The organism is Nannocystis pusilla (genome assembly GCF_026626665.1).
GTDB classification, from domain to species: Bacteria; Myxococcota_A; Polyangia; order Nannocystales; family Nannocystaceae; genus Nannocystis; species Nannocystis pusilla.
This window is the reverse complement of record NZ_JAPNKE010000002.1, coordinates 6174552-6230847: the sequence shown is the minus strand read 5'-3', so window position 1 is coordinate 6230847 and position 56296 is coordinate 6174552. Positions and strand designations below refer to the sequence as shown.

Annotated in this window: 53 protein-coding genes and 1 pseudogene (2 of these 54 only partly in view); 30 read left to right on the top strand and 24 right to left on the bottom strand. The window is 71.3% G+C overall.

What is annotated here, in order from left to right; all coding sequences use genetic code 11:
• The 7 genes from OV079_RS27525 to OV079_RS27500 all read left to right on the top strand — a co-directional run.
• Nucleotides 1-316: the 3' portion of a hypothetical protein gene (locus OV079_RS27525; RefSeq protein ID WP_267771911.1), read on the top strand. 131 nt of this gene lie to the left of the window's left edge; 316 of the gene's 447 nt are visible here — the last part of the coding sequence; its start codon lies beyond the left edge, outside the window; the stop codon is at nucleotides 314-316.
• Between the two features lie 200 nt (nucleotides 317-516).
• Nucleotides 517-1824: a sigma-54-dependent transcriptional regulator gene (locus OV079_RS27520; RefSeq protein ID WP_267771910.1), complete on the top strand. Its 1308-nt coding sequence runs from the start codon at nucleotides 517-519 to the stop codon at nucleotides 1822-1824.
• Entirely contained in the window at nucleotides 1737-1928 is a 192-nt protein-coding gene (locus OV079_RS58645) for a helix-turn-helix domain-containing protein (RefSeq protein ID WP_420829428.1), read from the top strand. The genes OV079_RS27520 and OV079_RS58645 overlap by 88 nt, the downstream gene beginning before the upstream one ends.
• A gap of 43 nt (nucleotides 1929-1971) precedes the next feature.
• A complete protein-coding gene (locus OV079_RS27515) occupies nucleotides 1972-4506 on the top strand; it encodes a cation-translocating P-type ATPase (protein WP_267771909.1) in 2535 nt (844 codons plus the stop codon).
• Between the two features lie 37 nt (nucleotides 4507-4543).
• Entirely contained in the window at nucleotides 4544-6085 is a 1542-nt protein-coding gene (locus tag OV079_RS27510; RefSeq protein WP_267771908.1) for an acetyl-CoA hydrolase/transferase C-terminal domain-containing protein, read from the top strand.
• A gap of 250 nt (nucleotides 6086-6335) precedes the next feature.
• Nucleotides 6336-6767 (top strand): hypothetical protein, encoded by a 432-nt coding sequence (locus tag OV079_RS27505; protein WP_267771907.1) that lies wholly within the window; start codon nucleotides 6336-6338, stop codon nucleotides 6765-6767.
• 9 nt (nucleotides 6768-6776) lie between these two features.
• Complete coding sequence (locus OV079_RS27500; protein ID WP_267771906.1) at nucleotides 6777-7403, top strand: hypothetical protein; 627 nt, start codon at nucleotides 6777-6779, stop codon at nucleotides 7401-7403.
• 41 nt (nucleotides 7404-7444) lie between these two features.
• Here the strand turns inward: OV079_RS27500 and OV079_RS27495 are convergent, their stop codons facing one another.
• Nucleotides 7445-8812: an MgtC/SapB family protein gene (locus tag OV079_RS27495; protein WP_267778651.1), complete on the bottom strand. Its 1368-nt coding sequence runs from the start codon at nucleotides 8810-8812 to the stop codon at nucleotides 7445-7447.
• A 69-nt stretch (nucleotides 8813-8881) separates the two neighbouring features.
• Nucleotides 8882-9295: a CBS domain-containing protein gene (locus OV079_RS27490; protein ID WP_267771905.1), complete on the bottom strand. Its 414-nt coding sequence runs from the start codon at nucleotides 9293-9295 to the stop codon at nucleotides 8882-8884.
• A gap of 180 nt (nucleotides 9296-9475) precedes the next feature.
• On the opposite strand from OV079_RS27490, the gene OV079_RS27485 reads away from it, so the two are divergent.
• Nucleotides 9476-10204 carry a hypothetical protein gene (locus OV079_RS27485; RefSeq protein ID WP_267771904.1) on the top strand — a complete coding sequence of 243 codons (729 nt, stop codon included), beginning with the start codon at nucleotides 9476-9478 and terminating at the stop codon, nucleotides 10202-10204.
• A 21-nt stretch (nucleotides 10205-10225) separates the two neighbouring features.
• Here the strand turns inward: OV079_RS27485 and OV079_RS27480 are convergent, their stop codons facing one another.
• From OV079_RS27480 to OV079_RS27470, 3 genes are all read right to left on the bottom strand, one after another.
• On the bottom strand, nucleotides 10226-11497 hold the full coding sequence (locus tag OV079_RS27480; RefSeq protein WP_267771903.1) for a GAF domain-containing sensor histidine kinase: 1272 nt from the start codon (nucleotides 11495-11497) through the stop codon (nucleotides 10226-10228).
• 23 nt (nucleotides 11498-11520) lie between these two features.
• Nucleotides 11521-11979: a GAF domain-containing protein gene (locus tag OV079_RS27475; RefSeq protein WP_267771902.1), complete on the bottom strand. Its 459-nt coding sequence runs from the start codon at nucleotides 11977-11979 to the stop codon at nucleotides 11521-11523.
• 245 nt (nucleotides 11980-12224) lie between these two features.
• Nucleotides 12225-13298 carry an NAD(P)-dependent alcohol dehydrogenase gene (locus tag OV079_RS27470; protein WP_420829427.1) on the bottom strand — a complete coding sequence of 358 codons (1074 nt, stop codon included), beginning with the start codon at nucleotides 13296-13298 and terminating at the stop codon, nucleotides 12225-12227.
• Between the two features lie 348 nt (nucleotides 13299-13646).
• Between OV079_RS27470 and OV079_RS27465 the strand changes: the two genes are divergently transcribed.
• Together OV079_RS27465 and OV079_RS27460 are read left to right on the top strand one after the other, a co-directional pair.
• Nucleotides 13647-14519: a hypothetical protein gene (locus tag OV079_RS27465; protein WP_267771900.1), complete on the top strand. Its 873-nt coding sequence runs from the start codon at nucleotides 13647-13649 to the stop codon at nucleotides 14517-14519.
• On the top strand, nucleotides 14497-15144 hold the full coding sequence (locus OV079_RS27460) for a hypothetical protein (protein WP_267771899.1): 648 nt from the start codon (nucleotides 14497-14499) through the stop codon (nucleotides 15142-15144). Before OV079_RS27465 ends, OV079_RS27460 begins: the two co-directional genes overlap by 23 nt.
• Nucleotides 15145-15267: 123 nt before the next feature.
• On the opposite strand, the gene OV079_RS27455 is transcribed toward OV079_RS27460, so the two are convergent.
• Nucleotides 15268-15894 (bottom strand): AAA family ATPase, encoded by a 627-nt coding sequence (locus tag OV079_RS27455; RefSeq protein WP_267771897.1) that lies wholly within the window; start codon nucleotides 15892-15894, stop codon nucleotides 15268-15270.
• A 300-nt stretch (nucleotides 15895-16194) separates the two neighbouring features.
• On the opposite strand from OV079_RS27455, the gene OV079_RS27450 reads away from it, so the two are divergent.
• Nucleotides 16195-17574: an MBL fold metallo-hydrolase RNA specificity domain-containing protein gene (locus OV079_RS27450; RefSeq protein ID WP_267771896.1), complete on the top strand. Its 1380-nt coding sequence runs from the start codon at nucleotides 16195-16197 to the stop codon at nucleotides 17572-17574.
• Between the two features lie 19 nt (nucleotides 17575-17593).
• On the opposite strand, the gene OV079_RS27445 is transcribed toward OV079_RS27450, so the two are convergent.
• The 4 genes from OV079_RS27445 to OV079_RS27430 form a co-directional block, all read right to left on the bottom strand.
• On the bottom strand, nucleotides 17594-18916 hold the full coding sequence (locus tag OV079_RS27445) for a peptidoglycan-binding domain-containing protein (protein WP_267771894.1): 1323 nt from the start codon (nucleotides 18914-18916) through the stop codon (nucleotides 17594-17596).
• The gene (locus OV079_RS27440) at nucleotides 18880-19212 is read right to left on the bottom strand and encodes a hypothetical protein (protein WP_267771893.1); all 333 of its coding nucleotides are present in this window, start codon (nucleotides 19210-19212) and stop codon (nucleotides 18880-18882) included. The genes OV079_RS27445 and OV079_RS27440 overlap by 37 nt, the downstream gene beginning before the upstream one ends.
• 6 nt (nucleotides 19213-19218) lie before the next feature.
• Nucleotides 19219-19584, bottom strand: coding sequence for a hypothetical protein (locus OV079_RS27435; protein WP_267771892.1), 366 nt, complete (start codon nucleotides 19582-19584; stop codon nucleotides 19219-19221).
• A gap of 183 nt (nucleotides 19585-19767) precedes the next feature.
• The gene (locus OV079_RS27430; RefSeq protein ID WP_267771891.1) at nucleotides 19768-20988 is read right to left on the bottom strand and encodes an alpha/beta hydrolase; all 1221 of its coding nucleotides are present in this window, start codon (nucleotides 20986-20988) and stop codon (nucleotides 19768-19770) included.
• A 1256-nt stretch (nucleotides 20989-22244) separates the two neighbouring features.
• On the opposite strand from OV079_RS27430, the gene OV079_RS27425 reads away from it, so the two are divergent.
• Together OV079_RS27425 and OV079_RS27420 are read left to right on the top strand one after the other, a co-directional pair.
• On the top strand, nucleotides 22245-22784 hold the full coding sequence (locus tag OV079_RS27425; RefSeq protein ID WP_267771890.1) for a hypothetical protein: 540 nt from the start codon (nucleotides 22245-22247) through the stop codon (nucleotides 22782-22784).
• Between the two features lie 95 nt (nucleotides 22785-22879).
• Entirely contained in the window at nucleotides 22880-23536 is a 657-nt protein-coding gene (locus OV079_RS27420; RefSeq protein WP_267771888.1) for a rhomboid family intramembrane serine protease, read from the top strand.
• Here OV079_RS27420 and OV079_RS27415 read toward each other — a convergent pair.
• Nucleotides 23490-24080 (bottom strand): hypothetical protein, encoded by a 591-nt coding sequence (locus OV079_RS27415; protein WP_267771887.1) that lies wholly within the window; start codon nucleotides 24078-24080, stop codon nucleotides 23490-23492. The two genes, OV079_RS27420 and OV079_RS27415, sit on opposite strands and share 47 nt — an antisense overlap.
• 490 nt (nucleotides 24081-24570) lie before the next feature.
• Nucleotides 24571-24696 (bottom strand): annotated as a pseudogene (locus OV079_RS58640) (flavodoxin); the annotation flags it as partial.
• A gap of 303 nt (nucleotides 24697-24999) precedes the next feature.
• Between OV079_RS58640 and OV079_RS27405 the strand changes: the two are divergent.
• Complete coding sequence (locus OV079_RS27405; RefSeq protein ID WP_267771885.1) at nucleotides 25000-25476, top strand: hypothetical protein; 477 nt, start codon at nucleotides 25000-25002, stop codon at nucleotides 25474-25476.
• 98 nt (nucleotides 25477-25574) lie between these two features.
• On the top strand, nucleotides 25575-26477 hold the full coding sequence (locus OV079_RS27400) for an OmpA/MotB family protein (RefSeq protein ID WP_267771884.1): 903 nt from the start codon (nucleotides 25575-25577) through the stop codon (nucleotides 26475-26477).
• Between the two features lie 174 nt (nucleotides 26478-26651).
• Here the strand turns inward: OV079_RS27400 and OV079_RS27395 are convergent, their stop codons facing one another.
• The 5 genes from OV079_RS27395 to OV079_RS27375 all read right to left on the bottom strand — a co-directional run bounded on the left by OV079_RS27395 (nucleotide 26652) and on the right by OV079_RS27375 (nucleotide 32551).
• Nucleotides 26652-28751 carry a hypothetical protein gene (locus OV079_RS27395; protein WP_267771883.1) on the bottom strand — a complete coding sequence of 700 codons (2100 nt, stop codon included), beginning with the start codon at nucleotides 28749-28751 and terminating at the stop codon, nucleotides 26652-26654.
• Nucleotides 28752-29125: 374 nt separating this feature from the next.
• Nucleotides 29126-29629, bottom strand: a complete 504-nt coding sequence (locus OV079_RS27390) for a hypothetical protein (protein WP_267771882.1) — start codon at nucleotides 29627-29629, stop codon at nucleotides 29126-29128.
• A gap of 279 nt (nucleotides 29630-29908) precedes the next feature.
• The gene (locus OV079_RS27385; protein WP_267771881.1) at nucleotides 29909-30310 is read right to left on the bottom strand and encodes a response regulator; all 402 of its coding nucleotides are present in this window, start codon (nucleotides 30308-30310) and stop codon (nucleotides 29909-29911) included.
• A 682-nt stretch (nucleotides 30311-30992) separates the two neighbouring features.
• Nucleotides 30993-31463: a hypothetical protein gene (locus OV079_RS27380; RefSeq protein ID WP_267771880.1), complete on the bottom strand. Its 471-nt coding sequence runs from the start codon at nucleotides 31461-31463 to the stop codon at nucleotides 30993-30995.
• A gap of 104 nt (nucleotides 31464-31567) precedes the next feature.
• Entirely contained in the window at nucleotides 31568-32551 is a 984-nt protein-coding gene (locus OV079_RS27375; protein WP_267771879.1) for a serine/threonine-protein kinase, read from the bottom strand.
• A gap of 877 nt (nucleotides 32552-33428) precedes the next feature.
• Here OV079_RS27375 and OV079_RS27370 point away from each other — a divergent pair.
• From OV079_RS27370 to OV079_RS27350, 5 genes are all read left to right on the top strand, one after another.
• A complete protein-coding gene (locus tag OV079_RS27370) occupies nucleotides 33429-33674 on the top strand; it encodes a hypothetical protein (protein ID WP_267771878.1) in 246 nt (81 codons plus the stop codon).
• 608 nt (nucleotides 33675-34282) lie between these two features.
• The gene (locus OV079_RS27365; RefSeq protein ID WP_267771876.1) at nucleotides 34283-34468 is read left to right on the top strand and encodes a DUF1918 domain-containing protein; all 186 of its coding nucleotides are present in this window, start codon (nucleotides 34283-34285) and stop codon (nucleotides 34466-34468) included.
• A gap of 345 nt (nucleotides 34469-34813) precedes the next feature.
• Nucleotides 34814-35860 (top strand): serine/threonine-protein kinase, encoded by a 1047-nt coding sequence (locus OV079_RS27360; RefSeq protein ID WP_267771875.1) that lies wholly within the window; start codon nucleotides 34814-34816, stop codon nucleotides 35858-35860.
• 246 nt (nucleotides 35861-36106) lie between these two features.
• Nucleotides 36107-36385, top strand: coding sequence for an integration host factor subunit alpha (locus OV079_RS27355; RefSeq protein ID WP_267771874.1), 279 nt, complete (start codon nucleotides 36107-36109; stop codon nucleotides 36383-36385).
• A 1161-nt stretch (nucleotides 36386-37546) separates the two neighbouring features.
• Nucleotides 37547-37819: a hypothetical protein gene (locus tag OV079_RS27350; RefSeq protein WP_267771873.1), complete on the top strand. Its 273-nt coding sequence runs from the start codon at nucleotides 37547-37549 to the stop codon at nucleotides 37817-37819.
• Between the two features lie 121 nt (nucleotides 37820-37940).
• Here the strand turns inward: OV079_RS27350 and OV079_RS27345 are convergent, their stop codons facing one another.
• From OV079_RS27345 to OV079_RS27330, 4 genes are all read right to left on the bottom strand, one after another.
• Complete coding sequence (locus OV079_RS27345; RefSeq protein WP_267771872.1) at nucleotides 37941-39743, bottom strand: DUF3369 domain-containing protein; 1803 nt, start codon at nucleotides 39741-39743, stop codon at nucleotides 37941-37943.
• 4 nt (nucleotides 39744-39747) lie between these two features.
• The gene (locus OV079_RS27340; protein ID WP_267771871.1) at nucleotides 39748-41034 is read right to left on the bottom strand and encodes a sensor histidine kinase; all 1287 of its coding nucleotides are present in this window, start codon (nucleotides 41032-41034) and stop codon (nucleotides 39748-39750) included.
• Nucleotides 41035-41530: 496 nt separating this feature from the next.
• Nucleotides 41531-42346, bottom strand: coding sequence for an arylamine N-acetyltransferase family protein (locus OV079_RS27335; RefSeq protein ID WP_267771869.1), 816 nt, complete (start codon nucleotides 42344-42346; stop codon nucleotides 41531-41533).
• A 198-nt stretch (nucleotides 42347-42544) separates the two neighbouring features.
• A complete protein-coding gene (locus OV079_RS27330; protein WP_267771868.1) occupies nucleotides 42545-43003 on the bottom strand; it encodes a hypothetical protein in 459 nt (152 codons plus the stop codon).
• Here OV079_RS27330 and OV079_RS27325 point away from each other — a divergent pair.
• The 4 genes from OV079_RS27325 (at nucleotide 42975) to OV079_RS27310 (ending at nucleotide 46530) form a co-directional block, all read left to right on the top strand.
• A complete protein-coding gene (locus tag OV079_RS27325) occupies nucleotides 42975-43643 on the top strand; it encodes a hypothetical protein (RefSeq protein ID WP_267771867.1) in 669 nt (222 codons plus the stop codon). The genes OV079_RS27330 and OV079_RS27325 overlap by 29 nt on opposite strands.
• Nucleotides 43644-44326: 683 nt before the next feature.
• Nucleotides 44327-44668 (top strand): KGG domain-containing protein, encoded by a 342-nt coding sequence (locus OV079_RS27320; protein WP_420829542.1) that lies wholly within the window; start codon nucleotides 44327-44329, stop codon nucleotides 44666-44668.
• Between the two features lie 328 nt (nucleotides 44669-44996).
• Complete coding sequence (locus tag OV079_RS27315) at nucleotides 44997-45404, top strand: GFA family protein (RefSeq protein WP_276602815.1); 408 nt, start codon at nucleotides 44997-44999, stop codon at nucleotides 45402-45404.
• Nucleotides 45405-45900: 496 nt separating this feature from the next.
• A complete protein-coding gene (locus OV079_RS27310; RefSeq protein ID WP_267771864.1) occupies nucleotides 45901-46530 on the top strand; it encodes a hypothetical protein in 630 nt (209 codons plus the stop codon).
• A gap of 116 nt (nucleotides 46531-46646) precedes the next feature.
• On the opposite strand, the gene OV079_RS27305 is transcribed toward OV079_RS27310, so the two are convergent.
• From OV079_RS27305 to OV079_RS27295, 3 genes are all read right to left on the bottom strand, one after another.
• Nucleotides 46647-46868 carry a hypothetical protein gene (locus tag OV079_RS27305; RefSeq protein ID WP_267771863.1) on the bottom strand — a complete coding sequence of 74 codons (222 nt, stop codon included), beginning with the start codon at nucleotides 46866-46868 and terminating at the stop codon, nucleotides 46647-46649.
• A gap of 105 nt (nucleotides 46869-46973) precedes the next feature.
• The gene (locus tag OV079_RS27300; RefSeq protein ID WP_267771862.1) at nucleotides 46974-49856 is read right to left on the bottom strand and encodes a serine/threonine-protein kinase; all 2883 of its coding nucleotides are present in this window, start codon (nucleotides 49854-49856) and stop codon (nucleotides 46974-46976) included.
• 102 nt (nucleotides 49857-49958) lie between these two features.
• Nucleotides 49959-50588 carry an RNA polymerase sigma factor gene (locus tag OV079_RS27295; protein ID WP_267771861.1) on the bottom strand — a complete coding sequence of 210 codons (630 nt, stop codon included), beginning with the start codon at nucleotides 50586-50588 and terminating at the stop codon, nucleotides 49959-49961.
• Between the two features lie 120 nt (nucleotides 50589-50708).
• Between OV079_RS27295 and OV079_RS27290 the strand changes: the two genes are divergently transcribed.
• From OV079_RS27290 to OV079_RS27265, 6 genes are all read left to right on the top strand, one after another.
• Nucleotides 50709-51110 (top strand): DUF6010 family protein, encoded by a 402-nt coding sequence (locus tag OV079_RS27290; RefSeq protein WP_267771860.1) that lies wholly within the window; start codon nucleotides 50709-50711, stop codon nucleotides 51108-51110.
• A 611-nt stretch (nucleotides 51111-51721) separates the two neighbouring features.
• A complete protein-coding gene (gene tssE / locus OV079_RS27285) occupies nucleotides 51722-52141 on the top strand; it encodes a type VI secretion system baseplate subunit TssE (protein ID WP_267771859.1) in 420 nt (139 codons plus the stop codon).
• A gap of 7 nt (nucleotides 52142-52148) precedes the next feature.
• A complete protein-coding gene (tssF, locus tag OV079_RS27280) occupies nucleotides 52149-53879 on the top strand; it encodes a type VI secretion system baseplate subunit TssF (RefSeq protein WP_267771858.1) in 1731 nt (576 codons plus the stop codon).
• Entirely contained in the window at nucleotides 53855-54889 is a 1035-nt protein-coding gene (gene tssG / locus OV079_RS27275) for a type VI secretion system baseplate subunit TssG (RefSeq protein ID WP_267771857.1), read from the top strand. Before tssF ends, tssG begins: the two co-directional genes overlap by 25 nt.
• Nucleotides 54886-56256 (top strand): FHA domain-containing protein, encoded by a 1371-nt coding sequence (locus OV079_RS27270; RefSeq protein WP_267771856.1) that lies wholly within the window; start codon nucleotides 54886-54888, stop codon nucleotides 56254-56256. The genes tssG and OV079_RS27270 overlap by 4 nt, the downstream gene beginning before the upstream one ends.
• On the top strand, nucleotides 56249-56296 hold the start of the coding sequence (locus OV079_RS27265) for a hypothetical protein (protein WP_267771855.1). Its footprint extends 903 nt past the window's final position; 48 of the gene's 951 nt are visible here — the first part of the coding sequence; its start codon is at nucleotides 56249-56251; the stop codon falls past the right edge of the window. The genes OV079_RS27270 and OV079_RS27265 overlap by 8 nt, the downstream gene beginning before the upstream one ends.

Here is a 56296-nt window from a genome sequence, read left to right as displayed (position 1 = left end):
GATCGTCGACCGATACGCCGCGTGCTGCTCCGATTGCCTCGCCGAGCCGACGAGCGCCACCAACAAGGAGACTTGCAAGCTCAATTGCGAGGCGGTCGCCGTCACCGCCGGCGAGCAGCTGCCCGGCGGGCCGGCCGACCCGCGATTCACGAGCCGCCTGCACGACCTCGGCGGCTGCATCCACGCCTGCCACGAGGATCGCCGGCTGTCGCCGACCGATCGGGCGACCTGCGAGCTCACCTGCGAGGGCGCCACCGAGGTGACGGTCACCGCTCCGGCACCGACCGCGCCCCCCGCCCCGGTGGCGCTCCCATGAGGCGCGCGACCACCGGACCGTCCTGAGACGACGATGACCACGACGCGCCGCGAGTGACCTCGTGTGCCGGGGCAGCCGGCGTCATGTGAATTTTTGCGTCTGGACGCAAGCGCTTCGAGCCCCTCTTATCGGAAGCCCCGGGACGACGAGCTTTTGCCATGGCATGCCCCTTGCTGTGCTCGGACCCATGGAGCCTCACCGTGTCCCAGCCCTCGAGCCCCACTCGCATCCTTGTCGTCGACGATGAACCGAGCGCCCGCGCCGGCCTCACCCATCTGCTGCGCGACGAGGGCTACGACGTGCAATCCGCCGGCGACGGCTTCAAGGCGCTCGGCCGCCTCGAGCAGTTCGTACCCGACATCGTCCTGACGGACGTGCGCATGCCGGCGCTGGGCGGCATGGAGCTGCTGGCCAGGCTGCGCGAGCGCTGGCCGCGAATCTCGGTGATCGTGATGTCCGGTTATTGCACGGTCGAGGGCGCGGTCGAGGCGATGCGGCTCGGCGCCGACGATTATTTGCAGAAGCCGCTGGATTTCGTGCAGGTCCTCGCGGTGCTGCAGCGAGTCGTGGAGCGGCGGACGCTCGCGGCCGAGGCCGAGGGTGTGCGCTCGGCGGTGAAGTCGCCGAGCTGCGAACCCGACGACGACCTGATCGGGCACAGCAGGGCGCTTCGTGAGGTGCTCGAGCTCGCCGGGCAGGTGGCCGCCGCGCACCTGCCGGTCCTCATCTCCGGCGAGCGCGGCACCGGCAAGCGCAGCCTGGCCCGCAGGATCCACCAGCAGAGCCGACGCAACGGCTTGCTCATCAGCCTGTGCTGCAGCACCACCGACGAGGTGACGCTCGAGCGCGAGCTGTTCGGCCCCGACAGCCGCTTGCTCGCGGCCGACAAAGGCTCGCTCCTGCTCGCCGACATCGACGCGCTGTCGCTCCCGCTGCAGGGCCTGCTGCTGCGCTTCCTGCAGACCCACCGGATCCCCGCGAGCGACGGCCACAGCACCACGGCCGACGTCCGGCTGCTCGTCTCGACCAGCCGTGACCTGGCGACCGAGGTGAAGCAGGGCCGCTTCCGCCAGGACCTGCTCGACCGCCTCGACGTGATCCGCCTGCGCCTGCCGCCGTTGCGCGAGCGACGGGAGGACATCGCCGCGCTCGCCGCTCATTTCGTCAAGCAACACGCCCGCCGCCTCGGCAAGCGGATCACGGGCTGCACCGAGCGGGTGTTGATGGCGCTGTTCGGCTTCGACTGGCCGGGCAACGTCCGCCAGCTGAGAGCTGCATCGAGCGAGCGATCGTCGTGTCGCGGGGACCGGAGCTCGAGCCGCGCGACCTGCCGCGCGAGGCGATGGCGGGCGGCGGCGAGACCGGCGCCGCTCCGAGCATCCCGGGCGCGTCACTGCGGGAGATCGAGCGCTACGCGATCTTGCAGACGCTCGAGCACACCGGCGGCAGCACCAGCAAGGCCGCGAAGATCCTCGGCATCTCCGCGCGCAAGATCCAGTACCGCCTGAGCGAATACGGCGCCGACCGGGCCCAGGCCGTCGCCGTCACCGCGCGACCGACCCAAGGCGCGCACGCCACGATGGCGCCGAAGCGCGCTCCAGCGGCTTCTTGAGGCCCAAGACTGCGGCGTGTCCGTCCGTTCCGGCGAGTTGATCATGACTATCCCCCAAGCCACAGAGCCGCCGAGCGGGCTCGACGACGCCGAGGCCGCGCGCCGCCTCGCCGCCGACGGGCCCAACATCTTGGCCCGCGAACAGCAGCGCGGCCTGCCGGCGCTCGTCGGCGACGTGCTGCGCGAGCCGATGTTCCTCCTGCTGCTCACGTGCAGCGCGATCTACTTCGTGCTCGGCGATCTGCACGAGGGTCTCATCCTGCTCGGCTGCGTCGCGCTGGTGCTCACCATCACGATCGTCCAGACCCACCGCACGGAGCGCGCGGTGGCGGCGCTGCGGGACATGACGAGCCCGCGCGCGCTCGTGGTGCGCGGCGGCGTGGCCCGGCGGATCGCCGGCGCCGAGGTCGTGCGCGGCGATCTTGCCCTGTTGCACGAAGGCGACCGCGTGCCCGCCGACGGCGACCTGCTGGAGGCGACCTCGCTGGCGATCGACGAGTCGCTCCTCAGCGGCGAATCGGTGCCGGTCGACAAGCGCGCCGGTCCGGAGGGGCGAGGAGCGGACACGCAGGTGTTCGCCGGTTCGCTGGTCGTCAAGGGCCACGGGATGGCCCGGATCCGCGCGACCGGGGCTCGCAGCGAGATCGGCAAGATCGGCGCCTCGCTGGCCGACCTGTCGGGTGGCACCTCGCGCGTGCAGCAGGAGATCGGGCGACTCGTCCGCATCTTCGGCGTGCTCGGCGGCCTGTGCTGCGCGCTCGTCGTGCTGTTCTACGGGCTCGCGCGCGGCGAGTGGCTGTCGGGCCTGCTGGCCGGGATCACCCTCGCCATGTCGCTCCTGCCCGAAGAGTTCCCGCTGGTCTTGACCGTCTTCCTCGCGCTGGGCGCGTGGCGCATGTCGCAGCGCAACGTGCTGACCCGGCGGATCCCCGCGCTCGAGAGCCTCGGCGCGGCCACGGCGCTGTGCGTCGACAAGACCGGGACCCTGACCGTCAATCGCATGACGCTGATCGAGCTCCGCGCCGGCGAGCAGGTCTGGCAGGCCGAGCGAGACCAGCCGCTTCCCGGCCTGCTGCGCCCGCTGGCCGAGTACGCGGCGCTCGCCAGCCAGCGCGAGGCGATCGATCCGATGGACGCCGCTTGCCGGCGCTTCTGCCACGAGCGTGTCGGCGACGACGAGCGACTGCACCCCGGCTGGCAGCTCGAGCGCGAGTACCCGTTGACGCCGGCGCTGCTGGCGGTGGCGCAGGCGTGGCGCACGCCGGACGGGGCGGTGGTGGCCGCCAAGGGCGCGCCGGAGGCGATCGCAGCGCTGTGCCGCCTCGACGAGGCCGCCCGCGCCGCCATGAACGCCGCGGTGACGGCGATGACGGCCACGGGCCAGCGGGTCCTCGCCGTCGCGCGGGCGGACTACGACGGCGAGCCGCGGACGTCGCCGGCCGACTACGCGTTCACCTGGCTCGGCCTGCTCGGCTTGCACGACCCGCCGCGCGCCGAGGTCCCGGCCGCGCTCGCGCGCTGTCGCGAAGCTGGCCTTCGGGTCATCATGATCACCGGCGACGCCCCCGGCACGGCCCAGGCGATCGCCGCGAAGGTCGGTCTCTCGGGCCAGCGAATTGCGACGGGCCGCGAGCTGGACGAGCTCGACGACGCGGCCCTGATCGCGCGGCTGCACGGCGTCGAGGTGTGCGCTCGCGTGCTGCCTGCTCAGAAGCTCCGGATCGTGCGCGCGCTGCAGGCGGCAGGCGAGACGGTGGCGATGACCGGCGACGGGGTCAATGACGCCCCGGCGCTCAAGGCGGCGCAGATCGGCGTAGCGATGGGCGGGCGCGGCACCGACGTCGCCCGCGAGGCGGCGGCGCTCGTCCTGACCCGCGACGACTTCACGGATCTGGTCGCGGCGGTCGCCGAGGGGCGGCGGATCTTCGCCAACCTCCGCAAGGCGCTCGGCTTCATCGTCGCCGTCCATGTGCCGATCGCGGGCCTCGCCCTGGTGCCGCTGCTGTTCGGGTTGCCGATGGTGTTTCACCCGGTGCATGTCGTCTTCCTCGAGCTGATCATCGACCCGTCGTGCTCGGTCGTGTTCGAGGCCGAGCCGGCGGAGCCCGACGCGATGCGGCGACCCCCTCGACCGGCGGATGCGCCGCTGCTCGATCGCCGCATGCTGCTCGCCTCCCTCGCACAAGGCGCGGCGGTCTTCGCGGTCTGCCTCGCGGTGCTCTACCTCGGACAGGTTCGCCTCGGCCTGTCGCTCCCGGCGGCCCAGGGCATGATGTTCGCGACGCTCGTCCTCGCCAACCTCGGCCTCATCTTCACCCATCGCGCTCAGACCTCCTCGTGGCTGGCGAGCCTGCGCAACCCGAACCGCGCGCTCCGGTGGGTCATGGTCGGCACGCTCGTCGTCCTCGCCGCGGCGCTGACGATCCCCGGCGTGCGCGCGCTGTTCCATTTCGAACCGCCGCCGCGCGCGTCGATGTTCGCGTGGGCGCTGGTCGGCCCGCTGTGCGTCCTGCTGGTCGAGGCGGTCAGACGCCTGCGGGCCACCCAGACGGTCATCCTCGGAGGAGCGAAGCAATGATGTTCGCGTCATCATCCCTTGAGCCGAGAGCGTGGACATGACGAGCTCGATCGGTGAACGAGTTCAGTGCGAGGCGCTGCTGCGCAAGCTGGTGCCGGTCGAAGAGGCCGTCCGGCACGTCCGCAGCGGTGATGTGCTCGCCGTCAGCGGGTTCACGAAGGCGGGCGAGCCCAAGGCGTTCTTGCCGGCCCTCGCCCGCCACCTCGCCGGTCTCCCCGACGCGCGCATCAGCGTCTACAGCGGCGCCTCGCTGTCGGAGGAGGTCGAGGCTCCGCTCGCGCCGTTCATCGCCCGCCGCGGGCCGTACATGGCGAGCGCAGCCTCGCGGCGGCTGATCCACGCCGGCAAGATGGACTACGCCGACGCGCACCTGTCTCACTTCGCGCGCGGCCTGATGTACGGGTTCTACGGCGACATCGATCTGGCGGTCGTCGAGGTCTCGCGGATCCGTCCGGACGGCAGCGTCGTGCTGTCGGCGTCGGTCGGCGTTTCGGCGGAGGCGCTGGCGCGCGCCCGGGCCGTCGTCCTCGAGGTCAACACGGCGATCCCGGACTTCACCGGCATGCATGACATCGTGCTGCCGCCGGCGCCGCCCACCATCGGCTGGCCCGTGCCCGTCACCGGCGTGCGCGACCGAATCGGGCTCCCGTACGTGCTCTTCGATCCGTCGAGGGTGGTCGCCGTCGTCGAATCGCGGCAGCCTGACTTCCCGGTGGCCTTCCGGGCCGGTGGGGCGACCTGCGACGCGATCGCCGGGCACGTCCTCGCGTTCCTCGGCGAGTGCCGGGATCGATTCGGCTGGCATCATTGGGTCCCGCCATTGCAATCCGGGGTCGGCAACATCGCCAACGCCGTGATCTCCGGGCTGGCCCGCTCGCCGTTCCAGCGCTTGCACTTCTGGACCGAGGTGTTTCAGGAGGGCCTCCTCGACCTCGTCGCCGACCGCGACCGCTTCGCGGGCGCCTCGGCGTCGGCGATGTCGCTGGCCGACACCGAGCCGACGCGGGTCGAGGCGCTCATCCGCGCGGCCCGGGGCGACCTCGTGCTGCGGCCGATGTGGATGTCCAACAATCCGGAGATCATCACCCGCCTGCACGTCGTCGCCATGAACACGCCGCTCGAGGTCGACATCTACGGTCACGCCAATTCGACGCACGTCGGCGGCTCGCGGGTCGTCAACGGGCTCGGCGGGAGCGGCGACTTCTTCCGCAACGCGTACCTCAGCGTCGCCCACACGCCCTCGATCCGGACCCTCCGCGACGGTCGCACCGTCTCGTGCGTGCTGCCGTACGTGAACCACGTCGACCACACCGAGCACGACATCAAGTGCATCGTCACCGAGCACGGCTACGCCACCAACTTCGGCATCCGCTCGCCTCGGGCCCGCGCGCGCGAGATCATCGATCGCTGCGCCCACCCGCACTTCCGCCCGCTCTTGCACGACTACGTGACGATGGCGGGCGACGGCGACGAGCCGCGGCTGCTGGCGATGGACCGGCTCGAGGGGTGGTGGCGAGATTACGACGCGGCGTGCGCCGCGTTCCCTGGCGAGCCGGGCGGCGCGCCGCACGGTCATTGACGCGGGCCGGGGCGGCGCGGTGACGCGTGCAGCCGGCCGCCGCCCGAACCCACCGGCGGCTCGCGTGGCGCTCGCGGACCGCGGCCGTGCAGCTTCTGCACGAGCACGCACTCGCTGCGTCCGATCCGCCGCTTCCTGCCGCGTGTCGGGCCCCGGCGCCTCGCCTCCGCCGGTGGCACGACGCTTGCTGAGCGGATGAAGCAAGCATGACTTCGCTCGCGCTCTTCGTGCTCACCCTCGGAGCAACCCCATGATCCGCTTCGCGCTCGGCCTCGCGCTCGCCGTGCACGGCCTCATTCACCTCATCGGTTTCGTCGTGCCGTGGCGGCTCGCCGAAGTGCCCGGATTCTCGCCGACGACGGCCGCAGTATGGGGCCGTGTCGAGCTCGGACCGCTGGGCGCGCAGCTGCTCGGGATCGGCTGGTTGCTGGGCGCGCTCGGGTTCCTCGCCGCGGCCGTGGGCGTGTGGCTGGGCGCCGCCTGGGCGCACCCGTGGATGGCGATCAGCGCGGCCGCCTCGATCGTCCTGTGCATCTTCGGCGCGCCGGCGGCCTCGGCCGGCCTCGTCGTCAATCTGGCGCTCCTCGGCGCCCTGGGGGCCGGGCTGTTGATGGACTTCATCGTACGAGACCCAGCCATGGCCGTGGCAGACGAGTCCGTCGTCATGGTCCACAAGCGTTGAAAGGGACCCATGCACCTGGCCCTCTCATTCGTGGTCGCTCTCGCCGTGCCGGCTCCGCAAGGCGACGTCGGCGGTTCGCTCGCTCCCGTCCTCGAGCAGCCGCGGCGAACCGAGGGCGTCGGCTTGCTGACCGTCGGCGCGCTGGCCGGCGCGGCCGGGCTCGGGCTCGGCCTGGCGAGCGCGCCCGACATGGCCTCGCTCGAGAACTGCGTCGATTGCCCCCGGCGTCTGCCGCCGACCATGTTCGCCGCAGTCGCGCTCAACACCGCGAGCCTCGGGCTGCTGGCGGCCGGCGCCGGCCTCCGCGGCCGTCTCCGCGGCTCTCACGACGCCGTGCGCGGGCCTTCGCGCGGGGCAGGGGTGCCGTGGATCTCGCTCGGCAGCCTGGTCACGGCCAGCGGGGTCCTGCTGGTCGCCGGCGGGCTGGGGTGGCAATACGCGGAGTCGTCTCGCGCCTCGGCGACGCCGTGGATGCTGCTGCAGCTCGGCCTGTCGAGCGTCGTCGGCGGCTCGGCCCTGCTCGTCTACGGGCTCACGTATCAGCGGTTCCGGGGGATGTTCCGCGGAGCCCGGCTGCAGATGGCGCCGCAGCTCGGCGAGCGCCAGATCGGCCTCGCGCTCGTCGGTCGCTTTTAGGATCGCCTGGTGCCGCGCGCCGATGGCTCGCGCGTCCTCGACTATCGCTGGTGCCCCCGCGTCGTCGCGGTCGATGCGTCGCCGGGTGCATGAGCCACGCGATCGTTGGCCTGGCCGCCCGCGTCGATCGTGCGGTCCCAGAGCGCGACGGTGGCGACCGCCCCGACGACCAGCGTCACTGCCGCCACGCGCAGGACCTGCAGACCGAGGCGTCGACCGCCGACGGTGAACGCCAGGCCGGCCTTCAGCACCGTGTTGCTGGCGACCGCGGCGAGGATCGTCGCGCCGGCGATCGCGGGCGAAAGGCCGGCGTCGGCGAGCGTCGCCGTCGACAGCGTGATCGCGTCGACGTCGGTGAGGCCGGCGGCGAGCCCGGCGACCACCAGCGCGCTGTCCCCGAGCGTCGCCCGGATCACGTGGACGACCAGATGGACGCCGGAGAACAGCAGCCCGAAGATCACCGCGCTGCCGAGCTCGAAGGGGTTGAGGAGCGTCACGCCGCCGGCGTCGCGCGCTCGACCGACGACGCCGAGCTGCGGCGCGAGGGCCAGGAGACCGGCGACGAGCATCGTCCCCAGCGGCACCGCGATGGTGCGCGCCAGGTCGGGGGCGACGACGGCGACGGTCAGCAGCACCCGCGCGAGCATCATCGCGTTGGCCGCCGCGATCGCCACGACGCAGCTGTCGACCACCGCGGGCTCCGCCCTGGCCCGCCTGGCCATGTTGAGCGCCACGGCCGTCGACGACACCAGGCCGCCGACCAGGCCGGTGAGGATGAGCCCGCGCCCGGCGCCGAGCAGTCGGGATGCGACGAAACCGACCCAGGAGACGCCGCCGACGAGCAGGATCATGCGTCCGGTGTGGGCCGGATTGATCGCGCCGTAGGGGCCCAGGCCCGCGTCGGGGAGCAGCGGCAACAGCACGAGGGCGACGACCAGCAGCTGCAGGGTCGCCAGCAGGTCGTCCTCGGAGATGTGGCGCAAGATCGCCTGCACACGCGGCTTGAGCGACAGCAGGAGCGCGACGATCGTGCCCAGCGCGCCGGTCGTGATGAGGCGCACCTCGAAGTCCACCAGCAACGCGTCGGCCATCACGAGCATGCCGAGCAGGAACGTGACGAGCGCCGCGGCCTCGGTCGTGAGTCCGTGCTCGCGGTGCTCGACCGTGGACCCCAGGCGATGCGCGGCGAGCAGCGCGGCGAGCACGAGCAGACCGACGAGCGGGAGCGCCGGCGACCCGCCGCCCAGGAGCCATAGCAGGCTGCCGGTCAGCGAGAACAGCGGGAACGTCCGCAGGCCGGCGGGGACGACCTGCGCGCCCTTGCGGGCCATCGATTGCTGGCGCTCGAGGCCGACGAGCAGGCCGACACCCAGCGACACTCCCAGCCCCGCGAACAGCTCCACCTCCATACTTGCCACCGTCGTCGCTCCTGGGTGCTCGCAATGAATCGTCGTCGGAGCTGCCGCTGGGCGTCGCGCTCACCCGAGATGCGTGTGGAGCATCTCCGAGAAGGCGCGGCAGGCGTCGACGGTCGTGAAGACGCCGACGACGTGATCGTTGTCGACGATCACCGCGGAGCCGTACTTGTGCCGCGCCATCTCCTTGACGACCTCGTCGATCGGGGCGTCGGGGCGGATCGCGTACACCTCCTGGGACATCGCCTCCTCGACGCGGACGCGCTCGGGGTCCACGTCGCGCAAGGTCTCGACCATGTGGAGGTCGCGATCCGAGAGGATGCCGACGAGCCGCGAGGCGGACAGGACGGGCAGGTGGCGGATCCGGTGCTTGCGCATGGTCTCGTGCGCGGCGGCCATGGTCTGGTCGGCCCCGATCGTGTGCGGCTCAGTGGACATGAATCGACGGACCTCGGGGATGCTTCGGTGCTTGGACATCGCGTCCGTCGATTGCATCTCACGTACCAGCCCGGATGCTCGTGATCCGGGCTCCGCGTCGCCGCGGGAGGTGCAAGCCTTGCGTCGACGCGCACGGCCGGCGCCTGGCACGGAGCGCGTGAATCAGGGCGAAAGATCTGCCGGCACGCTCCGTCCGGATCGCTCGTAAGCTCTCTTTGTATGCGCTGTCTCGGATCGCTCGGTCTCTGCTGTCTCCTCGCCTGTCCCGCGCCCGCCGTCGATGACGTCGACGACGGGGCGCCGGACGCGGCCTCGCAGGTGACGGCGCCGCCCGGGACAGCCACGGCGATGGTCGATCACTTTCACGACTCGCTGCGCATCAAGAACGCCGTGATCGCCGGCGATCTCGCCGAGGTGCCGCCGGCAGCGCAGCGGCTCGCCGAGCAGTTGGTCCCCGAGCGATTCCCCGCGGCCTGGCGCGACCACCTCGGACCCACGATGCGGATGGCGGCCACCGCCGGCGCAGCGCGCGAGCTGCCCGAGGCCGCGGCCGCGGCCGCGGGGCTGGCGTCGGCCTGCGGCGATTGCCACGCCGCGATCGGCAGGGGCCCCGAGTTTCCCGCGCCGGGTGTGCCGCCCGTCGGCGAGTCACACGATACGCGCGCTCACATGGCGCGTCATCAATGGGCTGCGGACCGGATGTGGGAGGCGCTGGTGTCGCGTTCGGAGCCGGCGTGGTCCGCCGGCGCGACCGCGCTGGTGAATGCGCCCCTGAACAGCGAGGACTTGACCCGCGACGTCGAGCTCCCCCAGGAGGCGCTGGACCTCGGCGTCCGGGTGCATGACCTGGCGGCCCGCGCCACGCACGTGACCGACTGGCCGGCGCGCACGGCGATCTACGGCGAATTCCTGGCGTCTTGCGCAGGCTGTCACACGGGCGGGTGTTGAGCGCCGGCGACGGCGAGCGACTCAGACAGGGGAGATCGCGATCGGCGTCGCGGTCGGCAGCGCGACGGTGAAGGTCGAGCCCTCGCCGATGCGGCTGTCGACGTGAATCTGGCCGCCATGCGCGGCGACGATCTGCGCGGCGATATGAAGGCCGAGCCCGAGACCGCCGAAGTTGGCGGAGGACGCGGCCCGTTCGTAGCGCTCGAAGATGTGGGGGAGCCGATCGGCCGGGATGCCGACACCATGATCGCGGACGACCAGCGTGGCGCGGCTCCCGTCCCCGGCGACGCTCACCTCCACCGGACGGCCGGCACCGAACTTGAACGCGTTGCTCAGCAGGTTGGACACCACGACCTCGAGGCCCGTGCGGTCTCCTTGCAAGAGGATCGGTCGCTCGGCCGAGCAGCGCAGCTCGCAGGCGTGACGCGTCGGCAGGTCCGCGCTGTCGCGGATGACGTCGCTTACGAGCTCGCACAGGTCGAGCTGCTCGATCCGCAGCGGAGGCGTGCGACCGCCGTGCAGCGGCGCGAGGACCACCAGATCGATCAGCCGCGAGAGCCGCGTGGCTTGCTGACCGATCTTGTCGACGACGCGCTGCACGGGCGGCAGGACCGGCTCGATCAATCTCCTGCGGAGGAGGTCGATGGCGAGCTTGAGGGCGGTGAGCGGGGTCCGCAGCTCGTGTCCTGCGAGCAGGAGGAAGTCATTGCGCGCCCGGATGGCCTCCCGGGCCTGCGCGAGCAGGGTGATGTTCTGGAGCACCATGCCGATCTGCTGCGCGTACGCCTCCGCGAAGCGGAGGTCGTCGCGGTCGTAGCTGCGCGTGTCGCTGGCGAATGTGAGGACCCCGGTGATCGCGTCGCGCGCGAACAACGGGACGGACATCATGCTGCGGACACAGAGCGCCTCGAAGAAGTCGATCTGTCGTGGAGGCAGGTCGTTCTTGCGCAGGGTGTCGCCGTCCGCGACGGGAATCAGCAGCGACTGCCGCTCCCGCAGCGCCCTGAGGGCGATGTCCGGGCTCGCCGGATCGTGGCAATACTCCGCGCACATCGTCGACAAGAGCCGCTGCGAGGCGGGACGGACGTGAGCAGTCGCCGCGCAGCGGACCTTCGCGCCGTCGACGACGATCAGGGTGGCGAGAGCGCCGAGGGTGGGGATGGCGCGGCGCACGACGACCGCGTGCGCATCGCGGAGGTCCATCGACTCGGCGACGGCGGTCGAGACTTGGGCCAGGAAGATCGCGCGGCGCTCGTTCTCCTCGGCTCGATTGCGGGCTCGGATCTCGAGCAACGAAGAGAGGATATGGCTGACGGTCAGCGCCAGCTCGCAGTCGCGCGAGCTCCAGCTCGCCGCCCGCGGACACAATCATGGCAGAGGACTCCGATGAGTTCGCCGCGGGCGAACACCGGGACGTCGAGCATCGACTGGATCCCGTGCATGCTCAAGTAAGTCTCGAGCGAGCGGCTGCGTCGGTCGGTCCGCGTGTCCTTGATGTCGAGCACCTGGACCCGGCGGATCTCGGTGAAATACTCCGGGTTGTCGCGTTCGAGGACGACGGCTCCGCGCTCGAGGAGTCGTTTGCTGGCGACATACCCGAGCTCGCACACGAGCGAGGGCGGGTCGGCGCGAAAGCTCCAGTAGCTCGCCCGCTCGACGCCGACCAACTCGCACGAGATCTCGAGGACCTGATGAAGCGCGCTGTCCCACTCGTCCTTCTGGAGGAGGCCGAGCCGCAGCAGGGTCGCCACGACCGAGGTCTGCTTTCGTGGCATGGTGTCGAAGACGTAGGTGTCGCTGCTTGCAGGCGCAACGAGGCTGCCACTCGAGCGCGTCGCTGCCTCCGGAACGAGCCCGACGATGCCTGCGAACCCGACGTGAGACCCCCTCCGGGCCACGCCTGCGTGCAAAATGCGCCTGCAGCGCCGTCGGCGTTCACGGCGATATCTGCCGGCGGGACCGCCTGCGCAGCGGGCGCTGGAGGATTTCCCCGGTGTCCGAGGAGCTCCCCCGACACGCGTCAGGGCGTGATGGCGACCTTCAGCACTCCGTCGCGCTGGTGGCCGAACAGGTCGTACGCGGCCTCGATCTCGTCGAGCTTGAAGCGATGCGTGACGAGGGGACCCAGGTCGATGCGCCCGGCCGCGACCACGTTCATGAGCCTGCGCATGCGCTCCTTGCCGCCCGGACACAGCGTGGTGACGATCGTGTGATCGCCGAGTCCGGCGGCGAAGGGACCGAGAGGCAGCTTCAGGTCGGTGGAATACACGCCGAGGCTCGAGAGCACGCCACCGGGTCGCAGCACCCGCAAGCAGGCCTCGAACGTCTGCTGGGTCCCGAGCGCCTCGATCGCCACGTCGACGCCGCGACCCTCGGTGAGGCGCAGGATCTCCTCCACCGGATCGACCTGGCGGAAATCGACGACGTGGTCCGCGCCGAGCCGTCGCGCCATCGCCATGCGACCGGGCACGCTCTCGACGCCGATGATCGTGGTCGCGCCGCGGAGCCTGGCCCCGGCGGTGGCGCACAGCCCGATCGGCCCCTGGGCGAACACCGCCACGGTGTCGCCGAGCCGGACGCGCCCGCTCTCGGCGCCGGCGAACCCGGTCGACATGATGTCCGGGCACATGAGCACCTGCTCGTCGCTCAAGCCGTCGGGCACCGGCGCCAGGTTGACCATGGCGTCGGGGACCCGCACGTACTCGGCCTGGCAGCCGTCGATGGTGTTGCCGAAGCGCCAGCCGCCGAGCGGCTTGAAGCCGTGCCGCGTGCCCGCCCCGCACTGCGCGTGGCAGCCGTCGAGCGAGGCGTACGAATGGCCCGACGGCGTGATCGCCCCCGCGATCACGCGCTGGCCCTCGCGGTAGCCCTCCACGGCGGACCCGAGCTTCTCGATCACGCCGACCGGCTCGTGCCCGACGACGAGGCCCTTGCGGACCGGGTATTCGCCCTTGAGGATGTGAATGTCGGTGCCGCAGATGGTGGTGGTGGTGACGCGGACGAGCGCGTCGAGCGGGCCGATGTCGGGGATCGGTCGCTCCTCGAGCGCGATGCGGCCAGGTTCGACGAAAACTGCGGCTTTCATGGTGCGCATGGGCGACTCTCCGTGAGCTATGAATTGAGGCGGATTCCGGGACCGCGCATGCTCAGCAATCGGCGTGCCAGGGCCCCGATGCGAGTCGAGCCGGCGGAGCCGCCTGGCGAGGCGCTGAAGCGATTGCAGCGCCGCGCAGCTTCTGCACCACCGCGGCGACGACGGCCGGCGGAGCCAGCGCTCGCACGGCCTCGATGCCGTCGGCCGGATGGGTCCGCAGCGCGTGCAGAGGTTGCGCTCGCCGGGTGCGAGGCCGCCGCGGCGACGCGATGGCATGGGCCTTGCTGCCGGGTCGGGGCGATGCCCGACGAGCCCACGCCGACTCTGACCCTTCACACGCGAATCGGCATGGCCGCTCTCTGCTTCGGCGTCGCCGCGATGATGGGCGCCGCGTCGGCGCTCGGGATCTTCGCTCGCGGCGACGGCGACGCGCAGCACGCCACCAGCATCCGCGGCGAGGTCTTTCACTATACGACCTCCGGCGTCTATGCCTTCAACGCCGAACGGGTGGTGGCCGAGGGGATCGGGTGGGACTGGTTCACGCTCGCGGTCGCGACGCCGGCGATGCTGGCGGCGCTCCCGCTGCTCGTCCGCGGCTCGCTGCGCGGGCGAATGTTCGCGCTCGGGCTGCTGGGCTATGCGTTCTATCAATATTTGATGTACGCGACGAGCTGGGCGTTCGGCCCGCTGCTCCCGCTGTTCATCGGTCTCTATGCGACGAGCCTCGCGGGCATCGTGTGGATCGTCTCGACGATCGACCTCGGCGCGGTCGCCCGGGCGCTCGGTCCGGGCTTCCCGCGCCGGCGAATGGTGGCGCTGTGCTGCGTCATGGCCCTCGTGCTGCTCGGCATGTGGACGCAACGCGTCGCCGTCGGGCTGCGCAGCGAGACGCCGCAGCTGTTCGGCATGACGACGATGGTGGTTCAGGCGCTCGACCTCGGGCTGATCGTGCCGCTGTGCCTGTGGACAGCCGTGACGACCTGGCGCCGGCGACCGGTCGGCTATCTGCTCTCGGCGCTGCTGGTCGTCAAGGGCTTCGCCATGGCCGCCGCGATCGTGGCCATGCTGCTGTCGGCCTGGGCGATCGAGGGCACGCCCGAGCTGCCGGCGCTGATCGTGTTCAGCCTGTTCGCCGCGATGCTGAGCTGGCTCGGCCTTCGCATGTACACGGCGGCCGCGCCCCGAATCGAGGATCGTCATGCAGAGATCGTCGCAGTTTGAACTTCGGCGCTGGATCGCCGCCACGCTCGTCGCCGAGGCGCTCGGGTTCGCCGCGGGGATGGGGCTCGGACGGGCGATCTACTTCCTCGTCGGCGGCGAGCCGTCCGGAGCCGCCGGCGTGCTGTTCGTCGTCGGCCTCTCGACCCTGGCCGGCGTGATCGAAGGCGCGTGCCTCGGAGCGGGCCAGTGGCGGGTCCTCCGCGACGTGGTCCCCCGGGTCGGTGCGGGCGCGTGGATCGCCGCGTCGGCGACGGGCGGCGCGCTGGCGTGGATCCTCGGCATGTCGGCCGGCCCGCACGTCCCGTCGCCGCTGCCCGCGCCATGGATCGGCGCGCTGGCGCTGGTGCTGTCCGGCCTGGTCCTGGGGGCCGTCCTCGGCGGCGCGCAGGCGATCGTGCTACATCGGCGCGCCGGCCCCTCCGGGTGGTGGGTGAGCGCCAACGCTGTCGGCTGGATGCTCGGGCTGCTGTGCGTATACGCGGGAATGACCCTGGTGCCCGACGGCGCCCTCACGGCAAGCGGGCTCGTCATCCTCGGCCTCAGCGGCGCGGCGATGGCAGTATCGCCGGCGCTGGCCACCGGGCTCGTACTGCGAGCATTCTCGCGGTCGCGGCGAGAGCCGTGACGCGAACGCGGAGGGGCCGCATGTCGACGAGCGTGGTCGCGGCCGGCGCACCTCGTCGCCGGCCGCGGCTTCGCCGCTCGGTTCAAGCAGGTTCGCCGCTCACTTCGTCTGCACCGCGATGGGTCAGCACGCCCTTGTCGAGGGTGGCGTCTGCGAGGACCCGAGCTCGGTGGCGGCGCACGACTCGTCGGAGAGCCCCAGCTCGCGCACGAGGCGCTCGATGGCCACCAGGCCCTCCGTGATCTTCTGGAAGAAGGACGGGTTGTGGGCCACCGGGTGAAAGCGCGGGTGCCTCGACCAGATCTGCCGCAGCCGCTGGTCGAGCCGGACCGCCTCGCTCGCGGTCTCGATGCGCGCCGAGTTGGCGCTGACGATGTCGTGCCCGCCGGCCGCCGCGGTCTCGAAGAAGACCACGGCGTCGTAGCGCGCCAGCTCGTCGGCCAGCGAGGTGCCGAGGCCGGTGAAGAAGTCGTCGACGTCGCCGGGCCAGTAGGCCGCGCCGTCGACGGTCCCGCGGTCGCACAGCAAGATCCGCCCCGGATAGAGCGCGGCGTACACGTCCTCGTGATTGCGCTGCACGTGGAAGATCGCGGCCTGAGCGGCGCGCACCGCCGCCGGCGTGTCGACGCGGGGGAAGCCGCCGGTGAAGAGCATCGTCGCGGCCTCCGGGACCAGCGCGACGCACTCGCCGATCTCGCGGCAGAACAGGTCGGCGGCGGTGGTCTTGCCGCCGCCTGGTCCACCCGTCAAGACGATTCGGGCGGGCGTTCGCAGGGGCGCTGGGCGGGTATCGAACAAGGCGAGCTCCTCACCCCGATGCGGCTCGTCGCGGCGCTCGCGGACCCATGCTCTGGCCAAAGGGTCCGCGGACGCACGCGCGGCGTCGGGCTTTCGTCCCGCGATCGAAGGCGAGGCCTTCGACCGCGGCGTGCGGTCTTACTTTGGTCGGCCGCGTGGTCCGTCGTCGCGAAATCGTTGCGCGGCGCGACCGCGGCCGCGTCGGCAATTCTTCCGCTCCCTGAAGCGTCGACCTGGCAGACGTTCAGGGTGATGACCCAGGGCCCTCGACACCTCTCTCTGACCTTCCTCGGCGCGACCGGCACGGTCACCGGATCGAAGTATCTCCTCGACACCGGTGATTGCCAGGTGCTGGTCGATTGCGGATTGTTTCAGGGGTACAAGCAATTGCGCCTGCGCAACTGGGCGCCGTTACCGCTGGCGCCGGCAGCACTCGACGCGGTCGTGCTCACCCACGCGCACCTCGATCACAGCGGCGCGCTGCCGCTGCTGGTGCGCCAGGGCTTCCGCGCCCGCGCGTTCTGCACCCGCGAGACCGCCATGCTGTGCAAGATCCTCCTGCCCGACAGCGGTCGCCTGCAGGAGCTCGACGCGGAGTACGCCAACCGTGAGGGCTTCTCTCGCCATCACCCGGCCCGGCCGCTCTACACCGAGGAAGACGCGATGTACGCCCTCAAGCGCCTCAAGTCGATCGATTTCGGCGAAGAGTTCCAGATCGCGCACGGCCTCACGGGGGCGTATACGCCTGCGGGGCACATCCTGGGCGCCGCCAGCCTGCGGGTATCCGGGGACGGGCTCCCGAGCGTGGTGTTCTCCGGCGATCTGGGCCGACAGAACGACCTCATGATGGATCCGCCGGCGCCGCGGCCGGCCGCGGAGTACGTCGTCATCGAATCGACGTACGGCGATCGCACGCACCGCACCGAGGGCCCGGACGACGTGCTGCTCGAGGTGATTCGCCGCACCGCCCGGCGCGGTGGGGTGGTCGTGATCCCGGCGTTCGCGGTCGGGCGGGCGCAGGCGCTGCTCGTCCTGCTCGACCGGATGCGGCGCCGGGGCCAGATCCCCGATCTGCCGATCTACCTCGACAGTCCGATGGCGAGCGCGGTCACCGAGCTTTACGGCGATCATCTGTCGGCGCAGAAGCTCTCCGGGGAGGAGCTGCGGACCGCGCTCCGGGTGGCGCAGCCGGTCGACACGAGCGAAGAATCCAGGGCGATCGACCTGCGCGGCGGCCCGGCGATCATCGTCTCGGCCAGCGGCATGGCGACCGGAGGGCGCGTCCTCCATCACCTCAAGCGCTTTTTGCCCGACGAGAACAGCGCGGTGGTACTCGCCGGCTTCCAGGCCGGTGGTACCCGCGGCGCCGCACTCGCCCGCGGCGCCTCGTACATCAAGATCCACGGGCGGCATGTGCCCGTGCGCGCGGAGGTGGTGCAGCTCGATTCGCTGTCGGCCCACGCCGACCGCGAGGAGCTGCTGGCGTGGCTGGCCTCGGGTCCGCCGCCGCGGCAGGTCTTCATCACCCACGGCGAGCCCGACGCGGCCGAAGGCCTCCGTATGGCCATTCAGGAGCGACTGGGCTGGAGCTGCGCGATCCCCGAGTATCGCCAGACCTGCGAGCTCGGGTGAGCCGCGCGGGCGAGCCGCGTCACCGCGCGCAGGCTCGCCCGACGGAGCCGGCGCGGACGTCGACCGGCACCGGCGGCGTCAGCTCGTAGAGATAGCCGCGCTGGTCCCGCGCCACGACCCAACGCCCGCCGTGGCCGGCGACTCGTCGCACGTACGTCTCCTCGATCGGGCCGCGCACCGCGTAGTCGCGGTGGCGCAGCAGGAACGCGGCGAGGAGCAGGGCTTGATGGTTGTAGAGCCGGTGACAGCCGTGGCTGTCGCCGCTCAGGATCGAGCGATAGCTGACGCTGCCGTGGGTGCGAATGCCGTGATCGATCATGTGCACGTGATCGCCGTGATCGACCTGCTCGTGGTGGACCAGCATCATCAGGCCGTAGGCCGAGCGATAACCGGGGCCGACCAGGTCCTCCTTGACCGTCCATCGACCGTCACGGACGCCGAGCAGCTCGTCGTCGGGGGTGCTCGCGGGCGCGAACCACACCGGGGCCGCGACCAGGTCGCGCCACACTCTCGGGCCCACGTCCGAGGCCTTGTGCCGGCGGACGATCGCGCCGTCGGCCAGCCGCTCCGGTTTCCAGCCGCCGAGCGTGGTCGGCCAGCGCACCAGCGCGATCTCGCGCTCCCCGGTGCGCGCGTACAGCTCGAGCACCGGACGACGCGGACGGGCGACCTGCGAATCGTCGTCCTCCTCGCGCGCCGCACCGCTGCAGTGAATCACCGCCCGCAACGCCATGGTGCTGCCATGATAGGCGGGCGGCCGCGGCAGACGCACCGCGATCGGCGTCGGGGTAGCGTCGAGCAGGGCGCGGAGCGAATCACGGGTGCTGGCGAAATCATGCCACCCGAGCGCTCGCGCGGCCGCCTCGGTCGTCGGTGACACGAGGTCCGCCGCGCCGTCGGCGAGCGGGGCATAACCGGCGTCGAATCGCAGCTCTGCGGGGTCGAGTCGGCGACCCAGCACGGTGCCCCACTCGCCGCGCGCCGAGCCGTCCTCGATCAGCCCGGCGGCATCGGCCACGCGCTGCCGCAGCACCCGCAACGCCAGGCGCAGGTCCAGCTCGCGGCTGTCCGCGAGCAGCGCCGCCTGCGTGTCGCCGTCGAGCTCGCCCGCGGCGACGATCCAGTGCCGACGCTGATACACGGCCAGCGCTCTGGCGGTCTCGCTGCCGAACACCCCGCGCCGGGTCTTCGCCGGAAGCAACCGTTCACAGACCAGGTGGGCCTGCGCCGCGCGGATCGCCCGGTCGACGGCCTCGGCTTGCTGGTATTGTTCGAGCGCCCGCGCCTCGCCCTCACCGAGCCCCGTCAGCTGCTCCGGCGCTGCGAGACCGTGGCGACGCACGTCGTCGCCGAAGCGTTCGTCTGCCGCTGGACGTAGGTATCACGATACGCCGGCGGGGCTTGTCCGCGCTCGCTGGCGGCGCCTGCGAGCGGATAGGGGGCCCAGTCGTCGTGGAGGTCGATCAGGGAGAGCCCCGCCGCGCGCGCCTGTTCGGCGCACCCCGCCACGACGCGCCCGGCCTCGTACACCCGTACCGGCGAGCTGCAGGCGGCGTGGGTCGCGTCGATGGGCTCGGGCGTCGCGGGTGAAGACGCCCAGAACGCCGCCGCCGCGGCCAGCCGAATCAGGATAGACATGGGACCTTACTTCGCCTCGCGCGTCTCGATCCGCACCGTCGTCACTCCGAACGCACGCGGATACGCTCGCGCTCCGCCGCCCCACATGCAGGCGATCCCGAGCAACAGGCCGAAATCATACCAGCGGCCGGTATTGTACACCTCGTAGACCCGAACCGAATCGTCGAAGACTCCCACCACGAGCGACACCCAGGCGATGACCCCGTGCCAGAGCCCCATCCAGAACCCCGCGGGTGCGTCGCTGGAGAAGCGCGGATCTCCGGCGGCGCAGGCCGCCAATCCGAGGACCGCGACGAGGATCCATGCGGCGTGCATCAGGGAGAGCGAGCCGGACGAGCGGAAGGAAGCGCGACGAGGGGCGGCACGTTGCATGGCCCCGTCACCTACGCAACCTCCGTGCCAGCACGATCGCCAGCGGCGGCGCCATCGAGGTCCCCGCCGCACATGCACCGCTTGCGCGTCGATGCAGAAACGGCAGCCCGCGCCGCGCACGGCCCTTCGCATCGGGGAGCCCGCGGATTACCGTCCGACCTGCACCTCGCTCGAGAGGGCAGGTCATGCGAGGCACGCCAGAAACCGCTCGAGGTCGTAGAGCGCGGCCTGACCCGCCGGTGCGAACAGCGGCGGTAGCATGAGGTCGAACGCGTGCAGCGTCCGCGGCAGCTCGATGTAGACCGCGGGCACGCCGGCTCCGACGAGGGCGCGGTGGAAAGCGCGCGCCGACTCGACCGACACGATGTGGTCGTACTCCGCCTGGAAGTGCAACGTGAGCGGACAATCGCGGCCGACGTGACGCACGGGCGAGGCGAGATCGAAGCGCCCGTGGATCTCCTCCGGCAGACCGCCGACCAGGTCGCGCATGAGCTGGCGATGAGGAGGCGGCGGCGGCATGTTCTCGGGCTTCATCAGCCGCCCGAACAACCTGCGATACAACGCCGTGGCGAGTTTCCCGGGTGGAGGCCGCACGGGCTGGACCGGGGCGCCGCCCGGGGGCTCGAAGCGCCGAGCCCACGCGTCGTAGGCGCGAAGGTCGGGGACGCCATAGTACGAGACGACCGCGCGCACCGACGTGTCGGCGCCCCGCAGATCCCCCGGTGTCAGCTCCACGTGGCGAGGCGTGTACGCGGCGAGGAGCGCGATGTGGCCGCCCGCGGACCCTCCCATCAGCACCACCTTTTCGGGAGAGACCCCGTATTCCGCGGCGTGGGCCTTCATCCATACGATCGCTCGCTTCGCGTCGCCGACCATCCCGAAAACATCGGTCTCGGGGCACAGGCGGTACGCCACGTCCATCACGACGTGCCCCTGTGCCGCGAGGTGACCGAAGAAAGCTCGAGTCCCCACATCCTTGTCGATGAGACACCAGGCGCTGCCGTGCAGATAGACGATCGCCACGCCGGTCGGCCTCACCCCCGGTGGCGGTCGCCAGAGGTCGCTCAGCAGCGGGCGTCCGGTGCCCGGCACCGTGGCGAACGCGACATCGCGCGTGACCTCGGCCGCGGGAGCGCTCGGCACCCGCCAGCTCCAGCGGTGTTGCAGCATCTTCCGCTCCGCCTCGGTGCCGATCCGCTCGCGCCAGTCACCCCCGAGGCCCCGCGCGAGAGCTTCGTCGTGCGGCACGGTCACGGCGTACACGTGGCTGGCGGCGAGGACACAGGCCACGAGCCCCACGATGAAAGCGAGGACCGAGCCGAAGGCGAGGCCGAGGAGCGCTGCGACCGCGCCGACGAGCGCCACGTAGTGCGCCCAGGCCGTACCGACGAAGTTGAACAGCAATACGAAGAGCGTGGCGCGCGATTGGATCCGGATCCATGGCAGAGCGGCGAAGAGGAGCGATACGATGGACAATCCAACGCAGAGGTGCTTCATGGCGCCCCATCACGGTGCTCCGGAGCATGGCGGGACGGGTGCGCCAAGATTGCCGTCCCTCGAGCCGACCGGGTAGAGCCGATCACGCGGTCGCTCACCGACCGAGACCGGCGCATTGACCTGCAGGAGCCGCCGCCGGCGATCCGCCTTCGTGCTCACGGGTAGATCCGCCGCGGGTCTTGCATGCGCAGCGCACGATTTGCATGTTGCGGCTCCGGAGCAGGGGCAGTCCGGCAAATTTCCAACGATTCTCTCGGCACCCGCCCGGGTGCGCGGGTTGCAGACCAGTGTTCGACGACGGACGAGCGCGCGTCAGTCGCCGTCGCGCCGGCGCACTTGTCGTGAGTGCGCCGGCTCATGGCTCCTCTCGTCTTGAAGACGGCCACATGCTCGCGCTCTCGCTCAAAAGGTCCCGGCCCATGCTTCCTGTCCTCTTTGCCACGCTGGCAGCGTTTGCCCTGTCCGGGTGTATCGGCATTGCGGCGCCTCCGTTCATTCCGCCCCCGGTCCTGCCCGAGCGAGACTCGACACCCGAGGCCATCGAATGTCTGGACGACGAGGCGTGTCCGGAGAAGGTGCCGTCGCCGGCCGTGGAGGACGAACCCGTGGACGAAGACGAGCCATGGCGGTACGTCCTTGCTGCCTGTTCGAGCCGCGGCCAGACTGCCCCGTTGTCGCCCGTCGCCGGCGTCGACTTCCTGTGGGCGCACTCGCAGCGGTATGTCGGCACTACCGACAAACATTCGCATCCGGATGGACGTTGCAGACGTGCATCGCTCGCCGCTCGTCGGCCCCCCTGGCCCAGGCGGCGGGAGCACAGACGAGCGCCAGGCCCTGAGACGCCAGGTTGGCTCCGGCCCCCGCGACCGTCTTGCCACCGCTCGAGCAATTCGCCATCCGGGCCTGCCGGCGCCGTCGCCGGCGGCGGCCCGCAGGCTCACGCCGTCGCGCCGGCCGAATCGTTTCCTCGGTGAAAGATCGATACCCCCTAATGGCAGCAGGCGCAGGAAGCGGGCAGCGCCGCGTCGGCCTTCGCCGGGCGTTCCCCCGAGGCGCAGCTGCGGACGCCTGCGCCACGCTGCAGAATCTGCATCGCCAGCTCACTCTCCTCGACGCGACGACCATGCCCTCGCCGTTGGCCCGGGGTTTGCTGCTGCGGGGCCATGTCGTCGACCCTCCGCTTCGTCCTCCGCGCGCTCGCCTGTCACGTCGCCACCTACTTCGTCGCGGGGATTGCTGCGATGCGGCTCGCCGACTACGCGACGCTGTTCGCACGGCCCGACGTCGCCGTGCTGATGCGTCCGCTCGACGATCCGTGGGTCGCGGCGGGCCCGACGATGCAGGTCCTCCGCGGTCTGGTGCTGGGGCTCGCCCTGCGCCCGGTATGGCCGGCGCTGCGGACCTCGCCGCGCGGCTGGCTCGCCCTCTGGGGGCTGCTCGTCGGCCTCGCCGGGCTCGGGGCCACGGGCGCGGCGCCGGGTTCGCTCGAGGGCATCGTTTACACCGTGCTCCCGCTCGACTTCCACCTCCGCGGGTGGCCGGAGGTGCTCGCGCAGACCCTCGCGTTCGCGTGCCTGCTGCACCGCTGGGAACGCTCGCCGTCGCGATGGCTGGCGGTCCCCGTGATCGCCACGGCGGCGCTGGCAATCGTGGCAAGCGCCCTCGGCGTGGCGGCCGCGCTCGGTTTGCTGCCGCCCTCGTGATGCGGTGCAGCATCTGCGCGGAGGCGCAACTTTGGCCTCGACGCACCAGGGCTGCGTCCCGAAGGGTCGAAGCTCGGTGACGGCACGCGGCTTGCTTGACGGTCGACCTCGCCATGATTCCACTGCATGACACCATCCCCGCCCGCCATGCGCCGATGGCCGTGTGGGGACTGATCGGCGCGAACGCGCTGGTGTTCGCGCTCGAGCTCGGCCTCTCGGCGGACGCCCTGGCGGCGCTGTTCGACATGTTCGCAGCAGTGCCGGCGCGGCTTGCGGGCGACGCTCCGCCGATCTGGACGCTCGTCACTTGCATGTTCCTTCACGGCGGGTGGCTGCACCTGCTGGGCAACCTCTGGATGTTGTGGATCTTCGGCGACAACGTCGAGGACCGCATGGGTCCGGGCCGGTTCGTCGCGTTCTACTTGCTATGCGGCTTGCTGGCCTCGGCGAGCGAAGTCGCGGCGCACCCGGCCGCGAGTGAATCAGTACTCGGCGCTTCGGGGGCGATCGCCGGGGTGATGGGCGCATATCTGGCGATGTTCCCGCGGGGGCGGATCGTCATGCTCGTCCCGCTGCTGTTCTGGCCGCTGTACGTCACAGTGTCGGCCTTCAGCTTCCTGTTGTACTGGTTCGTCTTGCAAGTCCTCTCCGGTAGCCTCGACGCAGGTACGGGCGGGGTCGCCTATGCGGCGCATGCGGGCGGCTTCATCGCGGGATTGCTGCTGCACCGCGCCTTTCTGCGTGACGAATAACGGGCAGGTGGTGTCGCGGCGCGACGCCTCTCGCCGGCGATTGCGGCGATCGCCCCGAGTCACGGCATTTCGCGCTCCGCGAGAGCCGCAGGCCCGTTCTGCGCGCCTCGAGCTGCCCTGCCGTCATAAAATCCACCGGGCCGCGGCGCCGCCTCGCGCGCCGGCGGTGGCTCGCGCTTCCGAGATGCCCTGCGCCGGGGTCGTCCTCAACCGACCAGGGCAGGTCGAGCGAGCAGGCGCGCCAGCGGAAGGCGAGCCCGATCGCGGCCCCGATCAGCGCGACCAGCAGGACGACGTGCATCACCGGGTCGAACCAACCCAGGCCGAGCACGCCGAAGTCGAACGGGAACACGGCGTAGACGGCGGCTGCGCCGGCCAGGTTGGCCGCCGCCACCGCGCAGGCGATGAAAGACCGCAGCGAGCGCGACGGGAACATCAGCAGGAGCACGTTCCCGAGGATCCCGACCAGGCAGGCCAGGCTCATCGCGTCCACGGCTTGCGCCCAGCGCTCCGTCACCACCCCCAGCGTCCAGGGCCGCCACATCGCGTGCGTGTGGATCAGCAGGAGGGCGAAGGCATGGCCGGCGATCGCGGCGGCGCTGTCGAGGCGTCCTGGAGGCCTCGGTCGGGCGACGAAGGCGCGCTCCTTGGCCCGCGCCCCCAGGTGCATGCCCCACGCGCGCGCCCGCTCGCGCTCGCCCTCCTCCAGCGGTCCATCGGCGTCCTTGACGAAGAACTGCTCGGGCTCGTCGATCAGCCGATAGCCGAGCGCCTCGAGCCGGGACGCCGCGCCGCGGGCGGCCGAACCGGAGGATCGGGCCGATCTTGCGGATCGCCGTGTCGAACGCCGCGGCCATCTCCACCCGCTCCGCCTGCTTCAGCCCTTCGAGCCAATCCCGCACGCCGATCCCCGACGACACCGGCTCCGCGTGGTGCTGGCGGGCCTGTTCCATCGCCGCGCTGCGGCTCACCCCGCGGCTCATGCCCCACGCGTGGGTCGGACCGCCCACGACGACCAGATCGACGCCGTCGGGCAGACGGCCGGCCTTCCCGACCTCGCTCACCTCGACCTCGAACTCCGCGCGCAGGCCGTCGCCGATCGCCTCCGCGATCTGCCGAGTGTTGCCGAAGAAGGACTCGTAAACGACCAGGGCTCGCATGCCGAGAACATGCGCCGCCCCGGCCGCGCGGGAGCCTGCAGAATCGGCGGGGCGCGCTCGAAGCGAGTGCAGGTCCTTCGCGCAGCACCCTCGTGCGGGCCGTAAATCATGTCGGCGCCCTTCCTGGCCCTGGTGGGGGCCTCGCGCCACGCCCTGCCCACCGTGCATTGGAAGAAACGCGCCGGTCCGGCGCCAAACTTTCGCCGCGCGCGCAGAGGCTGCGCAGTCTCTTCCGGAACGCCGCCGCGTCGTCGGGTTCAGGCATGTAGAACGCCTTTCACGGCATCGCACAGGGAGACCGCCATGCTCATTCGCAGCGCATTCTGTCTGCTCCTCGGGACATTCTCGTGGGACTGCAACCCGGACACCGACAAGGAGCCCTTCACCCGGCCCGACGTCCCCGTGGACACGGTGAACGGGTACTTCGAGGTCGAGGTGGCGCCCGAGGAGGGCACCGACTGGCCCCCGTGGGGCAAGGGTCCGACGACCCTGGCCGCCGACGTCCGCCCCGGCCCCGACCCGGCGCCGACCGACGATCCGTGGATCCTCGCGCGCCTGCCCGTCGAGCCGCCGTACACGCTGGAGGTCCGCGCACCGGTCCGCGAGGCCGACGGGCGCACCGCCCCGCCGCCCGCTGCCACCTCGCTCGACGACGACGGCCGGCACTGGCAACTGGACGGCCTCGACCTGTCCGCGCCCGGCGTGTGGTCGATCGAGGTCGAGCTGCGCAGCGACGGAGGCCTCGTCGACACCGTCGAGCTCCGCTTCGAGGTCGAATGATCGCAGCCACGAGGGCCGCGCAAGATTCTCGCCCGGCCGTCGCAGGCCTCGAAGACGTTGCGCGCCGCGAGGAAGCCCCCGCGCACCATGACAGCGTCATGCGAATCCTGACAGTCGTGTGTATCGGCCTCCTCGACCTCGCCTGCGTGGCGAAATCCCAGTATCAGTCGCTCGCCGCGGAGCGCGACCACGTCGCGCAGGAGCTCGCGGGCGCCCGGTCGGCGGCCTCTCGCCGGGAGGCCGAGGAGGCGCGCGCGCTGCAGACCGCCCAGGCCGCGCTCGACCACTGCAGCGAGCGCGTCGCGGCGCTCGAGGCCGACGGCCGCCACCACGTCGAGCAGATCGTCTCGCTCGAGCAGCGCGGGCTCGTCCTCGAGAACGACCTCAACGTCCTGCAAGGGCAGCTCGCCCAGCTCGTCAAGGACCGGTCGCGCCTCGGCGCCTCGGTCGCCGAGATGCAACGCGCCCTCGCCTCGCTGCTCGAGCGCGAGCGCGAGGCCCGGCGCCGCATCGACGAGTACCGCGACGTGGTCGCGCGGTTCAAGGACCTCATCGACGCCGGCAAGCTGCAGGTCCGGGTCGTCGACGGACGCATGGTGCTCACGCTGCCGATGGACATCCTGTTCGCCAGCGGCTCCGCCAAGCTGTCGCGCGAGGGCAAGGACGCGCTGTCCGAGCTCGGTCAGCGGCTGGCCGCGATGCCCTCGCGCCGGCTGCAGGTCGAGGGCCACACCGACAACGTGCCGATCCACACCGCCACGTACGCCTCCAACTGGGAGCTGGCCGCGGGCCGGGCGCTGGTGGTGGTCCGCGCGCTGTTGGAGGCAGGCCTGCCGCCCGAGCGCCTCAGCGCCGCCAGCTTCGGCGAGCACCGCCCGACGGCCCACAACGACACCGACGGCGAGCGGGCCAAGAACCGCCGGATCGAGCTGGTGCTCGTCCCCGACCTTTCGCTGCTGCCCGGCTATGCCGAGCTGAACCAGCTCGCCGCCGGCAGTTGAAGGAACCTCGCGCGCCAGAGCGCCGACTTCGACGACCCGCCGACAGGTGCTGCGGCGACGACGGCGCGGAGTGGCACGATGCCTGCGAGTTCATGCTCGAACAATGCCCCCGATCGGCCGCGAGGGGCCGTCGGCGAGGCAGATCGATCCCGGCGCGAAGCCGCACCGCGATCCTCATGGGTGCTGTCGCGACACGCCGAGCTCGCGTTCGCCGGCGGTCAACAAAATTTCCACCTCCCGCAGACTGTCCGCGTGCTGCGGCAGTTGTGCAAAGCGCGACGACAACGCCGTGAACGCCTGGCGGTTGGAGATAATCCCGCGCGGCGACCCCTTGTCGCGGTTGTAGACCACCGAGTCGCGGAGCATCGTGATTGCCTCGACGTTGCGACCGCACCACGCCAGGACCTCCGACAGAAACTCCGTGGTCTGCGCCAGGCCCGTCAGATCGCCGATTCTTGTCTGCGCCGCGAAGGCGGCCTCGAGCCGCAGCCGCGCTTCCTCGAGGCGGAGGCGCTTGAGCTCGAGCCGACCCATCGTCTCCCACACGCGGGCGAGCTCGCGGTCGTCGTCGAGCTCGCGAAACGCCCGCTCTGCTGCGAGCGCATGGTCCATACCGATCGCGTAGCCCTCCTCTTCGCGACCGAGCCGCATTCGTGCATGAAGCGGCAAGTTGGCGAGGAGGTGCTCCGACTCGGCGAGCTCGCGCAAGGCTGCGGGGTCGTCCTGGGCGCGCGCGTCGAAGATCGCCCGAGACGCGCGCACGAGCTTCAGTGCGTGGGCGCCGTCGCCCATGCGGACATGCACTGCGGCCTGATCGTTGAACAGGCGGGCCGCCCCGATCGGGTCATTCGCCGCGTGTAACACACGGCTGGCTTCCTCCACCTCGGCGAGCGCCCGCGCGAGCGACGGCGGATCTCCGAGGTCGAAGTGGACCCCTGCCAGCGCCTGCGCCAGATCGACGACGAGGTCGACCGGCGCGTCCGGATCGAGTTCGGCGCGCGCCGCCGCGAGCGACGCGAGCGCCTGCGCCAGCGTGAACCCGTGCTCGTAGCCCGGCGCTTGCCACTGTATCCGCCCCAGCTCGAGCAACGCCCGTGCCTTGAGTCGCTGTCGAGACGCGCCGACCGGCAACGTCGCCAGCAGCGCGAGCGCCCCCTGGACGTGCTCCACCGCCGCCTGCGGCGCGCCCATCGCTGCCGCCTCGCGGGCCGCCGCGCACAGGTGCTCTGCGGCCGAATCGAGGTCACCGGCCCGGCGCATGTGCTCGGCCGCCCGCACGTTGTCGATCAGCGGGTCGCCGGTCGTCGCCGCTGCGACCTTTCCGGTCGCGGTCAGCTCGACCGGCGCCGGCATGTCTTCTTCGGGCTTCAGAACCAAGGTCTTGCGCCGCGTCGAGCGTGCGCCCTGGGCGGGCGGGGCCAGTACGGTCTTGCGCTGGATCGGCCGCCGAGGAGGGTTCGCCTGGGCCGACTCGTCTCGATCCAGAATCTCCCCGGAGATCGCTTGGGGGCGGTCCATGTCGGGGGCGACGGGCCGCGCACCGGCGTCGACGCTGGCGTCGAAGGTTCCGGACGTGGCCTCGGCTGTCTCCGAGGCCAGGTCGACGACCTCATGAGACATGTCGATGATCTCCGCGACGCGGGCATCGTCGACGCTCTCCGCCTGGAACTTCGCCGTCCCCGCGAGCCCTGGATCGGGAGGGGGCGGCGGGATGGCCCTCGCCGCCCGCGCCCCGAGCAGCCGCCCGAGCTTTCGGTGCCACGCCTGTGCGAGCGACGGAATGATGGATGCGGATAGGGCCGAGAGCGCCGAGCTCGGCAGCGAGAACTTGCCTTCACCCCGATCTTCGACCGGGACGCCGAGATCGATGGCGCGCTGGAGCTGCTCGAGCACGAGCTCCGGCTCGACCGACAGCAGCTCCGCGAGGATCCGGACCTCGAAGCCCGGGCCGATCAGCGCCCCGGCCCGAAGCGCGCGCAGGACGTCGGCAGGCAACGAACTCCACTGAATCGACTTCGCCTCGCCGGCGAGCGCCTCCTCCCCGCGCACCACCGAGTCGCCGTCGCGCGCACGCACGGCGGCGAGTAGCTCGGCCGCGGCCTCCTTCGGCTCGTCACGGAACACCAGCAGCAGCGGCAATCGAAGCCAGCCGGGCTGCTGCACGATTCGGGTCAGCGCCGCCAGGGTCGCCTCGTCCGCCCGCTCCACCGCGTCGAGCACGACCACCCACCGGGCACCGTTCTGTTTGGCGAGGCGGTTCCACAGCTCGACCACCACCGCCTCCGTCGCGCGCTCCGGCGTATCGCCGAACAGCGTGCGCGTCCGCGGGCGGGTCCGTCCCGACCTCGTCTCGCCCAGGATCGCCTCGGTCAAGCGTCGCGCCTCGAGGAGGGGTCGCAAGGCGGCCGGTGCGACCTCGCAGCTCACGCGGATCATCTGGCTGTCCGGCGGCGGATCGGGCAGGCGGCCGTGAACCGCGATGATCATCTTCTCATGGATTTGTTGCCAGAGAGCGCTGCCCATGGACGTCGGTACCTCGGTGAAAGTGGATAGCGACCCCGAGCGGCGTCACGACAGGCTGACGTCGACGCTGAAGACCCGTCGTCGGAGGTCGCGGTGCCCACGACGCACAGGAAGGCGACGCGTGCTCAGGCCGGGTGATAGCGAGTCCCGCGAGCCTTGCCCGTCCAGGTGACATGGCCGGCCTCGATCAGGCGGTTGACCCCCGAGCGCACCTGCATGTTCGTGCCGCCCACGCGGCGCTGGATCTCGGTCGCGCTCGCCGGACCTCCAATCGCTTGGATCGCCTCGAGGATTCGCTGATCGAACGCCTCGCGTCCTGCCGCCGTGCGGGTGACGACCTCGCGCGAGGGCTTGTTCTGCGAGGAGGGCGACTTGACCGGCTTCGGCCGAGCTACCCGCGCCTCCGGCTCCCGGGAGGCCCGGCCCTGCCGCGCGGCGCCCGAGACGCTCGACACCGGCCCGGACCCGATCAGATCGGCGATCGTGATCGAGCGGAGCTCCGGGCCGAGCTCGCCGCGCGCCAACTGATTGATCTCGCCAATGGTGAGTTCATGGTGCTTCCGCAGCTCCTCGACGAGGAGCTGACGCTTGCGGCCTTCGATTGCCGAAACGATGTCGAGCTTGGGCATGGCCGCGACCTTAGCACGGGTCCTGCATCCTGCATCGCAAAATCAAGCGCCTGCGGACGAGCGCAGCCAACGGAACCTTCGTTTGCGTAGATGACCCGGTCGAGGCGAAGTCGGCGCCCCGTTCACGAGCTGGAGTCGTCGCCTTCGAGGCCTCCGCGCGGCTACCATTCGCAGACTCGGTCGTCGTGCTCGCAGCTTTGACCGGGAGCGCGGTCGGTCCTCCGCGAGACTTCAACGGGCAGCCGAGCCCATGCCCAAAGAGTGTGGAGCCAGATGCGCTTAGTTGGTCCGGAAGTCGCCGCTCGGTGCGACTTCGGGGCTGCAGACGAAACGATGGATCTTCGCCAGCAGCCGGGTGAGCTCGATAGGCTTGGTGTCGTAGTCATCGCAGCCTGCCTCGAGCGCCATCTCGCGATCGCCGGGCCCTGCGTGAGCGGTAAGCGCTATGACGGGGATGCCGGCGGTCGCCTCGGTGTTCTTGAGGATCCGCGTCGTCGCCCAGCCGTCCATCTCGGGGAGGCTCAGGTCCATGAGCACGACATCGGGCCTGTCCGTCGTGACGATGGCGATGGCCTCCGAGCTGTCGACTGCGACGATCACTTCATAGCCCCTGCGACGCAGCCGTCGTGAGAGCATGTCGCGGCTGAGTTCGTTGTCCTCCACGATCAAGATCTTGGGCACAGTATCCATCCTATCGTTTCATCTCGGAGGGGACGCTGACGGCAACCGTGCGAGACGCCGGAGCACGGTATGCGGCCGACGTCTCCACGAATTGTGACGGGTCTCGGCGCCGAACGACATCGCGCAGGCGGTGTGCTCGCCGGGCAAGGCGCCTTCTTGGTGGCCGAGGCCGAACAGGCGCCGGATGGGCGTGTGCCTGGCCGAAGCACCCCAGGGAACGGCGCGGCGCGCTCGCGGCCATGGCCAGCGTCATGGAATCTTCCGGCAGCTTGAAGATGGCCACGTGAGCCTTTTGGACCCGCCCACCCGCCGTGATTCCAAGCGCCACGCCAACGACAGCGCGAGGGTCGTAGCCGATGTCACCTTCGTACCCGACAAGTCGACGCAGGTGCTCGTGGGCAAGACCACCTACACGCCCGGGATGAATGGCTTCGAGCCGAGGTCGGGTTGGATTTACGCGGCGCAGTCCGGTCTCAGGCTTTCGCACCGTCCCCGCCCAGGATCGCCCATGCCCGGCCCATCGGCTCGCTGCGTCGTCCTCGCCCCTGGGCTGCTCGTGTTCGCTTGCGGAACCCCGTCGACCCTTCCGGCAAGCCCGACGCGTCGTTCGTGAAGGCGTCCATGGGCGGACAACCTGGCTCTGCGGGCGCGGACCGGCCTCTCGCCGCGGTGTCGATGCTCGTCACGCTCCTGACTCGAAGCGGGCGATCAGGCGGGTGAGCTCGTCGCGGAGCTCGCAGGGGTCGCTTTGCCCGCCAGCGATGGCCTTGAGCCCCGAGAGCGCCCGGACCTCCTCGGCTGCTTCGAACTTCTTCAGGATGGCCTTCTTGTCGTCGCAGTCGTCGGCCAGCTCCAACCGGGCGAAGTCGCGGAGGTACTCCGGGATCTTCTTCAAGTCTCTGGACGGCGCCCCCGCGATCGCCTCGCTCGCAAGTCGGCGGGCCTGCGGGTGCCTGCTGATGAGCAGCATCTTGACGTCCTCGGCATAGGCCGCCGGCGCCTGGGCGATGAGCTCGTCGACGGTCGCAGGTGGCGTGGGCTTGGTGTCGACAGGAGCCGACTCGGTGCCGACAGCCGTCTTGCCGGCGCTCTCGTCCGTCTTGCTTCGGCCGTATGCGAGCACGGCGAGGACGAGCACGAGCGCCACCGCCACGCCGATCCATACGCCGCGAGGACTCTTCCGCGGGAGTATCCCGGGCTCGCGCACTCCGGATGTCTTGGTCGCTGCCGTCGTGCCGCTCCGTGCGTCGGCGTGAGTCACTTCGCCCGGCGTGGGCACGAGAGGGCTCGCTGCGCTGCCCGACATCGCAGACGAGAGCGCAGCGCTCGCGGAACCCCCGGCGGGATGCTGACCTCGTTGCCGAACACCAGACGACGGAGCTCGTCCCGAACCTCGAGCGCCGACCCCGGGCGCTCCGCCGGAGCGCGCGCCAGCAGCCGCTCGATCATCACCGCCATGGCCTCGGGCACGTCTGCGCGCAGGCTCGGCGCGGCGCGCCCGAGCTGGCGCGTGAGCAGCTCGACCAGCGTGTCGCCCTGCCAGAGCTGCTGCCCCGTGAACGACTCCCAGAGGACGGCTCCGAGCGCGTACAGGTCGGCGCGGAAGTCGACCTGCTGGCCCGTGCCCTGTTCGGGCGGCATGTATCCCGGCGTGCCGATCACGGCGCCCATGCGCGTCAGCGGCTGCGCGACGTCGGCGATGGTCGCCTGCTCGCCCGACACGCGTGCGATCCCGAAGTCGACCACGCGCACGTGCAGCGCCCCGTCGCGGCGGTGCTCGAGCAGGATGTTGTCGGGTTTGAGGTCGCGGTGGACGATGCCGAGCGCGTGCGCAGCCGCCAGCGCGTCGGCGATTTGGCTGCCGAGCAGACACACTTGCGGCCACGGCAGCGACCCCGCCTCGAGGCGCTTGCTCAGGCTCTCGCCGCGGACAAGCTGCGTCACCAGATAGAAGCCGCCCTCCGGCAACGGTCCGTAGTCGATCGCGCTGGCGACGTGGGGATGGTCGAGGCGCCCGGTGGCCAGGGCTTCGCGCTCGAAGCGGGCCTCCGCCTGGGTGTGCGCTGCGAACTCCGCCCTGATCGTCTTGAACGCGACCTGCTTGCGCAGACGCAGGTGCTCGGCCACGAAGACCGCCCCCATGCCGCCCTCGCCGAGCACTTCGACGATCCTGTAGCGCTCGTCGACGACACGGCCGATCCAGCGCGATTCACGGGCGGTGCTCTCGGGGGCGTTCGACATGCGAATGCGGGGTGGACTATACCCGATGGTCCCGTCCCGGAGGAGCGGGCCCAGCGCCGGCGCCCGCCTCGGCCCAGCCTGAGCCACAGCTGCAGCGCCTCGCGCGGGTGACGAGGTTCATCGGCCGCCACGGGCCCCTGTCGGCGCCGGCGCGCACTTCAGCCGCTGCAATCTGCGGGCGATCGCCGGCGCCCCGCAGGCGGGCCCCTCGTGATGCACCCGCCTGCGGAGAACCGCGAGCCGGTCGAGCCGGGCGGTCGGGCCCGGGAGGGTCGAGGGAGCCGAGGCGGCTGGTCCCGGCGCGGGTCGACGACGTTGCGTGATGATGCGTGCGTCTCAGGGGCGCGAACCTGCCTGCCGTGCTGCGGGACGCACGAGGTCGAGCGCGCTCCGCCCACGAGCACGCGAGCGCTCGAGTTTGTTGTTGCGGAAAGTTCGGCCGGGCCGCTGGGTCGGAAGAGGTCGAGGGACGCCCGCGAGAGGCCGGCAGTCGGGTGCTCGTCACCCTGGACAGCGAGTTCGTACTTCAGTCGGTTCTCACCCCGAGATGCTGGCTCCCTGCGTGCGCCCGAGCCGCCTCGAGTGGGCGTGAGCGTCGCTGAGAGCCGTGTCGACGATGTGTGCGCTCGGCCGCCACCCATTCGCCGCCTCGCCCGCGAAGCCGAGCATCGAAACTACCAGCCTGCTCTGCCACCGCGACCCGACCTGCGGCGATTCGCTCCGAGGTGCTCCGTGCTTCGCGTCAAAGGTAGAGTTTCCGTTTGGCCATACATTCATGTGGGCGCTGCATAACGCATCGCCATCGGACACACAGAAGGAATGACCCATGCGCAATACGCTCTCTGTTCTCGCAGGAATCGCGCTCCTCGTGGGCGCCGTGGCACCCGAGGTCCATGCCGGCGGTTCCGAAGGCTCGTACCCGACGTACCCGCCGTACCCGCCGTACCCGCCCGAGCCCGTCTGCGAGCCCAACGAGGGTAGCTGCCCGGACCACTTCGAATTGGTGTCGATCGACGCGGAGACGGCGCAATTCGACGATGACGGCGACGACTGCGTCTGTGTCAAGGAGGTCCCCGGAGAGGGCAACGTCGGCGATGGCCGGGTCGCCAAGGACGACGACTGATCGGTACGACTCCGTCACTCGGCCGAGGCGGCGAAACATCGTCGTCGCCTCGGCGCAGCCGTAATTGCGGCAGACGTGCAGATTGATGCGAGCGCTGACCGCAGCGGCCGACGGGAAATGCCGAATGTGCGGGGAGCGCGGCGCCGGGCGTCTCCGCCCGAGCGTTCTCGAGGGAGCGGGGGCGGAGCGCCTCGACCGCGACGGTATTCCCCGGCGGAGCCGCAGCAGGACGAGGGCGATGTGCCGGACGTCGAGCGACGATCCGGAAAGGGTGAGGACGGCGCGCCAGCTCCGGCGAGCTCGGCCGGTGGAACGCCGAAGTCTGCTTCTCGCACAGGGACGCCGCCGCGAATCGTAGTTCTTCGTCCTCTGCGACGAGCGCCGCACTACGACGATCGAGCAGCCCTCGATCGCTGCGGCCGGGGCTGTGCGCCGAACGGAAAAACCTTCTTGGACCGGCTGTTCGCAAGCTTTTCCAACCTGCGCCGGTCGGCGCCGCAATTCGTACCTCGAAGGACGTCGCGCCGGGCGCCCGGCGCGTATTGCCTCGGCTGGCCTCGCTTGACAGGGCGATGTCGCGGCGGAAAAACCCCATCAAGGAGTTCACCATGCAGGCACACGTGGGCGATTCCATTCGCATTACGGTCCTCAGCGATCCTCCATTGGTCGGCGAGATCGTCGAGGTCCTCGGCCCCGACGGTGCGCCACCGTACAGGGTGAAGTTTCCGAACGGGCACGAACTGGTGATGAACCCGTCTCCGGACACCATCATCGAACACAGGCGGCCCAGGTGACTGGCTGCTTGCGCCCAGGCGCAGCGAGACGACCGCTTGTTCGGCAAACCTTCTTGGACCGGCCGCCCGTGAAATTTTCCAAGAGCGACGAGTTCGCGCCGCAGCACGCGTTCGAGGACTGGGCGGCCCGTGCGCCATGCCGGAGACTGTTGACCGCCGCACATCGAGCCTGGAGACTGCAGCCGTCGGTCGGCGACCGACCGAGCACTTCGCTCATCTCGTGCGCGGCACTCGGGACCGCCGCCATCGCCGCCATAATGGCGAGCGCCGAGCAGGAGGCTCACGGCGTCAGCCTGTAGTTCTCCCCCTTCCGGCCCGGTCGCCTCCCCCCGATTCGGAGTCATCTTGAGCAACGCCGCATCCATCCACCCCACCCCTGGTGCGTCGCCGGCGACATGGATCGGGCACACCCTGGACGGCCGCTACCAACTCCGTGAGCTGATCGGCGAAGGGGGTATGGGGGCCGTGTTCGCGGCGGAGCAGCTCAGCCTCCGCACGATGGTCGCGGTCAAGATGATCCACGCCGAGTTCACCGGCAACGCCGAGATCTCCGAGCGCTTTCGGCGTGAGGCGATGGCGACGGCGAAGATCGATCACCCCAACGTGGTCCGCGCGATCGACTTCGGCCCGCTGCCGGGGGGCGGCGCGTACCTGGTCACGCAGCTGGTCCGGGGGCGCACGCTGACGAACACGATCGCCAGCGGGAAGCTGCCCTGGCGGAAAGCGTGCGACATCGGAGCCCAGATCGCCGACGCCCTCGTGGCGGCCCATGGGGCCGGCATCGTTCATCGCGACCTGAAACCCGACAACATCCTCCTCGAGGCCCGCGAGGACACCACGGTGGTCAAGGTGCTGGACTTCGGACTGGCCCGCGTCGCCGACTCCGGCCCCGACATGACCCCCTTGACGCGTCTCGGCACCGTGATGGGCACGCCCGGCTACATGGCGCCGGAACAGGCCGCGGGCGAGCCGACCGATCACCGCACGGACATGTACGCGCTCGGGGTGATCCTCTGGGAAAGTCTCGCCGGGCGCGAGCTCTGGGACGGCGGCGAGCTGTCCGACATCACGATTCGCCAGCTCACGCAGGCACCGCCGGCGCTCGCACGCGAGATTCCCGATCTTCCGCCCGAACTCGACCGCCTCCTGAGCCAACTGCTGGCGCGTGAAGCTGCCCAGAGGCCGCAAGCTGCTCGCGCGGTCCGTGACGAACTGCGCGCCCTTGCCAACCGTCCGGCGTCCGCCCCGGTGGCTCCGACGCCGCCGCCTCAGCCCGCAGCATCGCAGCCCCAACGAACGGCGCCGCCGCCGAACCGCGGATTGATGGTTTTCATCGCGGTGTTCGCCGTCCTCGCGCTGCTGATCATCGCCCTCTGGGCGCTGGAGCAGTGAGGTGGCGGGCGACTCCGGCGGACGCAGGCCCCTGCGACGGCAGGACGACTTCGTCGATGCGCTCTTCGGGCACACCGATGCGCCTGGCCGAACGGCCAGCCGAATCCTGGCGGTCGAACGACTTCCGCGAGCCGCAGCACCCGTGGCCTCGCCTCGCACGCTCACGAAAGATCCGGAGGGCCCCGCCGTGATCGCGGCGGCTCGCGGCGGATGCGGCCTGCATCCTCCTCCAAGGACGCCTTGCACATGACGAAGGCGGACGTCATCGAGCGTGTGTCCGACGAGCTTGGCGGTCTTTCGAAGAAGGAGGCCACCGACATGGTCGAGGTCGTTCTCGAGTTGATCAAGGAGACGCTCGCTTCGGGTGAGAACGTCAAGCTGCCTGGTTTTGGCAACTTCGTCGTTCGCTACAAGACCACGCGCCGCGGTCGAAATCCGAAGACCGGGGAGGAGATGATGCTCGATGCTCGCCGCGTGTTGACGTTCAAGCCGAGCAATCGGCTGAAGACCGCGATCAACGCGTAGCCGAGCGAGCCTGGCGCGCCTGGTCGGCCGCGCTCGGCGGCGTCGGCGGGGCTGTCTCTGCAGACAGGAAATGATGGGTGTGCGGCCACGGAGCCCCCCTTGTCGTCGGGAGCGGCTGTCTCTTCAGACAGCATGCATGGGCGTTCCCGGCCCCGGTCCTGTGATTCGCGCTGCGCGTCGTCGCCGACTGACCATGCCGCGCTCCCCGCTCTTGCACGGTGGGACGGGCTCTGCGACGCTCTGCCCATGCCGAGCGTAATTGCGTCGGGGAGCTCCTCGAAGATCGCCATCGCATCATCACCGCGGTCTACAGTGGCACGCGGGATCGAGGCGCGGCGGCGACGCCACTCTCCCCACTCATCATGATGGCGCAGGCGGGTGATCCGACGCCCCCGCCTTCGGACAAGTGGGGCGAGATCATCCTCGGCGAAGAGCCCTCCGTGCCGCCCAAGCACCCCCCGCGCCCCACGTTCCACCACCGACACCAACAGGTCGGCGACGGCCGCCCGGGCTCATCGCTGTTCTCGCGCTGCTCGGGCTGGGTGCGATCGCGCTCGGCGTTCGCATGGCGAGTTCGGACGGGGACGAACGAGCGGAGCCGCCGCCCGCAGAATCCGCGGCCCCGGAGAGCGCTGACTCGTCACCGGCGGGCGAGACGCCTCCGGCCGATTCGTCCCCGCCCGGGGCGAGAGAGCCCGGCGCGGGAGAGCCCGGCGCAGGAGAGCCGGAAGCAGCAGAGTCCGGGTCCGAGAAGTCCGGGTCCGAGAAGTCCGGGTCCGGGCAATCCGGGTCCGGGTCCGGGCAATCCGGGTCAGGGTCCGGGCAATCCGGGTCCGAGAAGTCCGAGTCCGAGAAGTCCGGATCCGGTCAATCCGGGTCGGAGGAGTCCGGGTCCGGGTCTGGGCAATCCGGGTCCGGAAGAGCCGGGTCCGAGCAATCCGGGTCCGAGAGATCCGAGTCCGGGCAATCTGGAGCCGGGAAGTCCGAATCAGCGAACACCTCCTCGGCGAAGTCCGAATCGTCGGAGACCCGCGAGGCCGATCGGCAGAAACAATCCAGTGGCGAGGCGGAGCCCACGGCGCAAAAGACCTCCGAGAAGGCGCCCGCCGACAGGGGCTCGTCGGAGTCGGGTCGCGCGAGCGAGCAGGGCCGCCGCCGGCCATGCCGGATCCGCCGACCGAGCCCGAGCACCTGTTCCGACCGCATCGCGACGCGATCACGAAACAATGCAAGAATCCGCGCGGGCTCGGCAACGCGCTCGTAGTCCTGCGGATCACGATCGAGGAGACCCGGATCGTTCGCGCCGAGGCGAACATCAGCAGCGAAGACAGCGCTCGCCAGGCGGCCGCCAACTGCATCGAAACCTATCTCCGTACCAAGGTGAAGGTGCCGACGACCTACACGGGGTCGAGGAACTTCTCCTACGCGTTTTGATGCCGAGCAGCATCTCCGCGCCAGCTCGAGGGCATGCGCACCACCGCGTCCGTCGTGCTCATCGCAACGCGCGGCTCGAGCAATTGCACACCGAGCTGCACCTGGCGCTGGCGTGATTGACTCACGCGGAGGTGGTGGCGCAAGACAAGAAATGACGGGCGACGGTGTCGTCGGGGTCGGCGTCGACGACCTCGGTGAAGCGCGCGCCGGCGTCGGCGAATTCGCGGCGGTCGAGCGCGGCCAAGCCAGCGGCGAATTGGCCCGCGCTGGCGGTCCGGCGCGCTCGTGTCGGCTCCGGCGCGGCCGCCAGCACCTCGAGCAATTCGACCGGCTGCGTCCGTCCGCGCAGCGCGATCGGGCCGAGCGAGCGCAGCGCGGGCGAGCGCGCGGCCTCGAGGCCGTCGACGACGGCGCGGCTCACCAGCAAGGCGGTCCCGAGCACGCGGTTATACTCCTGGATCCGCGAGGCCGTGTTGACGGTATCGGCGATCACCGTCGGCGCCATCCGCCGCGCGTGCCCAACCATGCCGACGATCACCGGCCCGTGGTGCAGGCCGATCCCCATCATCAGGGGGCCGTCGGCCAGCGGGGTGTCGCAATTGAAGCGATCGATCGCCGCCAGCACCGCGAGCGCCGCCTCGATCGCGTCCTGTGGGCCGGTCGGGAACAGCACCATCACGCCGTCGCCGAGGTACTTGTCGATGATCCCGCCGTGCTGCTCGAGGCACGGGCCGACGATCGCGTACAGGCGATTGAGCAGGTCGAACACCGCCGGCGGGGGCATGGCCTCGCAGCGGGCGGTGAACGAGGCGATGTCGAGGAACAGGATCGACATGTCGCGCGCGAGGTGGTCGCCGACGTCGACGCGGCGCAGGTCGGTCTTGTCGACCAGGTGGACCAGCGACTTGGGCACGAACCGTTCGAAGGCCCGCAGCCACTGCTCGCGCTCGGCGTACAGCCGATGGTTGCGCAGCGCCATCCCGGCGTTGGCGCAGAACAGCGACACCACCTGGCGCTCCCAGCTCTCGAGCGCGCCGCCGCCGTCGAGGTAGAGCACCGGCCGCGCCTCGCCGCCGAGGTCGAAGCTGTAGACGCTGTAGTGCCCGCGCTCGACCAGACCGGGCCCGCTCAGGCTGCGCTCCACGTCGCGCAGCACCGCCGTGTCGAGGACCTCGTGGACCGGCCGCCCGAGCGCCTCGCTGAACCGGCCGCTGGCCGCGATCACCGTCGGCGTCGCCTCGGTCGGCTCGAACAGCGGCCGCCGGGCGACGAAGAACACCGAGCTCTCGCGCGGCAGCAAGAGGCCCGACACCTGCTCGAGGATCCCCGTCAGCAATTGCTCGACCGAGCGGGCGTCGAACAGCGTCGCGGTGGCGTCGATCACCTTGTGCAGTCCGCGGCGCTGGATCGTGATCGTCCGCAGGTCGCGGTAGGCGCGGACCCCCGCGATCACCGAAGTGATGAGCCGCTGGGTCGTGACCTCGGTCTTGCTCAGATAGTCGTTGATGTCGTACCCCGCCATGACCTCCATCTCGGGGGCGAGGCCCGGCTGACCGGTGCGCAGCACGATCCGCAGCATCGCGTTGTGCTGCTCGCGGCGCAGCCAGTCGACCAGCCGCAGGCCGGCGTCGTCCGACTCCATCACCACGTCGAGGAGCAGCAGCGCCGCGTCCCGGTGCTCGCTCAGGACCTCCCGGGCGGCCCGCGCGGAGTCGGCGAAGTGCAGCTGCAGCGGCACGCCGTCGACGGTGAGCCGCTGCAGCGCCAGCCGCGACACGCTGTGGACGGCGGGCTCGTCGTCGACGACGATCACCTTCCAGCGGCTCTGGGGCGCCGGCGGCTCGGGCTCGGGCCCGGTCTCGGGGTCGTCGGCCCAGGCCGGGGCGTCGTCTCCGAGGTCTCGAGGATCGCGCGGATCGTGCATGGTTTCACCCCTCCGTTCGACGAATCGCAGCAGTGCCCAGCGGGAGCTCGATTTTCCAGCGTGTCCCGCCCGGGCCGGGGTCGAGCTCGATGCGTCCGCCGAAGCGCTCGACCACGATGTTGTGGACGATGTGCATCCCCAGGCCGCTGCCGCCCTCGCGGCGGCGGGTGGTGAAGAACGGCTCGAACACCCGCGAAGCGTGCTCGCTGGCGATCCCGCGCCCGTTGTCCGCGCATTCGATTCGCAGCACCTCGCCGACGCAGGCGGCGCTCAGGAGCAGGCGGCGCTCGGCGTGCTCGGGCGCGAACGCGTGGACGCAGGCGTTCTGGACCAGGTTCGTCAGCACCTGCGTCAGCGCCCCGACGGCCAGCTCGAGCGCCGGCCCGGGCGTGCAGCGCAGCTCGTGCTCGACGCCGGCGGCGCGCAGCATCGGCCGCAGGCTGGCGACGACGTCCTGCAACCATTCGCACAGGGCCACCCGGCGCACGGCCTCGCTGCTCTGATCGACGGCGACCTTCTTGAAGCTCTGGATCAGGTGGGCGCCGCGGCGCAGGTTGTCGACGGTCAACACGCAGCTGTCGTCGAGCTCGGCGAGCGCGCGCCGCAGCTCGCCGCGGGTCAGGGTCCCGTGCTCGACGTCGTCGCGCAGGCGCTTCAAGATCTGCTGCCCGTGTGTCACGGCGGTCAGCGCGACCCCCAGTGGCGTGTTGATCTCGTGCGCCACTCCGGCCACCAGCCCGCCGAGCGCCGCCATCTTCTCGCGCTGCAGAAGGGCGTCGCGCGTGCGTCGCTGCTCGAACTCCAGGCGCTTGCGCTCGCTGACGTCGGTGGCGACCCCGCCGAGCCCGTAGCAATCGCCGTAGCGATCGATCAGCGGGAACACCGACTCCCAGAACGTGTGCTCGCCGTCGGGCAGCGGGATCGTGAATTCGGAGGTGACGATGCGCCGCTCGTGCATCGCCACCGCGGTCCCGGCGTCGATCTCGGCCGCGGCCTCCGGCCCGATCATGTCCTGCTCGCGCTTGCCGAGCACCTCGTGCGGCGAGCGGGCGAGCAAAGCCGAGTGGCGGTGATTGCTGAGAATGAAGCGTCCGCCGGTGTCCTTGGCGTAAATGACGATCGGGGCGTGTTCGGCGATCGCCTGCAGCAGCGATTGCGCCTGCGCCAGGTCGCGCGTCTCCTGTTCGCGCGCTCGTCGCAGCGCGGCCAGCTCGGCGCGCAGGCGGGCGTTCTCGTCGGCGACCGCGTTCTCCAGTTCGTCCGCGCGGTCGGGTGGGGGCGGGGCGCTCACACTTTTACCTGCAGCGGCTCAGTTTATCCGCAGGCCCGTGGCCCGCGGCAGCTTCTGCGATCGCAGAGGCAATGCGTAATCGCGCAGGGCGGCACAGATTCGCGCCAGCCTGGCGATAACGTCGTGCAGATGTCGGTCACCTGGAATTCGCGGCCGAGGTCGGGAAGTAGCCCCCGAGCGCAAGGACGAGGTGCCCGCCGCCTTCAAGGCGTGGGCCTACGAGTACGAGGGCTTCGACTCGGATCGTGCGTGCTTGCAGGCCGCCACGGCCGCGCTCGGCTCGCCGGAAAAGACCGTGCGGCTGTATCAATGGTCATATGTCTCTGGGGACATCTCAGCTGGTCGAGACCTGAAGCCGTCGCCGCGTTCAACGGTGCGGAGCTTTCTGACGAGGCAGTCATTCGTCGACCGGTTCGTGCCGTACCTCCAACTTTCGAGGCGTGCTCTGATAAACACGCCTGTAAAGGCGTGCGTCGAGCGCATGTCACAAGGCGCGTCAGCGCGGCAGGCCGTCGAGGGCCTGGTCGAGCGCGGGGTCGGCGGGCAGGTCGATGCGGAACTCGTCGGCGAGGACGCGGCGGAGCTCCTCGGTGGTGTCCAGGACGCGGCGCTCGGTCTCGCCGCCGAGGTGGTGGACGGCGTAATCGCGGTTGCGGAGGGCGAGGCGGCGGTCGGCGAGGGCGCGGGCGGCCATCAGGCCGGTGCGGAAGTGCGAGGCCGGGTGGGTCGAGAGGAAGTAGTTGGTGACCTCGTAGTCGGGCTGGAACTGCTCCTGCAGGTCGAAGCGGTACAGCGGGCGCCACTCGCCGCGCACCAGCGCCTGCATCCCGAAGTAGCCGCCGTCCGCGACCAGCCGGAACGGCTCGTGCGGGGTGGGCTGCTCGCGGTCGCCGACGAGGCGGAGGACGCCGGTGAGGGTGAGGCCGCCGAAGCCGACGTCGACGATGTGCGGCGCGCCGTCGAGGTCGACGTGCAGCAGCATGTGACTGCGCGGGGTGACGCGGCCCTCGGGCTGGTTCCAGATCACGCGCGCCGCCAGGCCGCGCACCTGGAAGCCGAGCGCGCGCAGGACGTGCGACAGGAGCAGGTTGTGTTCGAAGCAGTAGCCGCCGCGGCCGCCACGGACGAGCTTGCTCTCGAGGCCGGCGAGGTCGAGCGCCGGCGTCCGCCCGACCAGCGGGTCGAGGTTTTCGAACGGGATCGCGGCCGCGTGCGCCTTCACGATCGCCGCGAGCGTGGCGAGCGTCGGCGCGTTCGAGCCGTGGTGGTCGATGCGCTGGAAGTATGCGGGGAGGTCGAGCTCGGCGGTCACGCGCACCAATGTAGGCCCGAACGCGCCCGCGAGGAAGTCGACTGCGGCGAGCCGGCCTCGCTCGCGGCGCGCGCCGTCACGTCAGGCGTGGCGCGCGGCGGCAGGTCGGACGTCGCGCGTCGCCTGCGAGCGCATGGCCGCGCGTGCATCCGACTCGAGCGCGCGTCGATCGGCGACCCGCGCCGGCGCGAGGCACTGTCACAATCGCCGGCGCGACGACGCGGCGGAGGCGATGCCCTCGGTCGCCGCCGAGGTGTCGCGCGCGAGGCACCTGCTCGAGGGCTCGCGCACCCAGGCGGTGATTTTCGCTGTCCAGAGCGCGGCGTTCGTGTTCTCCTGCGCGAGGAGGTGACTCATGAAGAGGTTCCTGTTTGCCACGGTCCTGGCGAGCTCCTGTGCGGATACCGGCAATCCGCTGACCGACACGATGGCCGGCCCCACCGGCGCCGGTCCGACCGGACCCGGCTCGGGGCAGACCGACGCCGACGCGTCGAGCTCCGACGGCAGCAGCAGCAGCAGCAGCAGCAGCGGCGCGCCGACGACCACGACCGGCCCGACCAGCAGCAGCGGCGGTGACCTGACGACGACGACGATGGACGCGGGCAGCAGTTCGAGCTCGGGCGCGTCGATGTGCCTGCCGGCGACCACGCCGTGCACCGAGGGCGGGGAGTGCTGCGAGGGCCTCGAGTGCGGGACGACGAGCCTGGGGCAGGTGTGCTGCGGCAACGAGGGGATCGGCTGCAACACGCCGAACGGCGAGGACTGCTGCGGCGCGCTGCTGTGCATCGCCGGGGTGTGCGGCTACGACGTCGACGCCGCCTGCGAGCCGCCGTGCACCGCCCCGCCGGCGCTGCTCGTCGAGAAGCAGCGGCTGGCGACCATCGGCGGCTCGTTCCTCGGCATCTGCGGCGACGCCAATCACACCTACGGCTTTCACGTGCCGGCGGCCAACCTGCCGGACGACGATTATTCGATGGAGGGCGCGGCGAACGTGCCGGTGTGCGAATGGCACGCGGCGGCGATCGACATCGGCATGGACTGGCCGGCCTCGCGCGACTGGCTCAAGTGGCTGATCGCCGGGATCGCCAGCGACGAGATCCAGGGGATCGCCGAGGTGATCGGTTCGTACGACGGCGTCAACGTCCGCTACTGGTCGGATTCGTCCGGGTGGAGCATGGACGGCAAGCCGTATCAGGGCAGCGGCCACGACACGTGGACGCACGTGTCGGTGTATCGCTCGACCACGCTGGAGGACCACGGCATCCTCGCCGGCTGGACCGCCAACGGCGGGCCGTGAGCGGAGCCCGGCCCAGGGGATTTCCTCGCGGCGGCCGGCGCCGCAGCGGCGTCTGCGGCGAGCGGGCGCCGCTGTATGCAAAGAGCTTCGCGCCGGCTTTGTCGTGAGCAAGATAAAACTCGATGCCGTCGAAGCGGGTCGTCGCGTGGCGTGCGGCGGGTCGTCGAAGTGAGAAGATTTGGTTGCGCGGGTGGCTGCAAGGGAAAATACTTGCGTTTGCAACGATGAGCGGCGCGGGCGACGACGGCGGTCTTTGCGCTGACGGTTGGATGTGTCGACATGAGGTGAGTGCGAGGGGCGAGCGGGGCGGCCTCTGCCGAGGCCCGTCGCGGTCGGCGGCCGCGAATGCAGAAAGCAGTCGATAGCTTCGCGGATCCGACTCGTCGGACTTGCCGGCCTCGCGTTTCCGCTCACGATGCCCGCGAGTCCACCGAACGACGGTCGCGGCGACGAAGCGTAGTACGGCGAATGAACCGCCGCTGCCATGAATGCGCCGCCCCGCCCGGGGACTACCCGGCGAGCCATCGACGGCCCGCCGCGAACCAAAGCCAAGCACGGAAAGCGAGATAGTAGTCATGGCAAACAACAGCGACAACAAGAACCAGAACCGCGACCAGGACCGCAGCCAGAGCCGCAATCAGGACCGCGACCAGAACCGCGGCGACGGCCGTGGCTTCGCCGGGATGGGCGAGGACAAGCAGCGCGAGATCGCCAGCATGGGCGGTCGCACGGCCCACGAGAAGGGCACCGCGCACGAGTTCACGTCCGAGGAGGCGCGCGAGGCCGGTCGCAAGGGCGGCGAGGCGGTGAGCCAGGACCGCGAGCACATGGCGGAGATCGGGGCCAAGGGCGGCCAGGCGTCGCACGGCGGCGGGCAGAACCAGCGCCGCGACGAGGGCACCCGCAGCGAGCGTGACGACGACGACGACAACAACCGGCGGTCTCGCTCGCAGAGCCAGAACCAGGGCCAGGGCGGCCAGGGCGGCCAGGGCAGCCAGGGCGGCCGCGGCGGCGATCGGCGCTGATGGCCGCGCAGCGACGGACGGCGCGCTCGTCCCGGTATCCGGGGCGAGCGGCCGTCTCGATGACGGCGCCTCGGGGACGAGCGCCGTTCGACGTGATGGCGGTGGATCGATCTGCACCGCGCTCACGGGTTCGAGCCAGCGAAGGAATGTTTTCGTTCTCGGCAGCGACCGCGCCCAGGCACCGGAGGGAGGTGCCGCCGGGCGCCCCGCACAAGGTCGTGCGGAGGCGTCGTTGCCACCGAGGGGCGGCCCGGGCTACGCTCGGGGCGCCCGTCGTCGCGTGACGCGGGCCGAGATTTTCACCGCCACGAATTCTCTTTTCACGAATATGCGTTCTCGGACAGCTTCCTGCTCCTGCGGCCAATTGCGCGTCGAAGTGCACGGCGAACCCCTCGGGGTCGGGGTGTGCCACTGTCTGGCCTGTCAGCGCCGGACCGGCAGCGTCTTCGCCGCGCTGGCCGCCTTCGCCGCGCCGTACGAGGTCTCCGGCACCGCCACGGAGTACGTCCACGTCGGCGACCAGGGGGGTCGCTTCACCTTTCGCTTCTGCCCGGTGTGCGGGACGAGCGTGTTCCACACCGAAGAGGGGCATGAACCATCGCCGGTGCTCGTCGCCGTCGGTGCGTTCGCCGATCCGAGCTTCCCGCCGCCCGAGGATTCGGTCTACGACTGTCGCAGGCACCCGTGGGTGAAGCTGCCGCCGGGCGTGACGACGTTCGAGAAGGACCCGACCTAGCTCCCGCAGCGAGCGAGGCTCGCCGGTAGGCCCGGAGCGGAGCGTCCCTCGATCGTGCCAGCGGTGAAACCCGTTGCAGCGGCGGGGTGACGATTTCACGCAGGCACGCTGACGCGTGACCGCTGTCCTGTGAGGGACCGATCTCGTCCTCGTATCATCGCGAACGCGCACCCCGACCGACACGCGGAGGCGCTCGGACGATGATTTCCTTCATGAAACGAGCGCGAGAGAGGCGGTCCTATGAATCGGCGGTCGGCGCGCGAATGCGAGGTCGGCGCCGGGTTCGCCGGTTTGGGGTACCGGTGCAAAGAATGACTTGACAAGTCGGAGCGACAATTGAAATGTGTCAAAGTGCGGCGGGCGAGACGGGCCGCCGCGTTGCGATGATTCGATCGATGTCTCGATCGCGCGAGGCGTGCAGGCAATGCGCGCTCGGCGGCGAATGACGCGCCCGAGCGCGGGCCGTCCGTACAACTCGACACCGGGAGGGGACACCATGACTCAGTCAGACAACAACCGCGCGCGCTACTATCGGGTCTCGGCCGCGAAGTGGCCGATCGAGAAGTACCTGCTGTGCGACAGCGCGCGGGAGGCGGCCGAGGAATTCGCCGCGCTGTTCGACTTCGGCGATCTGTTCGACCAGGTCGAGATCACGGTGTCGCTGGCGGACGCGCGCGGCAGGCGGCAAACGCAGCAGTTCACGGTCCGCAGCTCGAACATGCGGGTGTACGAGGCGGTGTGGGTCGAAAACGTGGGCGAGTCGGAGCCGGAGGAGGTGCTCGAGCTCGAGGAGCTGGGGGAGCTCGGCGACGTCCCGCTCGAGGGCGCGCTCGATGATTCGTTCGCCCGCGAGGACGACCTCGAGGAGGACGACGAGTTCGACGAATGGGTGCAGCGCGAGGAGACCGGGCCGTTCTCGGAGCTGTTGCCGGAGGACGCGGGGGCGGCCGTGGACGAGCCGGCGGTGTTGAAGATCCTGGCCGCCGCCAACGAGACCGACCCGCCGGACGACGATCCCGACGACAGCTCGAGCTCCGGGCTGCGCCGCCTGGCCGGACTGGCCAGCCGCGGCTACGGCACCCTCGTGAAGGGGCTGTTCGGGCGCCGACGCGGGCGCGCGGCCTGAGCGCCGGGTCGTCGGCTGGATCGAGGTCGCGCTCGCGCCCCGCGCGGGGCGCCGTATGGCGATAGATGGCCGGAGGGACAGGTTCGCGGCGGGCCGATGTCTCGCCCTCGCGGCCGTCACTCGTCGTCCTGCACTTCACTCTCTTCGTCGTCGTCGCCGTCGTCGCCGGCCAGCTTGGCGAGCAGGGCGTCGAGCTCGAACTGTCGGGTCCAGGCCTCGACGCGCTTCGGCTCGCGGGTCCAGCCGATGCCGAGGCCCTGCTCGTAGCGGTCGACGCCGAACAGGGCGAGCGTCAGGTCGAGGTAGACCGGGAACGACACGAAATCGGACCAGTCCATGTCGGCGCCGTAGTCGGTCGTGGCACCGCAATCGGCACAGCCGCGGGTCGCATCGATGCATTGGAGGCATCGAACTCGCCGTCGCACTCGCATCGAGCCCGGGGCTCAACGAAGGGGCTCGAGCAGGGCGGCGAGCCGGCGGAGCTCCGGATCGCGGGACTGTGAGTCGTGCGAGGCGGGGCGGAAGGCCCAGGCGTGCTCGGGCGCCCGCTCGAGGCGGGCGAGGGCGCGAGGCAGCGGATCGGGCAGGGCGTCGTGGGCCCGCGCGGCGGCGAGGCGGGCGTCGACGAGGGCGCGGGCGCGGGCGAGGTCGTCGTGGGCGGCCGCGAGGTCGCCGAGCGCGTGGTGGGTGAGGCCGAGCAGCGCGACGATCGGCAGCCGTGACACGTGGTCGGGCCCCACCAAAGCCTCGTGCTCGCGCAGGGCGTCGCGCAGGCTGGCCTCGGCGTCGCGCGGGCGCTCGTCGGCCAGCGCGAGGCGGGCCTCGTCGAGGTGGACGTCGACCAGGCGCAGGCGGGCGAGGCCGTGGCTGGCGGCCAGGCCCTCGCGGGCGCGCGCGAGCTCGCGCGCGGCGCCGGCCCGATCGCCCTGCAGCGCCAGCAGGCGGCCGCGGACCCGCGCGAGCGCCGGGGCGAAGCGATCGTCGAGCTCGGATGCGCTTTGGGACATGTCCTCGAGGACATCGAGCTCGCGCGCCGCGCCGTCGCGGTCGCCGCGGGCCAGGCGGACCTCGACGAGGACGAGCTGCAACCACCCGCGGCGAGCGGAGGCGGCCGGCTCGGCGGTGTCCTGCAGCGCGGGGCGGGCGGCCGTCAGGGCCTCCTCGGCGCGGTCGAACAGGCCGAGGCCGAGGTAGGCGCGGGCCAAAGTGAGGGCGAGGTCGAGGCCGAGGAAGGGACGTCCGGGGCGAGCGGCGAGGGTCGCCAGGGCGTGGCGCGCGGCGTCCTCGGCGAGCTCGAACTCGCCGAGCTCGACGAAGGCCTGCGCGGTGATTGCGAGCGGTACGAGCAGCTCGCGGGCGAAGCCGGAGGTGACGCCGATGAGCTCCGAGCGCCAAGGGGGCCCGTCTTCGCGGGGGATCGCGGTCCGGTGCAGGCGCTGGGCGAGGGTCAGCCCGGGCGTGGCTTCGCGGCCCTCGAACAGCGCGACGTGGTCGAGGCGCGAGGTCCCGGTGGCGGCGCCGAGGAGGACCTGCAGATCGAGGGCGTCGAGTTCGAAGCTCGGCAGCTCCTTCGACGCGGCGGTGGCGGCGGCGAACGCCGCCTCGAGGGCCGCCCAGGCGCCGCGGCGGTCGCCGACGGTGAACTTGACCCGCGCCACGGCCTCGCGGCCGGCGAGCGCGAGCGAGGTCTCGGTGGGGGTGGCGGCGTCGACTGCCGCGGTGAACAGGCGCTCGGCGCCGGCGTGGTCGCCGGCGTCCTCGGCCTGCGCGCCGCGGAGGAGCTGGGCGCGGACGAGCTGCTCGTGGCGCTGCACCTCGGGGTCGTCGGACCAGGCGGTGGCGACGAGGTGGTCGGGGTCGAGGCAGCGCTCGGGACGCGGCGAGAAGAAGAAGCGGTGGTCGGCCCGGGTCGTCGATTCGCCGGCGACCTCGAGGTTGGTGGCGAGGTCGCGGCGGGCGGCGTCGAAGCAGCGCTGCATCTGTCTTTGCAGCCAGGTCGCGTCGGCGACGCGGGCCGGCGGGCGCACGCAGGCCTCGACGCGGCGGTCTCGCCAGCGCTCGGCCTCGTCCTCGAGCTCGTGCTCGATGCCGGCGAGCTCGGGGCCGACGGGCCGCGCGGCGGTGATGCCCCGGGCGCGCAGGACGGCCATGCGCGCCTCGGGCCGCCACACCTCGGCGAGCTCGGCGTCGGCCGCGGCCTCGCAGGCGCGCTGGTGGCGGTGCTCCTGGGCGAGCGGGACGACGAGGCCGAGAGCCAGCGCGCCGAGGCCGAGCGCGGCGCCGGCGAACCATCGGCGACGGACGCGGTCGCGGTCGCGCCCGAGCTCCGCGAGCAGGGCGGTCATCGAGGGCCAGCGCGCGGCGGGGTCGCGGGCGAGGCCGCGGACCACGACGGCGTGCAGCCACGCGGGCACCTGCGAGCCGGCGGGCGGGTCGACGGGGCGGCCGTGTTCCAGTGCGCGATAGAGGTCGGCGACGGTCGGGCCGTCGTAGGGGCGCACGCGGTACAGCGCCTCGAACAGGGTGACGCAGTAGCTGAACTGATCGCTGCGCGCGTCGTGGACGTGATCGCGGAACTGCTCGAGGGCCATGTACGCCGGCGTGCCGACGACCACGCCGGTGCGGGTCAGGGCGGTCAGCGGCTCGGTGTCCGGCGATCCGCTCGCGCGAGGCTCGTCGACGTCGGCGAGCGAGCGGGCCAGGCCGAAGTCGAACACGCGCGCGCGCCCGTCGTCGCCGAGGACGACGTTGCTGGGCTTGAAGTCGCGGTGGACCAGGCCCGCGGCGTGGACCGCCGCGAGGCCGCGACCGGCGTCCAGCAGCACGCCCAGCACCTCCCGCCACGGCCGCGGGCGCGCGCGCAGCCAGGCGTGCAGGGTCTGCCCGGGGACGTACTCCATGGCCACGAAGGCGCGGCCGTCGGCGACCCCGACCTCGAACACCTGGACCACGTTGGGGTGCGACAGCCGGGCCAGGGCGAGCGCCTCGCGCTGCAGCCGCGGCCCGTACTGCTCCTCGTGCAGCAGCTTGAGCGCGACCTGCCGGGCCAGGCGCTCGTCGTCGGCGAGGTAGACCGTGCCCATGCTGCCCTGCCCGAGGCGGCGGCAGATCCGGTAGGGACCGACGCGCACCACCGCGGCGGGCCTGTCGAACAGCTCGGCGGCGAGGGCGGCCTTGTGGACGCGGTGCTCGAGGTCTTGCGCGAGCCTGGGGCGCGGCAGGCCGGGCGCGGGGTCGTGCTCGCCGGTCAGGTGGCGCGGGTCGTGGGCGGTCACGTCCGCCAGCTCGAGGAGGATGTTGTGCTGGGAATTCGCTGCCAAAGCCATGTCGGTCTCCGGCGCGGTGGTTCCGCGAGCAGGGCGGCTTGCTTAAGGTCGCGGCGATTTTTTTCGTCGCCGGCCGGGGCGCGCTCGCGCTCGCGCTCGCGGTCATCGTTCGGCCCCGCGCACGTGGACGCGGACGGCGGCGATCCACCGCTCTAGCCCGGCGAGGGTGCTCTCGACGAGGTTCGGCGACTGCGCGGCGGCGGCGAGGCTCTCCTCGAGCAGCTGCCGGCCGCGTCGCACCCGCGAGCGCGCCGTGCCCGGCGGCAAGCCCAGGGCCGCGGCGATCTCGTCGGTGGTCATGCTCTCCCAGTAGTGCAGCTCGAGCACGACCTGGTAGTCGAGCGGCAGGCGCTGCAGCGCGGCCAGCAACAGCCGCAGTTCCTCGCCCGAGGCGGCGTGCTGGCTCGGCGACGGCTGGCAGTCGGCGACCGAGAGCTGCTCGAAGTCGACGACCGCGCGCTCGCCGACGCGGCCGCGGTAGTGCCGGCACAGCTGGCGGTAGGCGATGCCGAACAGCCAGCTGCGGAACTCGCCGTCGCCGCGGAAGTTGGCCAGGCCCTCGACGCAGCCGAGGAAGGTCCGCTGGATCAGGTCGCGGGCCACGTCGCCGTCGACCTTGTTGAAGAAGAAGCGGGCGACGGGCTCGTAGTAGCGGTCGAACAGCGCGTGGCCGGCCGCGCGGTCGCCCTGCCGCCAGGCGTCGACGAGCTCGCGGTCGGAGGCCGGATCCACCAGAGCCGAGAGTAGAGGTTCGCCGCCGGCCGTCAACCCGCGCGGGTTGGCCGAAACCGGGCGATCGTTGGCGTCCTCGCCGCTGGCCCGGGCCCGGCCGCGGCGGCACGCTGGCCGGCGATGCACCACGCGTTCACCGTCCAGGACGCGGCCCTCGCGGTCGCGGTCGCCTTCGTGTTCGTGCTGCTGGTCTCGCGCCTGCGCGAGCCGACGCGCCACCAGTTCATGGCGATCTTCGTCGCCGGGGCCGGCTCGGCCTACCTCGGCGGCGGCCTCGGCGGGTGGGAGTTCGCCTACGCGGCAGCCGCGTCCTACGCGGCGTTCCGCGGGCTGGCCTCGTACCGCTGGATCGCCGCGGCCTGGCTGATGCACGTCGGCTGGGACGTCGCGCACCACCTGTGGGGCCAGCCGATCGTGCCGTTCGTGCCGACGTCGTCGGCCCAGTGCGCGGTCACCGACTCGCTGCTGGCGGTATGGTTCTATTACGGGGCGCCGACGCTGGGACCGCGGCGGATGTCCTGAGGGACATAAGATGTGTCCTCGTGGACATGTCCTCGGGAGCAGGATCGGCGAGCTCGTGGCGACCGCGCTGGCCCACGGGGCGACGCCCGACGCGTGACCGGACGGCGAGACGCGGAGGCGGCCAAGATCGTGGGGCGGTCGATGGGAACCAGCTGGCCGGCCTCGGCGACGCCGACGTAGGACCCGCGGGTGCCGGCCGAGATCGCGGCGGCGCAGCTGCGGCCCCGCATCAGCGCGGCCCTCGCCGGCCGGTGAGGCGCGAGGCCGCGTGCGCGAGGAGATCCACAGGGCGCCCGGCCGAGGCGCGCCGCCGCTTCCGCGTCCTCGCCGCGAGCAGGCGCGGACGCGGATCGGGGCGGGCCCGCTCCCATGATTTCCCCCGGAGTCGCGACGCGGCGAAGGTCGACCCGCGGTCGGAGGATGGTTCTTCAAACCTGTCTGAACGGTCATGTGATGTGGGCGGGCGTCCGCCGCGCGTGCTCGCATGCGCGCGCTCGCGCGGAGCGGCGAGGCAGGAGCCGTCTGGTCCGCGGCCCCGCCTGCCTGCTATCGTCGCAGTCCGCCGGGCCGGGAGGCGCGGCGTCGCGCGCACGGGGGGATCGAGCAGGCCGATGAATTCCACGAGCCAGGGGTCGGGCCCGAGAGCGCCGCGCCGGGGGTTGCTGGCGCGGCTGTCGACGGGTGGGCAGCGGATCGGCGAGCTCGAGTCGATCGTGACGCACCTGCAGGAGCTGCTCAACACGCGCGCCGGAGAGTCGCTGTCGGCGTCCGACTTCGGCATCGTCGACTTCGCCGACGTCGTGCACAACTTCCCCGAGGCGACGCAGGTGCTGCAGCAGAGCATCCGCGCGACGATCCTCAAGTACGAGCCGCGCCTGCGCAACGTCTCGGTCCACCCGGTCCCGAGCGGCGACACGCTGATGATCGCGTTCGAGGTGTCGGCGCGGCTGGCCAGCGGGGCCCAGCGCGGGGTGTTCCGCGTGCGCACCGAGATGACGGCGACCGGCAAGATCCAGGTCTCGGGACGGTGAGGCGGCGATGAGCTTTTCGCACTACTACAAGAGCGAGCTCGCGTTCATCACCGAGATGGCGCGCGCGTTCGCGGAGGCCAACCCCGCCACCGCCGGCCTGCTCAAGGAGCGCAGCAGCGACCCGGACGTCGAGCGGCTGATCGAGGCGTTCGCGTTCCAGGCGGCCGGCATCCGCGCGCGCATGGACGCGGTGGCGCCGAGCATCGTCCACGGGCTCGCCGAGCTGCTGCTGCCGCACTACCTGCGGCCGCTGCCGGCGGCCACGATCGTCGAGTTCCAGCCCAACATGCGGGCGCTGCGGAACCGCCACAAGGTGGCGAAGGGCCGGGTGCTGCAGTCGCGCCTGGTCGAAGGGACAGCCTGCAAGTTCCGCACGTGCTGGGACGTCGACCTGGCGCCGGTCGAGGTGGTCGACGCGTCGCTCGACGACTCGGTGGCGGCCCGCCCGGCGATCAAGATCACCCTGCGGCTGTCGGAGACCGGCAAGGGCGTGCTGGCCGAGTGCGAGCGGCTGCGGTTCTTCCTCCACCACCGCGAGCCGTCGCTGCCGGCGACGCTGATGATGTGGCTGTCGCGCCACTTCACCGGCGCGACCGCCAAGACCGGCGACGGCGAGGGCGGCACGGTGCAGCTCGGCGCCAAGGCGGTCGAGTTGGTCGGCCTGTCGCGCGACACCGCGGTGTTCCCGTGGCCCGACACCGCGCCGACCGGCTACCGCGCGATCCTCGAGTACTTCACGCTGCCGGAGAAGTACCACTTCTTCGACCTCCTCGGCCTCGAGAAGGTCAAGCTGACCACCAACGAGCTGACGCTGCGCCTCGAGTTCGAGCGCCCGCCGCCGCTGCCGACCCAGGTCGGCAAGGATACGTTCCGCCTCCACTGCACGCCCGCGGTCAACCTGTTCGAGGTCGCGGCCGAGCCGGTGCAGTACTCGCCGCTCGAGCGCGAGCACCTGCTGCGGGCCGACGGCGTCGACCCCAGGCACATGGAGGTCTACGAGGTCCGCGGCGTGACCGGGGTCGGCCGCGCGACCAACACGCGGCGCCAGTTCCTGCCGTTCTACCGCTTCACCCACGCCGGCGCGGCCCGCTCGACGCCGCACTACTCGCTGCGCCGGGTCGAGGCGATCGACGACGGGGTCGACACGTACATCACGCTCGACGAGCCGGCCGGCTCGGCGCCGACGCAAGAAGAGTCGGTGTCGATCGAGCTGGTGTGCACCAACCGCGGCCTGCCGCGCGAGCTGCAGCCGGGCCAGATCACCGAGACCACGCCGGGCGCGATGTTCCGCGGCTACGAGAACATCACCCAGGTGACCGCGCCGATCCGCGTGCCGCTCGGCTCCGAGGCGCTGTGGCGCATGCTGTCGCATCTGGCGATCGGCCAGCGCGGCCTGGTCGAGGTCGAGGCGCTGCGCGCGTTGCTCGGGCTCTACAACCTCCAGGGCCTCGGCAACGTGCAGATCGGCCGCGGCAACGAGCGCCAGATCGAGTCGGTGCGCCGGCTCGCGCGCGAGACGGTGACGCGCCTGGTCTACGGCATCCCGATCCGGGCGGTCCGCACCCGCATCGAGCTCGACGAGACCGGCTTCCCCTCGGCCGGCAACGCGTTCGTGTTCGGCGCGGTGCTCAACGCCCTGTTCGGCTCGCTCGTCAGCCTCAACGCGGCCAGCGAGGTCGTCATCACCCTCGTCCCCTCCAAGGCGGAGTTCGCGTGGCCCGTGCAGATCGGCCTGTAAAAGAGACGGCGGAGTCGTGGGCCGAGCGCCTGGCCGAAGCGCCAGGTCTGGTCGACTTCTTCACCGCGGTCGACGTGCTGACGGCGGCGACCAAGGGCGGCGAGCTCGGGGCCGGCGAGCGCTTCCAGGACGAGCGGGTGCTGCTCGCCCACGCGCCGGGGCTCGGCTTCCTGCGCGCCGAGGTCGAGTCGGTCGCGCTCGAGCGCGGCGCCGACGGCCTGCGCGCGCGCCTCGTCGCCGACTTCTTCGGCCTCACCGGCGCGGCCACGCCGCTGCCGCTGCACATGGCCGAAGAGGCAGATCGCGACGACGACCACGGCGAGGTCGTGCGCGGGGTGCTCGGCCTGTTCCACCACCGCCTGCTCAGCCTCCTGTACCGCGGGGTCCGCCAGCTCGATTACCCGGGCGGCTTCCGCGAGGACGGCAAGGACCCGTGGACGCTGCGCGTGTTGGCGCTGCTCGGCGTCGGCGAGCGGGCGCGGGCGCTGTCGGTCGGCCAATTGCTGCGCCTGGCGCCGGTGCTGGCCTCGGGCGTGCGCTCGCCGCAGATGCTCGAGGCGGCGCTGCGGATCGCCCTCGACGACTGCCTCGGCACGGCGTCGATCCGCTGCGAGCCGTTCACCGGCGAGTGGATGCCGATCGATCCGGCCGAGTGGTCGCGCCTCGGCGGCGCGACGGCCAGCGTCGGCGCGACGACGGTGCTCGGCACCAGCGTGATGCACCGCTCCGGCGCGGCGCGGGTGGTGGTCGGTCCGCTGTCGGGCGACAACTACAAGGAGTTCACGCCCGGCGGCCGCGCCTACGAGCGCGCGGCGGAGGTGCTCGACACCTTCCTCGACGAGCCGCTCCACCTCGACATGATCCTCGAGATCCAGGACATGACGTACCCGCCGGCCCGCCTCGGCGAGCGCCGGCTGGCCGACGATCTGTGGCTGGCCCGCAGCAAGCAAGCCGGCCTCACCACCCGCATGGCAGTGCCGATGGGCAAGCGGCGCGAGGGAGCGGCGTGATCAAAGGACAGGTCCCGAAGTTCAGCTTGGTCGTCACGGTGATCGACACCGAGGAGCACCGGCAGAAGCGCCACGAGTTCCAGCGCGGCCCGGTGCGCATCGGTCGCGACCCCGGGAACGAGCTCCACCTGCCGTACAAGTTCGTGTCGTCGTGGCACGCGGTCGCCAAGTTCGACGCCCGCGGCGCCCGCGTCGAGGACCTCGGCGGCGCCAACGGCCTCAGCGTCGACGGCCAGCGCGTCGCCTCCGGCGGCCGCGTCGAGGTCCGCGGCCGCGTGAAGATCAGCATCGGCCCGGTCGAGCTGCTGTTCGAACACAAGGTCGAGGGCGCGCAGCAGCAGCAGCAGCAGCAGGACGGTCCGCCCGACCTGCTCGAAGAGACAGCTCCGCGCAACGTCCGCTCCCGCGGGTCGGCGCCCGGGCCGACGCCGCCGGAGGAGCTGCACATGCGCGACCGCCGGTCGGCGCAGGGCGAGCTCGGCGACGGCGACGAGCCGCCGTCGCTGATCCCCGAGGGCGGGACGCAGCAGATGAACCTGTCGCGGCTGCACCAGGCGATCCTGCGCCTGCGGCCGATGTACGAGAAGCTCCGCGAGGGCCACTCGGCCTGGGACGCGGCGTTCTCGGCGGCGATCGCCGAGCTGTCGACGGGGCGCGACCGCGGCGAGGCGCTGCTGCTGCAGCGCGAGTTCCCGCCGCTGTCCTTCGGGACAGGCAGCGAGGGGCCGGCCGCGCTCGACCAGGGCGGCGCCGAGTTCTACCAGCAGGCCGAGCTCGGCGCGGTCGCCCAGGCCGCCGAGCAGGTGCTCGAGGGCCTGCGCCCGCCCGGCAACGTCGACGAGACGCGCCGCTTCCTCGACCGCTGCGTCGCCGCGCTGCGGGCCTTCGCGGTCGCGACGGTGGAGCTGCAGGAGCTGATGCACCGCCAGGGCGGCGAGCTCGGGGTGCGCATCGAGGGCGAGGACAACCCGCTGCTGATCGCCGAGTCGGAGGCCGACCTGCTGCGCTACCTGCTCGACTGGCGAGCCACCCGCGAGGAGCGGGCGCACCAGCTGGCGGAGGTGTTCGCGGCGGCGATGGCCCACCTGCGCGGGGCGCTGCGGGGCACGGTCGGCGGCGGGCAGAAGGTCGGCGAGACGCTGTCGCCGCGGGAGATCGAGCGCTCGGTGACGGCGGCGTGGCCGACCCGCGCGGGGGCGCTGTGGCGCCGCTTCGAGGAGCGCTACGAGTCGGTGTTCGGCGACGGTGACGAGGGCCTGGGCAAGCTGTTCCGCAGCGCGGCCGGCCGAGCGATCCGCGAGGAGCTGGCGCGCGCGGGCATCCGCGTGCAATCGAGTGAGGACGCCGAGGAGGACGAAGATGCGTAGGTCGATGATGACGATGTTCGCCGGGACGGCGCTGCTCCTC

Excerpts from the sequence above, each read along its gene's own strand:
- OV079_RS27375 (WP_267771879.1), bottom strand. The coding sequence starts at position 32,551 with ATGTCGAACGCCCCCGAGAGCACCGCCCGTGAATCGCGCTGGATCGGC.
- OV079_RS27390 (WP_267771882.1), bottom strand. The coding sequence starts at position 29,629 with ATGCCCAAGCTCGACATCGTTTCGGCAATCGAAGGCCGCAAGCGTCAG.
- OV079_RS27405 (WP_267771885.1), top strand. The coding sequence starts at position 25,000 with ATGCTCATTCGCAGCGCATTCTGTCTGCTCCTCGGGACATTCTCGTGG.
- OV079_RS27485 (WP_267771904.1), top strand. The coding sequence starts at position 9,476 with ATGCGCTGTCTCGGATCGCTCGGTCTCTGCTGTCTCCTCGCCTGTCCC.
- OV079_RS27305 (WP_267771863.1), bottom strand. The coding sequence starts at position 46,868 with ATGGACTGGTCCGATTTCGTGTCGTTCCCGGTCTACCTCGACCTGACG.
- OV079_RS27320 (WP_420829542.1), top strand. The coding sequence starts at position 44,327 with ATGGGCGAGGACAAGCAGCGCGAGATCGCCAGCATGGGCGGTCGCACG.
- OV079_RS27300 (WP_267771862.1), bottom strand. The coding sequence starts at position 49,856 with ATGGCTTTGGCAGCGAATTCCCAGCACAACATCCTCCTCGAGCTGGCG.
- OV079_RS27355 (WP_267771874.1), top strand. The coding sequence starts at position 36,107 with ATGACGAAGGCGGACGTCATCGAGCGTGTGTCCGACGAGCTTGGCGGT.
- OV079_RS27425 (WP_267771890.1), top strand. The coding sequence starts at position 22,245 with ATGTCGTCGACCCTCCGCTTCGTCCTCCGCGCGCTCGCCTGTCACGTC.
- OV079_RS27495 (WP_267778651.1), bottom strand. The coding sequence starts at position 8,812 with ATGGAGGTGGAGCTGTTCGCGGGGCTGGGAGTGTCGCTGGGTGTCGGC.
- OV079_RS27515 (WP_267771909.1), top strand. The coding sequence starts at position 1,972 with ATGACTATCCCCCAAGCCACAGAGCCGCCGAGCGGGCTCGACGACGCC.
- OV079_RS27505 (WP_267771907.1), top strand. The coding sequence starts at position 6,336 with ATGATCCGCTTCGCGCTCGGCCTCGCGCTCGCCGTGCACGGCCTCATT.
- OV079_RS27450 (WP_267771896.1), top strand. The coding sequence starts at position 16,195 with ATGACCCAGGGCCCTCGACACCTCTCTCTGACCTTCCTCGGCGCGACC.
- OV079_RS27290 (WP_267771860.1), top strand. The coding sequence starts at position 50,709 with ATGCACCACGCGTTCACCGTCCAGGACGCGGCCCTCGCGGTCGCGGTC.
- tssE (WP_267771859.1), top strand. The coding sequence starts at position 51,722 with ATGAATTCCACGAGCCAGGGGTCGGGCCCGAGAGCGCCGCGCCGGGGG.
- OV079_RS27490 (WP_267771905.1), bottom strand. The coding sequence starts at position 9,295 with ATGTCCAAGCACCGAAGCATCCCCGAGGTCCGTCGATTCATGTCCACT.
- OV079_RS27345 (WP_267771872.1), bottom strand. The coding sequence starts at position 39,743 with ATGCACGATCCGCGCGATCCTCGAGACCTCGGAGACGACGCCCCGGCC.
- OV079_RS27415 (WP_267771887.1), bottom strand. The coding sequence starts at position 24,080 with ATGTGGCGGCCCTGGACGCTGGGGGTGGTGACGGAGCGCTGGGCGCAA.
- OV079_RS27465 (WP_267771900.1), top strand. The coding sequence starts at position 13,647 with ATGGCCGCTCTCTGCTTCGGCGTCGCCGCGATGATGGGCGCCGCGTCG.
- OV079_RS27365 (WP_267771876.1), top strand. The coding sequence starts at position 34,283 with ATGCAGGCACACGTGGGCGATTCCATTCGCATTACGGTCCTCAGCGAT.
- OV079_RS27435 (WP_267771892.1), bottom strand. The coding sequence starts at position 19,584 with ATGCAACGTGCCGCCCCTCGTCGCGCTTCCTTCCGCTCGTCCGGCTCG.
- OV079_RS27315 (WP_276602815.1), top strand. The coding sequence starts at position 44,997 with ATGCGTTCTCGGACAGCTTCCTGCTCCTGCGGCCAATTGCGCGTCGAA.
- OV079_RS27460 (WP_267771899.1), top strand. The coding sequence starts at position 14,497 with ATGCAGAGATCGTCGCAGTTTGAACTTCGGCGCTGGATCGCCGCCACG.
- OV079_RS27475 (WP_267771902.1), bottom strand. The coding sequence starts at position 11,979 with ATGCCACGAAAGCAGACCTCGGTCGTGGCGACCCTGCTGCGGCTCGGC.
- OV079_RS27510 (WP_267771908.1), top strand. The coding sequence starts at position 4,544 with ATGACGAGCTCGATCGGTGAACGAGTTCAGTGCGAGGCGCTGCTGCGC.
- OV079_RS27500 (WP_267771906.1), top strand. The coding sequence starts at position 6,777 with ATGCACCTGGCCCTCTCATTCGTGGTCGCTCTCGCCGTGCCGGCTCCG.
- OV079_RS27350 (WP_267771873.1), top strand. The coding sequence starts at position 37,547 with ATGCCGGATCCGCCGACCGAGCCCGAGCACCTGTTCCGACCGCATCGC.
- OV079_RS27440 (WP_267771893.1), bottom strand. The coding sequence starts at position 19,212 with ATGTCTATCCTGATTCGGCTGGCCGCGGCGGCGGCGTTCTGGGCGTCT.
- OV079_RS27325 (WP_267771867.1), top strand. The coding sequence starts at position 42,975 with ATGTGCCTGCCGGCGACCACGCCGTGCACCGAGGGCGGGGAGTGCTGC.
- tssF (WP_267771858.1), top strand. The coding sequence starts at position 52,149 with ATGAGCTTTTCGCACTACTACAAGAGCGAGCTCGCGTTCATCACCGAG.
- OV079_RS27400 (WP_267771884.1), top strand. The coding sequence starts at position 25,575 with ATGCGAATCCTGACAGTCGTGTGTATCGGCCTCCTCGACCTCGCCTGC.
- OV079_RS27310 (WP_267771864.1), top strand. The coding sequence starts at position 45,901 with ATGACTCAGTCAGACAACAACCGCGCGCGCTACTATCGGGTCTCGGCC.
- OV079_RS27470 (WP_420829427.1), bottom strand. The coding sequence starts at position 13,298 with ATGCGCACCATGAAAGCCGCAGTTTTCGTCGAACCTGGCCGCATCGCG.